Annotated in this window: 55 protein-coding genes and 2 pseudogenes; 21 read left to right on the top strand and 36 right to left on the bottom strand. The window is 62.2% G+C overall.

Annotated features, from left to right (window positions below):
• The first annotated feature begins 206 nt into the window (after positions 1 to 206).
• The gene (locus C492_RS16120) at positions 207 to 611 is read left to right on the top strand and encodes a DUF7344 domain-containing protein (protein WP_449289511.1); all 405 of its coding nucleotides are present in this window, start codon (positions 207 to 209) and stop codon (positions 609 to 611) included.
• Between the two features lie 518 nt (positions 612 to 1129).
• Here C492_RS16120 and C492_RS16115 read toward each other — a convergent pair.
• Positions 1130 to 1948 (bottom strand): manganese catalase family protein, encoded by an 819-nt coding sequence (locus C492_RS16115; protein WP_008425579.1) that lies wholly within the window; start codon positions 1946 to 1948, stop codon positions 1130 to 1132.
• 276 nt (positions 1949 to 2224) lie between these two features.
• Here C492_RS16115 and C492_RS16110 point away from each other — a divergent pair, with 276 nt between their 5' ends.
• The gene (locus C492_RS16110) at positions 2225 to 2548 is read left to right on the top strand and encodes a hypothetical protein (RefSeq protein ID WP_152424936.1); all 324 of its coding nucleotides are present in this window, start codon (positions 2225 to 2227) and stop codon (positions 2546 to 2548) included.
• On the opposite strand, the gene C492_RS16105 is transcribed toward C492_RS16110, so the two are convergent.
• A complete protein-coding gene (locus C492_RS16105; protein ID WP_008425575.1) occupies positions 2542 to 3927 on the bottom strand; it encodes an NAD(P)/FAD-dependent oxidoreductase in 1386 nt (461 codons plus the stop codon). The two genes, C492_RS16110 and C492_RS16105, sit on opposite strands and share 7 nt — an antisense overlap.
• Positions 3928 to 4041: 114 nt before the next feature.
• Here C492_RS16105 and C492_RS16100 point away from each other — a divergent pair, with 114 nt between their 5' ends.
• A complete protein-coding gene (locus C492_RS16100; protein ID WP_008425573.1) occupies positions 4042 to 4995 on the top strand; it encodes a D-2-hydroxyacid dehydrogenase in 954 nt (317 codons plus the stop codon).
• A gap of 88 nt (positions 4996 to 5083) precedes the next feature.
• Here C492_RS16100 and asd read toward each other — a convergent pair whose 3' ends face one another.
• Complete coding sequence (gene asd / locus C492_RS16095; protein ID WP_008425572.1) at positions 5084 to 6118, bottom strand: aspartate-semialdehyde dehydrogenase; 1035 nt, start codon at positions 6116 to 6118, stop codon at positions 5084 to 5086.
• A 238-nt stretch (positions 6119 to 6356) separates the two neighbouring features.
• On the opposite strand from asd, the gene C492_RS16090 reads away from it, so the two are divergent.
• Entirely contained in the window at positions 6357 to 6617 is a 261-nt protein-coding gene (locus C492_RS16090) for a hypothetical protein (protein ID WP_193364867.1), read from the top strand.
• An 84-nt stretch (positions 6618 to 6701) separates the two neighbouring features.
• Here C492_RS16090 and C492_RS16085 read toward each other — a convergent pair whose 3' ends face one another.
• The 5 genes from C492_RS16085 to C492_RS16065 all read right to left on the bottom strand — a co-directional run bounded on the left by C492_RS16085 (position 6702) and on the right by C492_RS16065 (position 10624).
• Complete coding sequence (locus C492_RS16085; protein ID WP_008425569.1) at positions 6702 to 6893, bottom strand: 30S ribosomal protein S17e; 192 nt, start codon at positions 6891 to 6893, stop codon at positions 6702 to 6704.
• 52 nt (positions 6894 to 6945) lie between these two features.
• The gene (locus tag C492_RS16080) at positions 6946 to 7563 is read right to left on the bottom strand and encodes a DUF447 domain-containing protein (RefSeq protein ID WP_008425567.1); all 618 of its coding nucleotides are present in this window, start codon (positions 7561 to 7563) and stop codon (positions 6946 to 6948) included.
• Complete coding sequence (locus C492_RS16075; protein WP_008425566.1) at positions 7560 to 8417, bottom strand: triphosphoribosyl-dephospho-CoA synthase; 858 nt, start codon at positions 8415 to 8417, stop codon at positions 7560 to 7562. Before C492_RS16075 ends, C492_RS16080 begins: the two co-directional genes overlap by 4 nt.
• A gap of 74 nt (positions 8418 to 8491) precedes the next feature.
• Entirely contained in the window at positions 8492 to 9715 is a 1224-nt protein-coding gene (locus C492_RS16070) for an outer membrane protein assembly factor BamB family protein (protein ID WP_049893137.1), read from the bottom strand.
• A gap of 144 nt (positions 9716 to 9859) precedes the next feature.
• Positions 9860 to 10624 carry an Ig-like domain-containing protein gene (locus tag C492_RS16065; protein ID WP_008425562.1) on the bottom strand — a complete coding sequence of 255 codons (765 nt, stop codon included), beginning with the start codon at positions 10622 to 10624 and terminating at the stop codon, positions 9860 to 9862.
• 97 nt (positions 10625 to 10721) lie between these two features.
• Between C492_RS16065 and radB the strand changes: the two genes are divergently transcribed.
• Entirely contained in the window at positions 10722 to 11432 is a 711-nt protein-coding gene (gene radB, locus C492_RS16060) for a DNA repair and recombination protein RadB (RefSeq protein WP_008425561.1), read from the top strand.
• A 71-nt stretch (positions 11433 to 11503) separates the two neighbouring features.
• On the opposite strand, the gene C492_RS16055 is transcribed toward radB, so the two are convergent.
• Positions 11504 to 12661 (bottom strand): CBS domain-containing protein, encoded by a 1158-nt coding sequence (locus C492_RS16055; RefSeq protein WP_008425559.1) that lies wholly within the window; start codon positions 12659 to 12661, stop codon positions 11504 to 11506.
• Positions 12662 to 12764: 103 nt separating this feature from the next.
• On the opposite strand from C492_RS16055, the gene C492_RS16050 reads away from it, so the two are divergent.
• The 3 genes from C492_RS16050 (at position 12765) to C492_RS16040 (ending at position 14762) form a co-directional block, all read left to right on the top strand.
• A complete protein-coding gene (locus tag C492_RS16050) occupies positions 12765 to 13067 on the top strand; it encodes a lycopene cyclase domain-containing protein (RefSeq protein ID WP_008425557.1) in 303 nt (100 codons plus the stop codon).
• Between the two features lie 63 nt (positions 13068 to 13130).
• Positions 13131 to 13898, top strand: a complete 768-nt coding sequence (locus C492_RS16045; protein ID WP_008425556.1) for a CAP domain-containing protein — start codon at positions 13131 to 13133, stop codon at positions 13896 to 13898.
• A 48-nt stretch (positions 13899 to 13946) separates the two neighbouring features.
• Positions 13947 to 14762 carry a YihY/virulence factor BrkB family protein gene (locus C492_RS16040; RefSeq protein WP_008425554.1) on the top strand — a complete coding sequence of 272 codons (816 nt, stop codon included), beginning with the start codon at positions 13947 to 13949 and terminating at the stop codon, positions 14760 to 14762.
• A 37-nt stretch (positions 14763 to 14799) separates the two neighbouring features.
• On the opposite strand, the gene C492_RS16035 is transcribed toward C492_RS16040, so the two are convergent.
• Together C492_RS16035 and C492_RS16030 are read right to left on the bottom strand one after the other, a co-directional pair.
• A complete protein-coding gene (locus C492_RS16035; RefSeq protein WP_008425553.1) occupies positions 14800 to 15708 on the bottom strand; it encodes an AEC family transporter in 909 nt (302 codons plus the stop codon).
• A gap of 59 nt (positions 15709 to 15767) precedes the next feature.
• Complete coding sequence (locus C492_RS16030) at positions 15768 to 16412, bottom strand: hypothetical protein (protein ID WP_008425551.1); 645 nt, start codon at positions 16410 to 16412, stop codon at positions 15768 to 15770.
• Positions 16413 to 16619: 207 nt separating this feature from the next.
• Here C492_RS16030 and C492_RS16025 point away from each other — a divergent pair, with 207 nt between their 5' ends.
• From C492_RS16025 to C492_RS16005, 5 genes are all read left to right on the top strand, one after another.
• Positions 16620 to 17192, top strand: coding sequence for a hypothetical protein (locus C492_RS16025; RefSeq protein WP_008425549.1), 573 nt, complete (start codon positions 16620 to 16622; stop codon positions 17190 to 17192).
• A gap of 70 nt (positions 17193 to 17262) precedes the next feature.
• Positions 17263 to 18321 carry a DNA-methyltransferase gene (locus C492_RS16020; RefSeq protein ID WP_008425547.1) on the top strand — a complete coding sequence of 353 codons (1059 nt, stop codon included), beginning with the start codon at positions 17263 to 17265 and terminating at the stop codon, positions 18319 to 18321.
• A gap of 73 nt (positions 18322 to 18394) precedes the next feature.
• Positions 18395 to 20062 carry a gamma-glutamyltransferase gene (gene ggt / locus C492_RS16015; RefSeq protein ID WP_008425545.1) on the top strand — a complete coding sequence of 556 codons (1668 nt, stop codon included), beginning with the start codon at positions 18395 to 18397 and terminating at the stop codon, positions 20060 to 20062.
• A 75-nt stretch (positions 20063 to 20137) separates the two neighbouring features.
• Complete coding sequence (locus C492_RS16010) at positions 20138 to 23257, top strand: PAS domain S-box protein (RefSeq protein ID WP_008425544.1); 3120 nt, start codon at positions 20138 to 20140, stop codon at positions 23255 to 23257.
• A gap of 97 nt (positions 23258 to 23354) precedes the next feature.
• Positions 23355 to 23654: a HalOD1 output domain-containing protein gene (locus C492_RS16005; RefSeq protein ID WP_008425542.1), complete on the top strand. Its 300-nt coding sequence runs from the start codon at positions 23355 to 23357 to the stop codon at positions 23652 to 23654.
• 335 nt (positions 23655 to 23989) lie between these two features.
• On the opposite strand, the gene C492_RS16000 is transcribed toward C492_RS16005, so the two are convergent.
• Entirely contained in the window at positions 23990 to 25030 is a 1041-nt protein-coding gene (locus tag C492_RS16000; RefSeq protein ID WP_049893136.1) for an AI-2E family transporter, read from the bottom strand.
• Positions 25031 to 25189: 159 nt separating this feature from the next.
• Between C492_RS16000 and C492_RS23875 the strand changes: the two genes are divergently transcribed.
• Positions 25190 to 25378 carry a hypothetical protein gene (locus C492_RS23875; protein WP_152424935.1) on the top strand — a complete coding sequence of 63 codons (189 nt, stop codon included), beginning with the start codon at positions 25190 to 25192 and terminating at the stop codon, positions 25376 to 25378.
• 26 nt (positions 25379 to 25404) lie between these two features.
• Here the strand turns inward: C492_RS23875 and C492_RS15995 are convergent, their stop codons facing one another.
• Both C492_RS15995 and C492_RS15990 read right to left on the bottom strand, forming a co-directional pair.
• A complete protein-coding gene (locus C492_RS15995; protein WP_008425538.1) occupies positions 25405 to 26226 on the bottom strand; it encodes an undecaprenyl-diphosphate phosphatase in 822 nt (273 codons plus the stop codon).
• A 427-nt stretch (positions 26227 to 26653) separates the two neighbouring features.
• Positions 26654 to 27484, bottom strand: coding sequence for an FxLYD domain-containing protein (locus C492_RS15990; protein ID WP_239643456.1), 831 nt, complete (start codon positions 27482 to 27484; stop codon positions 26654 to 26656).
• A 716-nt stretch (positions 27485 to 28200) separates the two neighbouring features.
• Here C492_RS15990 and C492_RS15985 point away from each other — a divergent pair.
• Entirely contained in the window at positions 28201 to 28341 is a 141-nt protein-coding gene (locus C492_RS15985; protein ID WP_008425535.1) for a TRASH domain-containing protein, read from the top strand.
• 414 nt (positions 28342 to 28755) lie between these two features.
• Entirely contained in the window at positions 28756 to 29979 is a 1224-nt protein-coding gene (locus tag C492_RS15980) for a tyrosine-type recombinase/integrase (RefSeq protein ID WP_008425533.1), read from the top strand.
• 9 nt (positions 29980 to 29988) lie between these two features.
• Here C492_RS15980 and C492_RS24280 read toward each other — a convergent pair whose 3' ends face one another.
• The 5 genes from C492_RS24280 to C492_RS15965 are packed head-to-tail and all read right to left on the bottom strand — an operon-like array spanning position 29989 to position 31966.
• Positions 29989 to 30138, bottom strand: a complete 150-nt coding sequence (locus C492_RS24280; protein ID WP_160167003.1) for a hypothetical protein — start codon at positions 30136 to 30138, stop codon at positions 29989 to 29991.
• Positions 30135 to 30422, bottom strand: coding sequence for a hypothetical protein (locus C492_RS15975; protein ID WP_008425532.1), 288 nt, complete (start codon positions 30420 to 30422; stop codon positions 30135 to 30137). The genes C492_RS24280 and C492_RS15975 overlap by 4 nt, the downstream gene beginning before the upstream one ends.
• On the bottom strand, positions 30419 to 31363 hold the full coding sequence (locus C492_RS15970; RefSeq protein ID WP_008425530.1) for a hypothetical protein: 945 nt from the start codon (positions 31361 to 31363) through the stop codon (positions 30419 to 30421). The genes C492_RS15975 and C492_RS15970 overlap by 4 nt, the downstream gene beginning before the upstream one ends.
• Positions 31364 to 31409: 46 nt before the next feature.
• Positions 31410 to 31559 (bottom strand): hypothetical protein, encoded by a 150-nt coding sequence (locus C492_RS24275; protein ID WP_160167002.1) that lies wholly within the window; start codon positions 31557 to 31559, stop codon positions 31410 to 31412.
• On the bottom strand, positions 31556 to 31966 hold the full coding sequence (locus C492_RS15965) for a hypothetical protein (protein WP_008425528.1): 411 nt from the start codon (positions 31964 to 31966) through the stop codon (positions 31556 to 31558). The genes C492_RS24275 and C492_RS15965 overlap by 4 nt, the downstream gene beginning before the upstream one ends.
• 200 nt (positions 31967 to 32166) lie before the next feature.
• Between C492_RS15965 and C492_RS15960 the strand changes: the two genes are divergently transcribed.
• Positions 32167 to 32514 (top strand): winged helix-turn-helix domain-containing protein, encoded by a 348-nt coding sequence (locus C492_RS15960; RefSeq protein WP_239643455.1) that lies wholly within the window; start codon positions 32167 to 32169, stop codon positions 32512 to 32514.
• Positions 32515 to 32591: 77 nt separating this feature from the next.
• Here the strand turns inward: C492_RS15960 and C492_RS15955 are convergent, their stop codons facing one another.
• The 5 genes from C492_RS15955 to C492_RS15935 form a co-directional block, all read right to left on the bottom strand.
• Positions 32592 to 33656: a Cdc6/Cdc18 family protein gene (locus C492_RS15955; protein ID WP_008425525.1), complete on the bottom strand. Its 1065-nt coding sequence runs from the start codon at positions 33654 to 33656 to the stop codon at positions 32592 to 32594.
• Between the two features lie 295 nt (positions 33657 to 33951).
• Positions 33952 to 34176, bottom strand: a complete 225-nt coding sequence (locus C492_RS15950; protein ID WP_152424933.1) for a hypothetical protein — start codon at positions 34174 to 34176, stop codon at positions 33952 to 33954.
• Positions 34173 to 34517, bottom strand: coding sequence for a hypothetical protein (locus C492_RS15945; protein WP_008425521.1), 345 nt, complete (start codon positions 34515 to 34517; stop codon positions 34173 to 34175). Before C492_RS15945 ends, C492_RS15950 begins: the two co-directional genes overlap by 4 nt.
• Positions 34518 to 34602: 85 nt before the next feature.
• Positions 34603 to 34863: a hypothetical protein gene (locus C492_RS15940; protein WP_008425519.1), complete on the bottom strand. Its 261-nt coding sequence runs from the start codon at positions 34861 to 34863 to the stop codon at positions 34603 to 34605.
• A gap of 1 nt (position 34864) precedes the next feature.
• A complete protein-coding gene (locus C492_RS15935) occupies positions 34865 to 35164 on the bottom strand; it encodes a hypothetical protein (protein WP_008425518.1) in 300 nt (99 codons plus the stop codon).
• A gap of 172 nt (positions 35165 to 35336) precedes the next feature.
• On the opposite strand from C492_RS15935, the gene C492_RS23160 reads away from it, so the two are divergent.
• A complete protein-coding gene (locus tag C492_RS23160) occupies positions 35337 to 35612 on the top strand; it encodes an ArsR family transcriptional regulator (protein WP_239643454.1) in 276 nt (91 codons plus the stop codon).
• On the top strand, positions 35527 to 36141 hold the full coding sequence (locus C492_RS15925; RefSeq protein ID WP_008425513.1) for a hypothetical protein: 615 nt from the start codon (positions 35527 to 35529) through the stop codon (positions 36139 to 36141). Before C492_RS23160 ends, C492_RS15925 begins: the two co-directional genes overlap by 86 nt.
• Before the next feature lie 447 nt (positions 36142 to 36588).
• Here the strand turns inward: C492_RS15925 and C492_RS23870 are convergent, their stop codons facing one another.
• Both C492_RS23870 and C492_RS15915 read right to left on the bottom strand, forming a co-directional pair.
• Positions 36589 to 37410 (bottom strand): hypothetical protein, encoded by an 822-nt coding sequence (locus tag C492_RS23870; protein WP_152424931.1) that lies wholly within the window; start codon positions 37408 to 37410, stop codon positions 36589 to 36591.
• Between the two features lie 5 nt (positions 37411 to 37415).
• Entirely contained in the window at positions 37416 to 38441 is a 1026-nt protein-coding gene (locus C492_RS15915; RefSeq protein ID WP_152424930.1) for a hypothetical protein, read from the bottom strand.
• 861 nt (positions 38442 to 39302) lie between these two features.
• Here C492_RS15915 and C492_RS15910 point away from each other — a divergent pair.
• Complete coding sequence (locus tag C492_RS15910) at positions 39303 to 39962, top strand: HD domain-containing protein (protein ID WP_049893134.1); 660 nt, start codon at positions 39303 to 39305, stop codon at positions 39960 to 39962.
• Positions 39963 to 40108: 146 nt separating this feature from the next.
• On the opposite strand, the gene C492_RS26090 is transcribed toward C492_RS15910, so the two are convergent.
• The 10 genes and pseudogenes from C492_RS26090 to C492_RS15880 form a co-directional block, all read right to left on the bottom strand.
• Positions 40109 to 40417 (bottom strand): DUF7344 domain-containing protein, encoded by a 309-nt coding sequence (locus C492_RS26090; RefSeq protein WP_449289510.1) that lies wholly within the window; start codon positions 40415 to 40417, stop codon positions 40109 to 40111.
• Between the two features lie 1449 nt (positions 40418 to 41866).
• Positions 41867 to 43186: a polysaccharide lyase gene (locus C492_RS25430; RefSeq protein WP_239643453.1), complete on the bottom strand. Its 1320-nt coding sequence runs from the start codon at positions 43184 to 43186 to the stop codon at positions 41867 to 41869.
• A gap of 107 nt (positions 43187 to 43293) precedes the next feature.
• Positions 43294 to 43425 (bottom strand): annotated as a pseudogene (locus C492_RS25425) (sulfite exporter TauE/SafE family protein); the annotation flags it as partial.
• A 332-nt stretch (positions 43426 to 43757) separates the two neighbouring features.
• On the bottom strand, positions 43758 to 44033 hold the full coding sequence (locus tag C492_RS15900; protein WP_008425502.1) for a PadR family transcriptional regulator: 276 nt from the start codon (positions 44031 to 44033) through the stop codon (positions 43758 to 43760).
• 916 nt (positions 44034 to 44949) lie between these two features.
• Positions 44950 to 45228, bottom strand: coding sequence for a HalOD1 output domain-containing protein (locus C492_RS23150; RefSeq protein ID WP_083898865.1), 279 nt, complete (start codon positions 45226 to 45228; stop codon positions 44950 to 44952).
• A 56-nt stretch (positions 45229 to 45284) separates the two neighbouring features.
• Entirely contained in the window at positions 45285 to 45968 is a 684-nt protein-coding gene (locus tag C492_RS23145) for a helix-turn-helix domain-containing protein (RefSeq protein ID WP_204365618.1), read from the bottom strand.
• A gap of 291 nt (positions 45969 to 46259) precedes the next feature.
• A pseudogene (locus tag C492_RS15895) lies at positions 46260 to 46670 on the bottom strand (recombinase family protein); the annotation flags it as partial.
• A gap of 18 nt (positions 46671 to 46688) precedes the next feature.
• On the bottom strand, positions 46689 to 46928 hold the full coding sequence (locus C492_RS15890; RefSeq protein ID WP_008425495.1) for a recombinase family protein: 240 nt from the start codon (positions 46926 to 46928) through the stop codon (positions 46689 to 46691).
• The gene (locus C492_RS15885; protein WP_008425492.1) at positions 46925 to 47113 is read right to left on the bottom strand and encodes a hypothetical protein; all 189 of its coding nucleotides are present in this window, start codon (positions 47111 to 47113) and stop codon (positions 46925 to 46927) included. The genes C492_RS15890 and C492_RS15885 overlap by 4 nt, the downstream gene beginning before the upstream one ends.
• Before the next feature lie 295 nt (positions 47114 to 47408).
• Positions 47409 to 47684 (bottom strand): PadR family transcriptional regulator, encoded by a 276-nt coding sequence (locus C492_RS15880; RefSeq protein WP_008425490.1) that lies wholly within the window; start codon positions 47682 to 47684, stop codon positions 47409 to 47411.
• 255 nt (positions 47685 to 47939) lie between these two features.
• On the opposite strand from C492_RS15880, the gene C492_RS15875 reads away from it, so the two are divergent.
• The gene (locus C492_RS15875; protein ID WP_008425488.1) at positions 47940 to 48899 is read left to right on the top strand and encodes a mechanosensitive ion channel family protein; all 960 of its coding nucleotides are present in this window, start codon (positions 47940 to 47942) and stop codon (positions 48897 to 48899) included.
• Positions 48900 to 49558 lie beyond the last annotated feature (659 nt).

Raw genomic sequence — 49558 nt, 5'->3', positions numbered from 1 at the left:
GGAGACCCTCTGGAAACACCGATTCGCCGCCACCACTCATACTCAGTTTCAGCCCGCACAGCGCCCGCTGTGTGGGCTTTCCGTATTTACTGCAAGTCCGTTCCGGAACCGTAGTGCACAATACTATCAAAATCTGAACCAAATTTCGATAACCGCTAATATATTTGGAGTGCATCTTATGCGAGCACGAGAGCGACGTGTCACATATGCCAGAGTCGACGCAATCCGACGCGGCCTCAATCTTTAATTTCCTATCCCGTCCCTGCTGTCGGGAGATTACGTACTACCTCTTGGAAAACCGCGAGATGTCCGTCGAAACGCTGAGTCGACGGCTGACCGCCGAGGAGCACGACGTTACACCCGAGCGAGAGCAGCGTCGAGTACGAACGTCGCTTATACACGATCTTCTTCCCCGACTCGAGGAGGACGGGCTTCTCGAGTTCGATCCCCGGAGCGGAAGCGTCACGCGGACGGAAGCGTTCGATGCGAGACGCGACGAGATCGAACGCGCTCGTGCGCTCGACGAGGGATTGAGACGGGACGAGGGCCCGCTCGAGTCGGTTCGATACGCCGAGCCGTCGGCGGCCCGGCTCGCGAGCTCGAACGACTGACGGAACGCCGAGAGGCGCTCGGACGCGCCGATACGGTATCGAGTTCGATCCTCGGGCTGACTGGTGGGGGCTGCTGTATCGAGGTACCGGTGTAATCGCGGGACGGTTGCGATCGTGCCGAAGCCGGCGCGCAGCGGTCCGTACGGGGAGTACCGCTCGGGTCGCGTCGCTCGAGAAGGCGGAAGTGTCGCCCGGAACACTAACGTCCAGCCTCATTCCGTGGCGGCGTGCCGCGTCGGCTGGCTAACCCTCGTGCCGGGCGGGGGACGTTCGTCCCCGGACGTGACGGCGTCCGTCACGATCGAATTCGGCTGTCGCGTGCCCGGGTTCGCCGTGCTGTCATCGCACCCGGAACGGGTTCGCTCGGACGGGGACTAAAGGCACGCATCGGTAGTAGGGCGGTGGGTCCTTTAAGTCTTGTTCGCGGGCGGTCCGAACGCTCGCTCGAGTCGCCGGAGCAGGGGTTATTCGCCCGGGCGCAACCGCATCTGCGATCGGTCGAGGGCGGAGCGCGGACGCTACTCGTCTTCGGGAACGCTGTACGTGCTCGGGTCCGGCGCCGGGGGGACGCCGTCGCCGTCGCCGGGCTGTTCGGCGAGGTAGGAGAACTCGCCCGTGCCGTCCGGAGCGGTTCCCTGGGTCCAGGGCGCTTCGGGGTCCGGTTGCTGCCCCCGTCTGGTCGACATGAACGCGTAGTTGACGTCCTGATTTTCCTCCTCCTGCGGGAAACTCGCCGGAACGGGAAGCGGGTCCTCGAGCGAGTCGAGGGCCGCGAGCCACTGGTTCTGGTGCATCGTATCGCGCGCGATAAGGTACGAGAGCATATCCTTCATGCCGGGGTCGTCGGTGTACTCCCAGAGGCGGGTCGCGAGGGTGCGTCCGGTGCCCTCGGCCATGACGTTCGCGTAGAGGTCGCCGGCGAGGTTCCCCGATGCGACGACGTACCCTCCCGTGAACGGGACGCCGTTGCTGTCGACGGGCATCGCCGACTGGCCGGCGGAGAGGAACTGTCGCGGGTTCTGTCCGGTCATCGCCGCGGCCGTCGACGCGACGTTCTCGGCGTCCTCGCTCATCTGCTTGGACGAGCCCCGGAGGTTCTTCGTAACGGCCGTCGCGAGCATCTCGATGTGGCCGAGCTCTTCGGTCGCGGTCTCCATCAACAGCTTCCGATACCCTTCGTACTCCTCGGGGAGGGCCCAGGCCTGGAACATGTACTGCATCGCGACGCGCATCTCGCCCTCCTGCCCGCCGATGGCTTGCTGAAGCAGTTTCGCGAAGTGGGGATCCGGCTCTTCGACGGTAACCTCGTACTGGAGTTCCGGTTCGTGGAAGAACATCGGCTTATCGGGCCACAGCGAACGGAATAAAACCGGCCCCTGAACGGATATCCGAACGGTTCGGGCCCGTATCGCCACGGCGAACGACTACGAACCCCTCGGTGATGCTACCGCGGACGTGAGTTCGATGCATCCAGCCAACGCTCGATCGATGTCGCGGCGGACCTTCGCAAGTACGCCGCGCTCTCGACGAGCCTGCTCGTCGGCGGCTCGGGGTCGACCGCGGGAACGCCTCGAGAGGACGGTTCCGAACGGGCGAAACTCGAGGAGGGGATGATGGCTCCCTATCAGGTGGTTCCGGGGTCTCGAGTGACGGTCGTCGAGCGAGACGTCGGGTGGCGGCCCCAGGGGATCGCGTCCCACGACCGGGCGAGCGTGGTCCGCTACGATCACGCCCCCTCGCTGCGAGCGATCCTGTTGACGGTGGCTCCGCTCCGGGAGGATCGTTCGCTCGCGCTGAGGGAGCCACGAGAAGCGGTGTCGGAGGCGAATCGCCCCCTCGTTACCGTCGTCTCGACGCTGGGAAGCCGGGCGGTTCCGGAACGCGGTGAGCCGTCGACGCGGCGGCGACGCCGACTCGACGGGGCCGTCGCTCAGTAGAAGTACTCGTCCTCGGTCAGCTGGACGTAGCGCCCGTCGCGGTAGGAGAACTTGCGTCTCTTGTAGGCTGCAAGCAGCTTCGTCGCGCCGATCCCCGCGGCGTAGGTCCGCTCGAGGATCGCGTTGCCCTTCTCGGCGCCCTGCATGTCCGCGACGGTCTCGAACGCGCGGTCCCAGTCGTCGGGCTCGTACTCCGCGACGATGTCGGCGAAGGCGACGTTCCGGACGACCTCGTCGCCGATCGCGCGCTTCCAGATTTCGTTGTAGTTCTCGAGGGAGTCCGTCGCGGCGAGGCGGCCGGCGATCTTGCCCGTGCGAACGGCGACGTGGTATCCCCCCTCGTGGAACGCCGAGGTCGTCCCCATCGCGCCGCCGGCGACGGCGATGTTCGCGCCGACCGGGGAGTCGATCGGTCGCGTCGAGGAGATCGGGTACGTCTCGGTTCCCTTCGACTTGCCGCGGTCCTCGACGATCGGGATGTCGGTCTCGACGTCGTACTCGTCGCCGTACTCCAGTTCGAGCAGTCGGCGGACGTACTCGGCGCCGGAGGGGAGTTGGTCGTCGGTCGGCTCCAAGAGCGCGTAGGCGCCGGGGTTGGAGACGTCCTCGAGGTCCATCCCGATCGGCATCGTCAGGCCGACGCGGGCGACGGTGCCGTCGTTGGGGAACACCCACGGGTAGGCGGTCTCGCCGGGCATATATCCCCACCAGAACTTGAGGCGGTTCTCTTCGAACAGCTCGGGCGGAAACTCCCGGTACTCCTGGTAAGCGATGTGGTTCGCTTCGGGCGGCGAGAGGTGATCCGAAACGCTCCGTCCGGGCGGGGTGAACTGATCCAGCGCCTCGAGGGTGATCCGGCGCTGCGGTCCGTCCGCGAGGACGACGTACTGGGCCTCGAGTCGGTCGCCGTCCGAGAGCGTCAGCGTGTGGGTCGGCCCCTTCGGACTCGAGGCCCGCAGGTTGGTCTCGAGGGATTTGACCCCGGTTCCGACCCGCAGGTCGGCGCCGGCGTCGCTCGCGCGCTCGTGGAGCCAGTCGTCCATCCGGGCGCGGTTGAAGGTGTAGCCGAACCGCGGGTAGTCGGTGTCGATCCCGGTGGTCGCGAGTTCGAGGCGGCTCGACGGGCTGACGAACTCGGTGGCGTCGAGCTCCCGGAGGATGACGTCGTCGGGAATCTCCCGGTAGTCGAAGTCCATGATATCGATCCAGTAATCGAGCATGCCGGCCGCGTCGGTCGAGTCCGGACCGAGCCCGTCGCGGTCCTCCCGCGGGACCCCCTGCTCGAACAGGACCGTCTCGGCGCCGTGTGCGGCGGCCCGTTCCGCCGCACAGGCGCCGGCGGGCCCGCCGCCGACGATCGCGACATCAACGCGTTCCATACTTCCTTGGCACTGGACGGCCCGTATTAAACTGCCTGAAGTTCGGATCGACCGCCGGCGGCGGTACTCCCCGCGAACTGAACGTTTTTGCCGCCACCGCTCGAGGCACCTGATATGACGGACCTTCTCGTGTTGCGCAAGGGAACCCACGGAACGCCGATCGAACGGTACGCCCAGACGCTCCGGGAGCGGCTCCCCGACCGAACCGTCGAGCTCGCTCGCACCCCGACCGCCGAGCGCGAGCTGATCGAGGACGCCCGCTTCGTCACCGGGATGACCCTCGAGGAGGAGCTGCTCGAGGACGCCGACGCCCTCGAGGCGTTCGCCTGCGCGTACGCGGGTACCGGTCACCTCCCGCTCGATCGACTCCGAGAACGCGGCGTCGCGGTGACCAACGCCTCGGGCGTTCACGGGCCGAACATGGGCGAGCACGTCCTCGGAGCGATCTTACACTTCACCCGCCGGTTCCACGTCGCCGAGCGCAGGCAGCGCCGCCGGGAGTGGCGCCACTACAGGGCCCACGAGCTTCAGGGGTCGACGGTGACGATCGTCGGCCTGGGCGCGATCGGGCGGGCGACCGCCGAGCGCCTCGAGCCGTTCGACGTCGAGACGATCGGGGTGCGCTACACGCCGGAGAAGGGTGGTCCGACCGACGAGGTCGTCGGCTTCGAGGCCGAGCCGTTCGAGGACGCCCTCGCCCGGACCGACTACCTCGTGCTCGCCTGTCCGCTCACCGATCTCACCCGGGGGCTGATCGACCGGGAGGCGATGATCACGCTCGATCCCGAGGCCGTGATCGTCAACGTCGCGCGGGGACCGGTCGTCGACACCGACGCGCTCGTGGATGCGCTGCGATCGAACTGGATCCGCGGGGCTTCGCTGGACGTCACCGACCCCGAGCCGTTGCCGGAGGACCACCCGCTGTGGAACTTCGGGAACGTCCAGATCACGCCACACAACGCCGGGCAGACGCCCCGGTACTACGAGCGGCTGGCCGACATCGTCGCCGAGAACGTTCGCCGGTTCGACGAGGGAGCCGACGAGCTCCGCAACCAGGTCGTCCCCTGATACCCGGCCGTCCGGGACACCCGGAGCCGAGAGTGAGAGGCGGCGCTCGCGGTCCGATCTCGGCGAGGGAAAATACGCGATCGCGTCCCTAGAGGTAGCCGTTCTCGAGCAGCAGTTCGCCGTTCAGAACGCTCGCGCCCGCGGCGCCGCGGATCGTGTTGTGTGCCAGGCAGTTGTACTGCAGTCCGAACGACGACTCGCGCAGTCCGCCGGCGGCGACGGCCATCCCGTCGCCGAGCGACCGATCGAGGCGGGGCTGGGGACGGTCGGGTTCCTCGAAGACGTGGATGAGCTGGTCGGGCGAGGACCGCAGTTCGAGGGAGGGATACGAAGCCATTGCGTCGGCCGCGTCCTCGGGGGAGAGTTCCTCTTCGGTTTCGACCCAGACGTTCTCGAGGTGGCCGTCGATCGTCGGGATCCGGTTACAGGAGGCGGCGACCTCGACGCCGTTGTGGCTGAGTTCGGCGCCGTCGAACTCGCCGAGTAGCTTGCGCGATTCGGTCTCGAGTTTGTCCTCCTCGCTGCCGATGTAGGGGATGGCGTTGTCGATGATCTCCATCGAGGAGACGCCGTCGTAGCCCGCTCCGGAGACTGCCTGGAGGGTGGCGACGTGGACCGACTCGAGGCCGTACTCCGCGAGCGCGGCCAGCGTGGGAACGAAGGTGATCGTCGAGCAGTTGGGGTTTTTGACCATCGCACCGTCCCAGCCGCGTTCGTCGCGCTGGACCTCCAACAGGTCGATGTGGTCGGCGTTGACCTCCGGGATCACGAGGGGGACGTCGTCGTCCATCCGCGCGTTCGAGGAGTTCGAGGACATGACGTACCCCGCCTCGCAGAACGCGGGTTCGACCTCGGCGCCGACGCTCGAGGGGAGCGACGAAAAGAGCAGATCGACGTCGTCGGGGACCTCGTCGGGGTCGGTCGCCGTGACGGTCGTCTCCGCGACGTCCTCGGGGATCGGACCTTCAACGCGCCACTTCGCGGCCTGTCTGTACGTCTTGCCCGCGCTCGAGTCGCTCGCGGTTAGCGCGGCGATCTCGAAGTCGGGGTGGGGATCGAGAAGCTGGATCAGTCGCTGTCCGACGGCTCCGGTTGCGCCGAGTACGCCTACTCGTACTGCCATTTTCCCGTCCTCGGAGTCGTGTGCGCAAAACGGTTTGGATTCCCGCGACTGCTGCAGGGTCGGGGCCGATCGCCGGAGCGGTCCTCGGGGCGATCGCATAGAAGGGATTAAGAAACCGGAGTGGATGGTATCGATCGATGCGCTTCCACCAGAACCGACGCGGTTCAGGTATCGATCCGGCTCGCGGCCCGGCCGCCGGGGGCAGCCAGCTCCGTTCGCCTCGCACGGGGTGGTCTCGGTGACGAACTCGACCGCGGGTACGGACGGTCTCGACCTGTTCGGAACCCGGTTCAGCATCGGCGCGACGGCGGTCTCGGCGCTGCTGTTCCTGCTCGGGATCGCCCTCGGTGTGATGGGCTTCCAGCAGATGAGTATCCCCCTGGCCGGCGAGCTCTCGATCGTCACCGGGGCGGTCGGGCTGCTGTTCGGGCTCTTCTTCGGTCTCGTCGCGCTCGTCGCCGCGGCCTACATGGAGCCCGGTTTCGACGACGGCCACTGAACGGACTCTCGAGACCGCTGACACGGACCCGTCGCGTCGCTATCTGATCTTTTTGACCGAGTCGTCTGCCGGCGAGAACTCGAGCTATGCCGCCGCTTCGCCGCTTTTCTTGCGCGTGACGTAGCCGGCGATGCGGTTGCGAACGCCCTTGGACTCGACGTTCGTCAGCTTCGTGACGCTGTCTTTGTTCTGCTCGAAGTCGGTCGTGAACGCCTCCGGGTACCGCTCCAGCAGGAGGTTCCCGGTCTTCTTGACGTAGGCCGGTTTGATTGCCATACCGATGGGTTTTCCGAGCGCGCCCTAAAGCCATTCGTTCTTCGCCGGGGACCTACCAGTCGGCGTGCTCCCGGACGCGCTCGAGGGCCGCCCGCTCTCGCGGGCTCCCCGCGCGGTCGACGACGGAGGCGTAGTACTCGAGGCGGTCCCGGAGCTCCCCCTGATCGTACGCCGGGACTCCGAGCCGCGAGGCGGCGACGGTCGCCTCGATCACCGCGCCGAAGCCACGGTCGATCGTCGGCACCCGCTCGGCGACGATCCGCGACTCGACGGGACGAAGCGCCCACTCCTCCCGGCGGGTGTCGCCCTCGGTGTCCGCGCCGACGCGCTCGACCCGGACCCGCGCCCAGGCGTCGGCCGACTCGAGGACGGGATCGTCGACCTCGACGATCGAGAGCGCGGCGTCGGCGAAGGTGACCGGATCGACGGTAAACTGGATATACCCCTCGCCCCGCCGGCGGAAGTTCCGTCGGGTTCTGGTGTTGCCCCACGTCGTGGCGGTGACCGAGCCGTCGTCCTCGTCGGCGAACAGCCCGAGCGCGGCGGCGTTCCACCGGTCGTTCGGTCCGAGCGTCGTCACGACCGACTCCGTGACCCCCTCGAGCGAGACGGGCCACTCGGCGCTTTCGTCCGCCGTTCGATCGCCGTCTCGGTTCGCGTCCTCGCTCATAGCTCGACCGCTTCGCGCTCGAGGGCGATGAACAGTCCGGCCGCGGTCAGATCGGCCGTCGTTCCGGGGTTGATCCCGCGGTCGACGAGTTCGTCGGCGAACGACTCGACGGCATCGCGGTCGGTCTCGAGGGCGTCGCGTTCGACCAGCGCGGCGGCGCGGTCGGTCACCTCCGCGGCGACCGCCTCGCCGCGGCGGTCGGCGACGAGGGTGTCGGGCCGTTCCGCGAGCAGGGAGAGGAAGGCGGCGGCGGTTCGATCGAGGATCGGGCCGTCGGCCGCGGCGAGGCGCTCGGCGGCGTCGAACGAGCGCTCGAACCCGGTGACCCACTCGCGGGCGACGTCGTCGCCCGGAACGCTGCGATCCATCACGTCGAGCAGGGTGAGCCCGCGCTCCTCGAGGGCGGGGATCGCGTCGGCGCCGCGGCGGACGTCCAGCGGGGCCATTCCCTCGGGCGGGTCGGCGACGAAGACGTCGACGTGCTCGAAGGCCCGGTAGAAGGCGGCCGCGTCGGCGACGGTCGTCCCCTCGAGGACGCCCTCGACGACGGGCTGGGAGAGCTCGTGGCGGGCGGCCCGAACCAGGGGGACGAGCAACAACAGCGCGCCGAACTGGGTGTTGCCGCCCTCCTGGGTCGCCATCCCCTCGACGGCGCGCTCGAAGGCGGGGCCGACGGCCGCGCCGTTGGCGGCCAGTTCGAGCCCGTCGCGGGCGCCGACGGCGCCGGCGATGAAGTGTTCGAAACGCAGGTCCTCGAGGTCCCGGTGGCGGTCGACGTTTCCGGGTTTGGGCGTGCCCGCGACCTCGAGCAGGAGCGCGAGCTCGGCGGTGCGGTCGGGCGCAGTTCCGTCCATACCGTCGTCTACGTCGGGGGAGGGTAGAAGTACGTGTTCTTCCGCTCTGCGGGTCCGCCCTCGGCCCGGACGGACTACGACGACCGAACCGCGGTAAGTTCGCCGCCCCTGTCGACGTAGACCGTCTCCCCGTCGACGATCGCGTCGATCGGGAACCCGTCGGACCAGTGGCGGTCGTCGAAGGCGAACCGCCAGCGCTCGGCGCCGTCCTCGAGGTCGAACCCGACGAGCTCGTCGGCCGATGTGCGGTCGCCTCTACTGTGGGCGACGACGACGACGTCGCCGACGATCGTCGGCTTCCCGTAGGCGTGGGCCTCCCGGTCGTTCCACGGCGCGTCGGCGCCGGTGCTCGAGAGCGTGTGGCGCCCGTGGGTGACGGCGATATCGCCGACGGCGGCGCTGTGGAGGGCGTCGCTGACGGTGTCGACGACCGCCCCCGAGGCGGGATCGAGCACGACGATTCCCTCCTCGCCCGGCGTCTCGACGAACAGCGCGTCCTCGGTGGCCGCCAGCCCGTTCGCGGCCCGTCCCGACGGCAGGCGGGTCGTCCGCAGGGTCCGGCCCGTCGCCGGATCGAGCGCGACGACCGCGTCCACGTCGATCCCGCTCTCGCTCCGTGCGCCGTCCAACACCGCCCAGACCGTCCCGTCGGCGACGGCGACCGTCCCGTCGCTCGAGTGGAAGCCGTACGCGACCTCGCCGGGCCGGCCGTCGGCGTCGAGGCGCACGTCGACCGTCTCGCGCTCCCAGCGCAGGTCGCCCGTGTGGGCGTCGAACGCGCGAAGGACGCCGTCGGCGCTCACATAGACCGCGCCGAGGGCGACGACCGGCGACGATACCGACTCCGCTCCGCCGAGCGACTCGCTCCAGCGCACGTCGCCGGTGTCGGCCTCGAGCGCCGCGACCGCTTCGCCCGCGACGTAGACGCGGTCCCCGGAGACCGCGGGCGTTCCGGACGCGTCGATCCCGTCGGCGATACACCGACGACTCCCGTCGCTCGCGGCGAGGGAGTGTACCTCGCCGTCGGTCTGGAGGTAGACGGCGTCCTCGACGACCGCCGCGGGTCCGCTACGGTCGTACCGCCAGGCGACCCCGTTCGGTCGGCGGAACCCGTCGCTCGAGGGGACGCTCCGACAGTTGCCGATCGTTCCACCGTGGGACGACCAGCCGCTCGGTTCGGTCGCGTCGGGGGTCGCTGGGGATTCCTTCGCGCTGCTCGTTCCGGCTGCGGCGAGGGCGGTACCGGTCGCGAGGGCCGCACTCGAGACGATCACCGATCGCCGATTCCATTCACCCATACAGATAGTCATATTTTCTAACTAAATTACTGTTATGGATTTTGAAATTACAGGGTACTTGAGGGTGAGCGAACGAACGAGCGCAGCGGGCTCGAGAACGGCCGCGGGCGGGGTCGGTTCGAGGCGGGCCACGACGGCGCTCCGTCAGGAACCGGACTCGCCGCTCGAGGAGTCGTCGGCGTCGCGGTCGCGGTGTTCGGCCAGCGCTTCCTCGACGGTCAGCTCGCCGGCGGCGACCCGCCGGGCTAATCCCTCGTCGATCGCCCGGTTGGTCTCGCTTCGCTCGCGCGCCCGGTCCTTGATCATCTGGAGTTCGCCCGCGGTCGGCTCGATCTCTCGAGTTTCGACGGGTTCACCCTCGAGGCGAGCGATGTTGACGGCGGCCAGTACGTCGCCCATCCCGCGCGAACCCGTACCGAGGTACGGCGTCGTTCCCGTCTCGTCGACGAGCTCGACGCGGACGTCCTCGAGGTCGTTGACTAGCGTCGAGCTCTGCAGTCGGGCGCCGTCGCCGATCCGAACCACCGGCGAGGTCGCGTCGGCGACCTCCCGCTGGACTACGTCGACGGCGTCGGCGAGCGGAACCTGAAACGCGGCGACCACCATCTCGCCGGCCAGCACGGCGATGCCGGGCTTTCGCCCGGGATCGACGCCGACGATCGTTCGTCCGCCCTCGCCGCGGGCGGTCGTCAGCGCCTGATCGACCGCCCGTCGGGCCCCGTCGGGGTCGGCGACGACCGTCGTCACGCTCGAGAACGCGTCGGCGTGGGCCTCGTCGGTTACGAGGACGGTCGCCTCCTCGGGAATCGGCTCCTCGGGCTCGACGGTCGTGAACGCGGCGCCGCGCTCGCGCAGCTCGTTGACGACGCCGTGGTACACCTCGAAATCTGACGTGGCGACGACGATCACGGTCGCAGTTCGCTTTCGATCCGAATAAACGTACGCGAACCCCTCTGCGCGCGGCGGATTTCCGGGGGTTTTTGCGGGGTGGCGAGCAATATCGCCCGTGAACGACGAGGCGATTCCGACCGGGTGCGGGCCGATCGACGAGCTGCTCGGCGGCGGGTTCGAGCGCGGAACTGTCACGCAGCTGTACGGACCGCCGGCCGCGGGCAAGACCAACCTCGCGCTGTCGGCCGCGGTCGAAACCGCCGTCGCCGACGGGACCGCCGTCTACATCGACACCGAAGGGCTCTCGGTCGACCGCTTCGAGCAACTGCTCTCCGCGCGGGTCGACGAGGCCGCGGACGTCGAGCGGGTCGCCTCCCGGATCGTCGTCGAGGACGCGCTGGACTTCGAGCAACAGGAGGAGGCGGTCCGGGACGCCGAGGAGTTCGCCGACCGGGCCTCGCTGATCGTCCTCGACAGCGCGACCGGGTTCTACCGCCTCGAGCGAACCGGCGAGAGCGACGACGGCGAGGCGCTCCGGGGCGTCGCCCGCCAGATCACCCACCTGCTGTCGCTCGCGCGCAAGCACGATCTGGCGGTCGTGCTCACCAACCAGGTCTTCGCCGATCCCGACGCCGACCGAACGCGCCCGCTCGGAGGCAACACCTTGGAGCACTGGACCGGTACCGTCCTCCGGATCGAGCGCTTCCGAGGCGGGAACCGACGGGCGACCCTCGAGAAGCACCGCTCGAAACCCACCGGGGAGTCGGCCCAGTTCCGGATCACGGAGACGGGCCTCGAGGGCGGGGACGGCGACGCGCTTCGCTGATCATCCGGAAGCGACGGAAACGAGCGTTCTGTTCCGTCGACTCGGTCCGAAAAACAGCTACGACTGCCGGTCTACAGCTCGTTCAGTTTCCGCAGCAGCTGGCCGCGGTACTCCTCGTCGCTGGTGACGCCTTTCAGCTCTAAGACGTTGCGCTCGAGTTTGTCCAGCGCGACGCGGAAGGCGTTCTCGGCGCCGTAGCCCTCGCCGGTGCCGGCGACCTGGCCCTTGTTGGTCCGCAGGCGGATCTGACACTGCACTAGCGGCGTTCCGCGGAGCTTCTCTTTGTGCTCGGAGAAGCGGACGTGGGCGTGCATCACCTGCATGTCGGCGTACTTGTCGGAGACGTCCTGGATGCTCTCGGTGATCCCCTCGCGGGTGATCGTATCGAGCATCGAGATGTTGGTGATCTGGACGTCCATGTGCTCCTCCTCGGTGAAGGTCAGTGCCCGCAGGATGTCGGTCTTGGTAATGACGCCGATGACGACGCGGTCGTCGTCCTCGGGGGTGACCATCAGGCCGGCGTAGTCGTCCCCGAGCATCGTCTCGACGGCGGCCTCGACGGAGGTGTCGAGCGAGGTCGTCCTGACGGGGCTGTTCATGATGTCGTAGATCGGGACGTCGAGCAGCCGCTGGGTGTCGCCGACCCGGTCGCCGGTCGTCGTCTTGTGGTTCTCCCGGATGACGAAGTCGGCGATGTCGTGGGTCGTGACGACGCCCGTGAGGTAGCCGTTCTCGTTCAGGATGGGGAGCCGCGAGATGCCGTGCTCGCGCAGGTGGTTGATCGCCTTGCCGACGCCGTCTTTCTCCTGGAGCGTGACGGGGTCGGAGGTGTAGACGTCCTCGACGGTCAGCGCGTCGAGGTTCTCGAGGACGGCCTCGAGGATCGCGTCGTCGGTGATGACCCCCCAGAGCTCGTCGTTCTCGAAGACGGGCGCGACCTTCGAGTTGCTCTCGATGAGCATCCGCGCGGTCTCGCGGACGTCTTCCTGGCGGTCGATCTGGGGCGCCGGCGAGTTGCGGCTGGGTTTGATCAGCGCCGCGACCTTCGCGTCGTCCTCGACGTGGGACTGGAGCACCTCACGCTCGCTGAGAACGCCCTCGTACTCGCCGTCGTCGGTGACGATGATCCCCTTCGGGTTGCCGTCTTCGAACGTCGAACGGACCTTACCCATCCGCGTCCCGACGTCGACCTCGATAAACTCCTTCGTCGCGATATCAGCGATATTCATCGTTCGGGTCGGTCTACTCACGCCGGCGTATTTAACGTACTGCACGGTGCTGCCGGCTGGGATCAGGGACACCATTTTTCGACGCCGACTCCGTAGCCGGCGTATGGTACCCGATATCAGCGTCTTCGGCCGGTACACCTACCTCGCGACCGAGCTGTTCTGGGGCGCGATCGCGTTTCTCCTGCTTCGCCGGGCGAACGCGCTCCGGCGAGCGGGGGCGACGATCCTCGCGCTGTATCCCGTGGCGTACGCCTGGGACCGCTACACCCTCGAGGTCGGCGTCTTCGACATCAAGCTTCGGACCGGAATCGACGTCGCCGGCATCCCGCTCGAGGAACACCTGTTCATGGCCGTCGTGCCGGGACTGGTGGTCGCCTTCCACGAGACGCTGTTCGGCTCGGAGTAGGCTCGCCCTACGGGATGTGTGCAACCGCGACACTCTTGGTTCCCGACCGCTTGCCTAGGAACCATGAGCAATCGCCCTCCTCCGGGTCCGAGCGCGGACCCGACCGGCGCCGACCGGGGACTGCTGCGCGGCGTCGTCAGGCTGGTCGTCCTGGTGGCACTGGTCGGCGCGATCGCGCTGGCCGGCGCGACCTACGGTCCGGCGCTGGTCGACGATCTCGACGGGTTCGACGACGTCGACGAGATCGACGTCGGAACCCAGCCCTCGCCCAGCTCCGAGCCGCCGCCGACCGGCGAGCGCGACCCGGAGGTGACCGACCCCGACGATCCGAACGAGTCGAGCTACGAGACCGACGTCGAGACGATCCCCTCGAACGACGTCGAGGACTTCGTCCACGCCGAAGTCAACGAGCGCCGCGCCGCCCACGACCTCGAGCCGATCGAGTGGGACGGGACGGTCGCGTCGGTCTCGCGGGCCCACAGCGAGGACATGGCGGATCGGGAGTACTTCTCGCACTCGAACCCCGACGGCGAGCGACCCTACGACCGGTTTCGCGACGTCGACGACTACTGTCGGGGCTACGGCGAGAACATCGCGATGACCTGGGTCGACAGACCGGTCGAGGCGGCCGACGGCAACGGGACCGTCGAACACCGGACCGCGGAGGGGCTCGCGGAGGGGCTGGTCGACCAGTGGATGAACTCCACGGACCACCGCGAGGCGATCTTAGAGGAGAACGTCCCCTACGGCTGGGACCGCGGCGGCGTCGGTATCTACGTCGCCGAGAACGGGCAGGTCTTCGCGACGCACAACTTCTGTCACGAGTGGTGACCCCGAGGCAAGTCCCATACTCTTGGCGTCGACGCCCGTAGCAGGCGTATGGACACGACGCGGCTCTCGACGGTGCTTCGTTCGATCTATCGGACGACGAGGGACCGGGAGATCACCTTTCTCGCGGCCGGTTTCGCCTACTACGCGTTCGTCTCGCTGATCCCGCTGGTCGTGCTCGCACTCGTCGTCGGCTCGCTGCTGGGCGGCGAAGACGCCGCCGAACGGCTGGTTCTGGTCACGGGCGATTTCCTTCCGCCGGCGGGCCAGGAGCTGGTCGCGGAGGCGCTGACGACCGAATCGGGGCGGGGCGAGGCGACGGCCGTCGCCCTCGCCGTCGCCTCGTGGGGCGCGCTCAAGGTATTTCGTGGCCTCAGCCGGGCGTTCGACATGGTCTACGACGAGGTCGCCGAGGACACGCTCGCCGACGAGATCCGGGACGGGTTTACCGTGCTCCTGGCCGGAACCGGAGCGATCGTCCTGATGCTCGTCGTCGGCGCCGTCCTCGGGATCGCCGCCGACGTCGTCCCGCTGGCCGGACTGGCGAGCTGGGTGACCCTGTTGATCGGTCTCTTCCTCGTCTTCCTCCCGATCTACTACGTGTTGCCGCCGATCCCCGTCACCGTCCGGGAGATCGTTCCGGGGACGGCCTTCGCGGCCGTCGGCTGGACGGTGCTGCAGGCGGGCTTTCAGATCTACGCCGCGAACGCCGCCCGGTACGCGGCCTACGGCGCCCTCGGCGCGGTCCTCCTCTTCGTCACCTGGCTGTACTTCGCCGGCATCCTGATCCTGCTCGGGGCGGTGATCAACGTCGTCCTCGTTCGCCCGGCGCTGGCCGAAGAACCGGCGGGACCCCCGACGCCGTAGCGAGCCCCTCGAGGGCGCGGCCTCGCTGCTGGCGGGGTCAACCCAGCAGCGTGATGAGCACGAACAGGCTGCCCACGGAGGCGACGGTGGTCGCGAAGACGTTCAGCGAGGCGAACTCGGCGTCGCCGCCCAGCTCGCTGGCGTAGACGTACGTCGACACCGCCGTCGGCATCCCGAACATCACGACGCCCGCGGTGAAGGTGGCGCCGTCGACCGAGAGCGCCGAGAACACCGCCCAGGCCAGCAGCGGCATACAACACAGCTTCAGCGCGACGATCGAACCCACCGCCTCGAGCTCGACCGCGTCGGCGTCGATCTGCAGGGCGGCGCCGACACACAAAAGCGCCAGCGGGAGCGCGAGCGATCCCAGCGCGTCGAGTCCGGCCGCGACGCCGTCCGGGAACGTCGCGCCGACCGAGCCGACCGCGAGGCCGGCGAGCAGCGCGAGCAACACGGGATTCGTCGCGAGGGCGGCGAGCTCGCGGCCGATATCGGTGTCGGCCCGTCCAAAGCTGCTGAGGACGACGATCGTCAGCGGGAGCTGGACGAGCGTCACGAACCCTAAGAGCACGCTCGCGATCGCGGTCACCCGCGCGTCGAAGGTCGCGGCGACCAGCGGCAGCCCGAGGTAGCCGAGGTTCGAGTGGTACGACTGGATGATGGCGACGCTCCGGCGGTCGGTCGAGAGTCGGTCGCGGGAGGCGATCCAGGCGATGGTACCCGTCGCGAAGAGGACGATCAACGAGCCGACGAACAGCTCTGCGGAGAGCAGATCGGCGATCGACTGGTCGTAGGTCCCGACGAACACGAGCGCCGGGAGGGCGACGTAGTAGGCCGCCGCGTTGAGACGGGCGGTTCTGGTGGCGTTCAGCGCGCCCGTAGATCGCAACCCCGCGCCGACCAGCAACACCGCGAGCATTCCCAACAGCCGACCGAGAACCTCCATACGCGCTCGAGACGATCGGGATCCTTCTACCGTTCGATCTCGCACGCGGACGACCGCCGTCAGGACGCGGTGAGCCGCCGCAGCCGTCGCCGGTGGGCCGTGACCGCGAGCGCGGCGAACCCGAGCAGGCCGAGTTGGAGGGGTCCGATCCGGACGACGACCGCCGTCGCGCCGAGGGGCAGCGGCGGGGAGACGATCGTCCAGCCGGACGCCCAGCTCGCCCGGAGCAGCCCGCCCGCGCCGAGCGCCAGCAGGAATCCCGGAACGATCGACGCCAGCCGATCCGCGTCGGCCGATCGCGGTCGACAGCCCGCGTCCTCGAGCGCGAACAGGACCGAGAGTCCGGCGCCGAGCAGCGCCGTCGAGACGATCGCTCCGGCGGGCGAACCGACGTTCTCCGCCGCCAACAGCCAGCAGATCCAGCCCGCCGCGACCGCGAGCGCGAGCCCGATTCGGCGGGGGCCGCGACCGACTCGCCAGCCGTCGACGGCCGCGGCGACGATCCGCGTCCGGACGAGCGTCCCGCAGACGAGGACGGCGACGCCGCCGAGCGCCGTCGCCGTCGTCCGCGAGCCGGCGACCAGGGCGAACCAGAGGCCGACCGAAACGGCCTCGACTGCGCCCGCCGAGACCGCGGTGGCGGCGTCGAAGACGCGCCGCCGCGTCGTCCGCCCGAAGACGCCCGACCGACGAAACACGCTCATACCCGTTCGTTCGGTCCATCCCCTTTCGTTATGTGATCGCTAGTTCCGTCTCGCACCGACGTTCTCTCCGCCCCCACTCGAGCGCCGAAGATGTTCGAGCAGCGCGGGGACAGTCGGCGAGTACTACCCCTTGTGGTCTGTTACTATTCGTCACGATGGACCGTCCCGTTGGATAGACCTATGTATCGGGATGCCAATGGCCGGTGTATGGAAGAGACCGAATCCGATCAGACGCTGTCGGAACTCGTCGTCAAGGAACTCGTCGGACAGGGACTCGACTCCTCGATGCGGGAGTCGATCATCGAGGCCGTCGAGGAGGCCGAGGGGAGCGACGGCGGCTCGCAGAACCTCCCGATCGCGGGCGCGCTGGTCGGCGTCGGCGCCGCGATCGGCTACCTCGCGGGTCGGGGATCGACCGACCTCGAGGACGTCTCCCTCGAGGACGTCGAGGAGCCCGAGATCATCGAGGACGTGACCGGCGGCGCCGAGGACGCCGAGACCGAGGCCGAAACCGAGGAGGCGGCCGAATCGGCCGAGGCCGAACCCGACGCCGAACTCGAGGACGGCGGCTCCTCGGGCTGGCTCGGTCGGCTGCTGCTCGCGGCCGGGCTGCTCGTCGGAATCGCCGCGTTGCGCCGTCGCTTCGGCGGCGACGCCGACGAGGACTGGGAGCCGATCGAGGAGTTCGAGCCGGCGACCGAGATCGACGCCGACGCCGACGAGGACGAAGACGAGGACGAGGAGCTCGAGGCCGAGGCCGGCGACGCCGACGAGGAGTAACTCGCGGACTCGTTCTTTCGGACGCCCTCGACGAAGGAGCTAAGGGGGCGACGCCGACACACTCCACTCGATGGAGACGACCCACCGCGTCGTCGTCGGCGACGCCCGCGAGCTCTCGGCGGTCGACGACGACTCCGTCGAGCTCGTCGTTACGTCCCCGCCGTATCCGATGATCGAGATGTGGGACGACCTCTTCACTACGCTCGATCCCGCGATCGGGACGGCCCTCGAGGACGGCGACGGACGGGCCGCCTTCGAGGCGATGCACGCCCAGCTCGAGGCCGTCTGGGACGAGCTCGAGCGCGTCCTCGTCGACGGCGGTATCGCCTGTATCAACGTCGGCGACGCGACCCGCACGCTCGACGACAGCTTCCGGGTCTACCCCAACCACGCCCGGGTGCTCGAGGCCTTCGAGGCCCGCGGGTTCGACCCGCTGCCGGACGTCCTCTGGCGCAAACCCGCAAACAGCGCGGCGAAGTTCATGGGCAGCGGGATGATCCCGCCCAACGCCTACGTCACGCTCGAGCACGAGTACGTCCTGCTCTTTCGCAACGGCGGGGAGAGTCGCTCGTTCGAACCGGGTGCCGATCGACGCTACGAGGCCGCGTACTTCTGGGAGGAGCGCAACCGCTGGTTCACCGACGTCTGGACCGACGTCCGGGGTGAGCTGCAGGCCCTCGAGGACGACCACGAGGAGCTCCGGGAGCGCTCGGCGGCTTACCCCCTCGAGATCCCCTACCGGCTGTGCTGTATGTACTCGACCTACGGCGACACCGTCCTCGACCCGTTCTGGGGGACGGGCACGACCTCGCTGGCGGCGCTGTGTGCCGGGCGGAACTCGATCGGGTACGAACTCGAGGACGCCTTCCGCGAGGTCTTCGCCGACCGCATCGAGGACGCGCCGGAGCTGTCGCGGACGATCGGGCGACGCCGCCTCGAGCGCCACCGCGAGTTCGTCGCCCAGCGCCGCCGCGAGGGCGAGGAGCTCTCCTACGAGGCCGTTCACTACGACACGCCCGTGATGACGAAGATGGAACGCGAGATACGGTTCCGCGAGGTCGGCGGGCTCGAGCCCCTCGAGGGCGGCGAGGGCTACCGGGCGGTCCACGAACCGCTCGTCCTCGAGTGAGGTCTCGAGGGCGGGCCCGACGAACCTTCCGGGACCGCTAGCGTTTTGCATGGTGACAACGCCCGTACGATCGATGGATACCGCAGTCGATCCGGACCGATTCGACTCGAGGCGCTCGACGGCCTACGCCAACCGCGGGATGGTCGCGACGAGCCAGCCCCTCGCCGCGGAGGCGGGCCTGTCGATCCTGCGGGAGGGCGGGAACGCCTTCGACGCCGCGGTCGCGACCGCGGCCGCGCTCAACGTCGTCGAACCCACCTCGACGGGACTTGGCGGGGACGTCTTCGCGCTGTACCGCACCGCCGACGGCGAGGTCGGCGCGATGCGCTCGTGTGGTCCCGCGCCGGCCGACGCGACGATCGAGAACGTCCGCGGCGCCCTCGCGGACGCCGACGACGTCTCGGCGTACTACCCCGAGTCCCGCGGATACGCCGTCGACGGCGGCGCCGGCGGCGACGAACTCGAGATGCCGTTCTTGGGTCCCCACGCCGTGACCGTGCCCGGGACGGCCCGCGGGTGGGAGGCGACGATCGAGGAGCTGGGGACGCTCTCGCTCGCGGAGGCCCTCGAGCCAGCGATTCACTACGCGACGGAGGGATATCCCGTCTCGCCGATCGTCGCGGGCCACTGGGCGGGCGCCGAGGAGCTCTTCACCGACGAGCACGCCCGCGAGGCCTACCTCTTCGGCGGCGAGGCGCCCGACGTCGGCCAGACGGTCACGCTGCCGCGGCTGGGCGACTCCCTCCGGCGGATCGCCGAGGAGGGTGCAGACGCCTTCTACGAGGGCGAGATCGCCGACGAGATCGTCGAGGAGATCCAGTCCGCAGGTGGCTTTCTGACCCGCGAGGACCTCGCCGAGTTCTCGCCGGAGTTCGTCGAGCCCGTCAGCACGACCTACAACGGCTGCGAGGTGTACGAACTCCCGCCGAACAACCAGGGGCTGGTCGCGCTCGAGGCGCTGAACATCGCCGAGGAGATCGGCGCGGGCGAGCACGACTACGACTCGCCCGAGCGGGTCCACGCCTTCGCGGAGGCGATGAAGCTGGCGTTCGTCGACGGCCACCACTACGTCGCCGACCCCGAGTTCGAGGAGGTCCCGCCGCTGGCCTCGAAGGCGTACGCCCGCGAGCGCGCCGACGCGATCGGCGACGCGCCGATCCGAGATCCCGAGATCGGGGTGCCGACGAGCGCGGCCGAGGACGCCGACACCGTCCTGCTCACGGTCGGGGACGAGGCGGGCAACCTCGTCTCCTACATCAACTCGCGGTTCGCCGGCTTCGGCAGCGGCCTGGTCGCCGGCGACACCGGGATCGCGCTCCAGAACCGCGGGGCGTCGTTCTCGCTCGACCCCGACCACCCCAACAGTCTCGAGCCGGGCAAGCGGCCGTTTCACACGCTGGTCCCCGCGATCGCGAAGCTCGAGGCGGACGACTGGCTCGCCTTCGGCGTCATGGGCGGGTACATGCAGCCCCAGGGCCACGTCCAGGTGCTCTCGAATCTCGTCGACTACGACATGGACCTCCAGGAGGCGCTCGACCGCCCGCGCTGGCGCTACCGCGAGGACGGCCAGCTCGCGATCGAGGAACGGCTGCCCGGTGCCGCCAAGCTCGCCCGCAAGGGCCACGACGTCCCCGTCCTCCCGCCGGTGATGTTCGGCGGGGCCCAGGCCGTCCGTCGAAACGGGGGGACGCTGTCCGGCGCGACCGAACCCCGTAAGGACGGCTCGCCGATCGGCTTCTGAGCCGTCGGCGACCCCGACGCCGGCGCACGATTGAACCGTCGCGACGTTTTTACCCGCGCCCACCCCAGCGGAGGTATGGATTCCGGACTCGAGCCCGCGGGGGCGACGCCCGTTCGCGCGCTCGTCGTCGGCTCGCACCCCTGGACCGAGCGCGCGGCGACCGCCCTCGCGGACCGCGACGCAGTCCGCGTCGACGCCGCTCCGTCCCGCGACCTCGCGTCCGAGCGACTCGCCGCCGTCGACTGCGTGCTGACCGACGATCGGGACGTCCTCCGCGAGGCGGGGGAGCGGCTCCCGGTGGTCTTCGTCGTCGACGACGTCCTCGAGGCCGACGTCGACGCGTTGCTCTCCGCGGGCGCGGCCGACGTCGTCGGCGCGCGGGAGAGCGAACGCCCGTCGGTCCTTACACAGCGGCTTCGGCTGTCGGTCGCGTCGGGCGACCGCCCGGAGTCGCGGTACCGGTCGCTGCTCGAGCACTCCTCGGACCTGATGCTCGTCTTCGACGACGCGGGACGACTCGCCGACGCGGGACCGGGCCTCGAGCGCGTCACCGGGCTCGAGGCGACCCCGTTCGACGTCGATCGGATCTTCGACGCCGTCCACCCCGAGGACAGGGCGGTCGTCGCGGACGCGTTCGACGCCGTCCGCGCCGACCCGCCGGGAGAGACGCGGACCGTCAGCTACCGCTATCGCCGGGACGGCTCCTGGCGCGTTCACGAGGCGACCCTCGCGAACCACCTCGACGATCCCGACGTCGGCGGGGTGGTCGCCTCCGTTCGGGACGTCACCCGCTACTACCGGCTCGAGCGCGGACTGGCCGAGTCCCTCGAGCGTGTCAGCGACGCGTTCTACGCCCTCGACTCGGACTGGCGGTTCACGTACGTCAACAACCGGGCCGTGGAGCTGCTGGGCTCTCCCCGGTCGGCACTGCTCGGCGAGGACGTCCGAGAGCTGTTCCCCCACGGGTTCCGCTCGGAGCTGTTCGAGCGGTTCGAGGAGGCGATGGACCGACAGGAGTCGGTCTCCTGGGACCGCTACTCGGAGTCGCTGGGTATCTGGATGGAGATCCACGCCTACCCGTCCGAGACCGGACTCTCGGTCTACTTCCGGGACATCACCGATCGGATCGAGCGCGAGCGGAAGTTGGCCGAACGAACCGAGCGTCTACGGATGGTCGTCGAGAACGCGCCCGTCATCCACTACGTCCTCGACGACGAGGGGACGGTTACGCTCTCGGAGGGGCGAGGCCTGGAGAACATCGGCTTCGAGTCGACCGAGGCCCTCGGCGAGTCCTTCTTCGAGCTCTTCGAGGCGTACCCCGAGATCCGCGCCGACGCGAGGGCGGCCCTCGAGGGCGAGTCCGTCCACGAGGAGCGCCGGATCCGCGATCGGACGTTCGAGTCGTGGTACCGCCCCGTCGTCGAGGACGGCGCGGTTACCCGCGTCATCGGCGTCGCGATCGACGTCACCGAGCGCGCCCAGTACCGAGACGCGCTGAACGCGCTCCACGAGGCCACCAGTCACCTGCTGACCGTCGACTCCAAGGCGGAAGCCTGCGAGTACATCGTCGACGTCGCCGACGAGATCCTCGACCTCGACAGCATCGTCTACCGGTTCGACGAGTGCCGCAACGAACTCGTGCCGGCGGCGTACTCGAGCGAGCTCGAGCGGGCGGTCGGCACGCCGCCGCACCTCGAACCCGACGAGGGGATCACCTGGGAGACGTTCGCTACCGGCGAGCCGTCGGTGTTCCGTGACGTCCGCGAATCCGAACACGTCTACGACGCCTCGACGAGCGTCCGGAGCGGCCTCTACATCCCGCTGGGCGAACACGGCGTCTTCGCGGCGGTGTCGACCGCCGCCGACCGGTACGACGAGGACACCGTCGAGCTGGTCCAGCTGTTCGCGACCACCGCCGAGGCGGCGCTCGACCGGATCGGGCAGACCCGCCGCCTCCACGACAGCGAGCGCGAGCTGAAACGACAGAACCGTCACCTCGAGCGGCTGAACGCCGCCAGTCGGGTGCGCCAGCGAATCGAGGAACACCTGCTGCGGGCCGACTCGCGGGAGGCGATCGAACGGGGGGTCTGCAACACGCTCGTCGAGACCGACGGCTGCTCGTTCGCCTGGATCGGCGACCCCGACCCGAGCGGGAGTCGGATCCGACCCCGGGCCCGCGCCGGCCTCGAGCGGGGCTACCTCGAGGCGATCACGGCGACGGCCGTCGACGACTCCGCCGCGGAGCCGTCGGGCCGAGCCGCCCGAACCCGTCGTCAGGTCGTCGTCGGAAACGTCGCCGACAACGTCCAGGACGGGGCCTGGCGAACCGACGCGCTCTCGCGGAGCTTCCAGTCGGTGCTCTCGGTACCGCTGGTGTACGACGGCCACCTCTACGGCGTGCTCTCGGCGTACGGCGACGAACCGAACGCCTTCGACGAGTCGTTCGAGTCGGTCCTCGCCGAGCTCGGAGAGACGATCGCGTACGCGATCGACGCCGTGCAGCGAAAGAACGCGCTGCTCGAGGACGAGGTCACGGAGGTCGAACTCGCGCTGACGACCGCGTCGCCGCTGTGTCGGTTCGCCGACCGCCTCGACCGCCGGCTCGCGTTCGAGGGAGCGACCCTGCAGGACGACGGCGCCGCGCTCGCGTTCGTCTCCCTCGAGCCCGCGATCGACGCCGACGAGCTCGAGGCGTCGGTCGAGGGAGTCGAGAACCCGACGGTGTTGACCGCCTCGGCGGACCGCACGCTCGTCCAGCTCCGGGTGACGGGACCGTTCGTCGGAACGGTCGTCGGGAACCACGGCGCCACGCTGCGCGAGCTGGTCTGCGACGGGACGGACCGCCGAGCGACAGTCGATCTCCCCGCGGGACTCGAACTCCGGACCGTTCTCTCGGCGCTCGAGCGCCGCGGTCTCTCGGCCTCGATGATCGCGCGGCGGGACCGCCCCTCGAACGACGGCCCCTCGCTCGGCGGGCCGGCGCGCAAGGCGCTCCTCGAACAGCTCACGCCCCGCCAACGGGAGGTCGTCCGGACGGCGTACCACAGCGGCTTTTTCGAGTGGCCCCGCCGGACGACGGGCGAGGCGGTCGCCGACTCGCTGTCGATCTCGCCGCCGGCCTTTCACAAGCACGTGCGGTACGTCGAGGGGAAGCTCTTCGGGACGCTGTTCGAGGGCGTGACGACCGACGGTTAATATCTTAACCGCCGATCCGACCACCCGTTACACGGTTAACGATCAGACTCTTTGCCCGGAGTCGAGAAGGATCGTCGTCGACTCACAGTGGGGCACTATGACTGAAACGACGCCACAATCGATCTCCGTATCGACGACCGACTGCTACGTCACCCAGTACGACCGACTCGACGACGCGCCGCTCAGCGTCGCGGTCGCCGAGGCGGTCGCGACCTACCGCGACGCCGATCCGATCGATCTCGAGCCGCTGTACTACGCGGTCAACCCGGAGGCGCTCGAGCGCCTGTTCGAGCCCCGGGCCGACGGCCTCCGGAGCGACGGCTCGGTAACCTTCGAGTACAACGACTGTTCGGTCACCGTTACCGCCGACGGCGAGATCCGCGTTACGGCCGCCTAGTTCCGGCGCCGCGTTCGCTCGACGAGATCCCGTCGCGTTCTCGACCCGAACCGAGGACCGCTCGTAGCCACCTCGTACCACGGTGTATAAACACATTATATTGTAATTATTCCACCACCGAAACGGCTATGCGTTCTCGATGGGAACGGCGGGCCATGTCGAAACACACCACCCAAACGATGAAAGACGTCAGCCACACGCCCCCGAACGGCGACTCCGTGACGAACGTCTGGTCTCGAGGTCGGGACGAGGGGGCGTAGCCGGCCACCGGAGTCGGCTCGTACAGGAGTGGCGAATCGTTCGACGCGAGAGGCCGGCGACACACGGCCGAGATCCTACACCGACGTGTCGCGTCGTTCCCGACCGTAGAGGTCGAACGCGACCTTGGCTGCGCCGAGGACGACGGGACCGACGAACAGCCCGACGGCGCCCAGCACCGCGACGCCGCCGAAGATGCCCACGACGATGACCGCCGAGCTGAGCGCGCCGCTTTTGCCGATGATCGCCGGTCGGAGGTACATGTCGGAGGCGCTGACGAGCGCGCCGTAACCGGCCAACCCCAGCGCTGCCAGCGGGCGGCCGACGGCGAGGAGGTAGCCCGACGCCGGCACCCAGACGCCGAACGCACCGACGAGCGGGAGCAGCGCGAGCACGAACGCCGCGACCGTCAGGAAGACGACGCCCGACACCTCGAGCACCCACAGGCCGGCACCGAGCAGCGCCGCCTGAACGGCCGAGACGATCACGTTGCCGACCACCGACGCCCACATGAGCCGATCCAGTTCGGCGAACAGTTCGTCCCTGGCGTCGTCGCCGATCGGCACGACCGTCTGGAGCCAGTCGACGAAGCGATCCCCGTCCCGGAGCAACCCGAAGAGGACGAACGCCGTCACCGTGAGCCCGAACGCGATCGACGGGAGCCCGCCGAGGAACTCGAGGGCGCCCGTCACCGCCCCGTGAAGCCCGTGGAGGCCGTCGTCGATCTGGCTCTGATTGGCCTCGTACGCCGCAAGCGCGGCCTCGGGGTCGAACCGGTAGCCGAACGCCTCGAGTCGCCGTTGAACCGCCGCCGCGTCCAGTCCCCGCCGCTGAACGGTGTCCGCGAGCGCGGCGGCCTGGCGGACGGCGACGACGAGGACGTACAACACCGGCAGGACCAGCGCGAGTAGCGAGCCTGCCAGTAGCGACACCGCCGACGCAGTCGGACTCAGCACCCGCTCGAGGGCGGCCTGGGCGGGCGCGAGGACGTACGCGAGCACGACGGCGAGCAACACGTACTGGAGGTACGGCAGGACGAGCGCCAGCGCGAGAACGCCGCTGACCGCCGCGACGATCCCGAGTGCGGTCTGTTCGGCGAGCCCCTGGGAGTCGGCCATAGTCCGCCAGTAGAACGCCCCGTCCAAAAGAGAGTCGAGTTCCGGTCGCGGCCTCGGGGACGGCGCGCCGACCGATCGGCCGCAAGACCGCTCGAGGGACCGCTGTTACTACGGCTACACTCACACGTCGCTTATCCGGTTCGCGCGCCCCGGTACGGTATGGTGGACGAATCACGCGGACTCGCCGTCTGTGCGACGTGTGGACGGACATACGCGGCCAGGGAGCTCGCCGACGGCAGCATGATGCCGATCGGCAGTCCCGGCGGCTGCAAGTCCTGCGGTTGCACGACGTTCGAAGCCTTTTCGACTCCCGGAAGTGACTCGGAAGGGACCGACGTTCGGGGGTGAGACGGACGGCTCGAGCGCGGGTCGACCTACGCGATCACGGAGACCAGCCCGCCCCCGACGACGGCCAACCCACCGAGACCGAAACAGACCGCCGCGAAGGGGATCCGCTCGACGACCCGCATCAACGCGTCGATCGTCAGGTATCCCACGGCGGCGCTCACCGCGAGCGCGGTGACCGCAGGCCCGACGCCGATTCCGGGCACCCCGCCGGCGTCCGCCATCGTGAGCGCGGCCGCCCCGAGACTGGCGGGAATCGAGAGCAAAAACGAGAGTCGGAACGCGGCGGGCGGTTCGTAGCTTCTGAACAGGAGCGCGCTCGTCGTGACGCCGGAGCGAGAGATCCCGGGGAGGATCGCGAGCCCCTGTACGCTCCCGACGACGAGCGAATCCACCAGGGTGGGGTCGTCGCGCCCGCCCATCGAAACCGACTCCGAGGTGAGCTGGACGACGCCCGTCAGTATCAACAGGATGCCGATCCCGGTAACGAAGAGCCCGCCCGACACCTGGCCGGCGAGATCGACCGCGAAGACGTACAGTGGAATGCCGATGACACCGGTCATCAGGCTGGCGACGATCACGTAGGTCGCGATCGCACTGTCGCCGTCGTAGGCCGACGTCGGACGCCAGTCCGGGACGCTTGCGAGCGCGGTCGCGATGTCGTCCCGGTAGTACGTCGCCGCGGAGAGGGTCGTTCCAACCTGAAAGAACAGCGCAAGTTGCACCGCCGCCTCCGGGTCCACCCGCATGATCGCGAGCACCATCGAGAGGTTCCCCTGGCTCGAGACCGGCAACCACTCCACGATCCCCTGGACGACTCCCGCGACGATCGCGATCAGATACTCCCGCATCGGTGGGTTCCGGTTCGACGCAGTTCCCAGGTGCACATAGTCGTTGGCATCGCGTCCGCCCCGGGGACGGCCGACGGTAGACTCCTCTCCACCCGAACGCCTTGTCGCTCGTCTACGACCCGTGACGAATCGGAAAAGCGTCCGGGGAGCCACTGCGGAACGTTCCGTCGACGATCGTATTGGCCCCGCGAGCGAGGGGAGACGGCTCGGTGACGTTCGCGAGCGTCTCGAGCAGTCCGTCGTGCGGCTGGGTCCGCTGTCCGACGTCGGAGGGGCCGTGGATCGTGAGGTGCGTCGTTTCGGCGGCGGAGCTCCGTGTTCACTCGTCGTCGAACACCCACCCACCAGTAATCGCATCGGATCGCTTCAACTTCTATAAGAGAAGTAGCGTTTTGGGAAGATCCGAAACGATTCCAGGCCCGGCAGTTCAGTTATCCGTGAGAGTCACCTCGTGATCTGCGGCACGATCGGTCCGATCGCGACCACGCCAGGAGATCTCGAACGACCACGTCTCGCCGGCCCGGAGGTCGGTTACGTTGGTCCAGTTGTCTCCGAGAACGACGCCGTTTTCGTCGTAAACGGTTGCGGTCGCAGCAACGTAATCAACGTCCTCATCGGTCGTACTGTCGACTTCGCCGCGAACGACGGCCTCGTCTTCGCCGACTTCCATCTCGCTGCTGGCGAGCTCGATCCCGTCCGGTTTGGAGCCGTCGCGCTCGTTGAACTCGCCCTCGAGTTCGTAGTCTTCGATACTCTCCGCGCTGCTGCCGAGATAGTACACGCGAGCTTCCCAGGTCTCGCCTGCCGGCAGTGTGATGAGGTACTGTGTATCGTTATCGAGATAGTTACCGTCGCTGTCGTACCAGTCCGACTGAATCTCAATATTTCCAGATAGCGCATCTCCGGTGTTTTCGACCGTGGCTTCGACGTAGACGTCGGTCGAAAACTCGCCTTCGTCGACTACTAACTCGTGGTCGACGATCTCGACTGCGGCCTCCCCACCGTTGTCCCCTTCGGTGTCGCCGTTGGCGGAGGCATTTCCGTTCTCGTCGTCCCGTGTACCCCCCTCGACATCTTGGGGCTCATCGCCAGTACAGCCAGCGAGTGCGACAGTCGTCAGCCCACCGACCCCTATAATCGCCTTTCGTCGTGTTAGATCCGTCATTGTTGCTACATCCCCCACATGGGGAAGACGCCTCGCCCGCTGTGACACGGGATACACCGCCGAAACGTAATGTGGTGGGAACGTGAAAGCCACCGGGAATTACCGTAGCTACCTATTTATATCTTAAAAAGTAACTCGTACTGATTAGTACAACTGCCTGATGGTTACCTTTGGCTGACTTCGAGTAATATGAAACGGGTGGGTGAGTTATTCAACTCATCAGTACCGCTCTCGAAGAGCAGCCGATGAGAGGAGTACCGGGGCGATAGTCTACGGCTCGCGATAGAACGGTTGAACCGAACGAGTCCGGTATCGCGTTGTGGAGACTGCTGACAGTGCGAACTGCGCCATCGCTTGCGATCGCTGCACCAAGGTTCGCGACAGCACTCGAGCCGACGGGATAGTGCACGAACTCCCGTCGAAAAACGGAGGGCCGATCGAATCGCGCCGTACCACGCACCCTGCAAGTAGCACACCGAAGGCCGCTGCCATAAGCTTTCTCGCACCCACATCGACGACCGCCGATCGGGCGGGTGACTACGAGCGCAGTTTCACTCGCTGTCTCGCCGCTCGTCTTCCCGGGCCGCGAGCGCCCCGCAACGTTCGCTCCGGGTACGTCACTCGAGTTCGGGTATCGACTTTCTTCGCAGCGGTACCCTCTCCGACCGTGACGGATCTGAAGTCGGCACGCGTGGAGGGATCCGAATCGATCGCCGCACGCCTCTACTGACCGACTCGCCCGCTCCCCTGTGTTTGCAGGGCGAGCATTCCTTGCCTGGTACCCTCACAATACTGTGAGGTGAATTCCCATGGACGAGTGTCCCGTTTGTGGCGAAGAGCTATACGAGGACGACGAACAGATCGTGACCCGACATAACTCGGAGGAGTTCCGCTTTTGCTCCACCGACCATCGGGACGAATTCGAAGAGCAGCCTGGAGAGTACGTCTAACCGGGCGACAACCGACTCCCCTTTTCGAGAGTGCGACGCGCTCGCGTGCTACTCGAGCCGCGCTCGACGAGCACCCGCCGTCGGCTACGAACCCGCTCGCACGTTCGAAGGTAGCATCGGCGGGAACCGCTTCTCGGCGTGACCTCCCGAGCTCGCTGCGCCTCCGAACGGACCAGGTCGTCGAATCGCGGTCGTCGATTCCGACGTCACGCTGTCACTCCGTTGGTGCGGCTCGAGGACGCTACAAACCGCTATCTGCTACGGGATAGACACTGCGGGAGTTCGAGGACCGTTCCGTAGTTGTCACTCGTCTACGACTCGTCACTCACTACGTTCGTGATATCGCGTAGAATGGAAGTGCCCGGGGAGGGATCCAAATCCTACCTTTACATGCCCGTACAAATAGTATAAGTCATGACCTCGAATCCGGAGCAGTCGATCAAACGGCTCCGCGAGCGGATTGACGAAGCCGAGAACATGAGCGAGGCTGACGCCAAGATCCTTCGGCGCATGTCCGATCGCATCCGTATCCTCGGGCCCTCGAAGTACTCCGACTTCGCTCACGAGAAGTACCTCATGCGAGCCGTGAAGATGGCCCAGGAGGTCGGTGGTCTCGCCGACGCCCTCGAGGACCGAGACGCTGCCGAGCGCCTCGTCGCCTGGATCAATACCGAGAAGGCCGATTCCGCCGAGACGAACAAAGACTATCGCGTCACGCTCCGGCAGTTCGGTAAACTCGCCAGCGACGACGTCGACGAGATCCCGGAGAGCCTCGAGTGGATCCCCGGTGGCTATCCGAGCAACTACGATCCCGCCCCGGATCCCGGCGACATGCTTCGCTGGGAGGAGGACATCCTCCCGATGATCGACGCCTGTGCGAACCTCCGCGATCGCGCACTGATCGCCCTCGCTTGGGACCTCGGTCCTCGACCCTTCGAACTGTTTGAGCTGACGACGAAGCAGATCTCCGACCACAAATACGGGCTCCAAGTCACCGTCAACGGGAAGCAGGGCCGGCGATCGCCCGTCCTGATCCCGTCGGTCCCCTACGTCAACCGCTGGCTCGAGGTTCATCCAGGAAGCGGGAGCGATCCGCTGTGGTGCAACCTCAACACCGGCGACTCGATCTCGAACAATCGCGTCCGAGACATCCTGAAAGAGAAGGCACGAAAGGCCGACGTCGACCGACCGGTGACGCCCTCGAACTTCCGAAAGTCTTCGGCGTCCCATCTCGCCAGCCAGGGTGTCTCCCAGGCTCACCTCGAGGATCATCACGGGTGGACGCGTGGCTCGGACATCGCTGCTCGGTATGTCTCGGTCTTCGCTGACGCAAACGACCGCGAGATTGCAAAGGCGCATGGACTCGACGTCCAGGAGGACGAGCATGACGACCTCGCGCCCGCTGTCTGTCACCGATGTGACCGAGAGACTCCACGAGAGAACGACGTCTGCGTCTGGTGTGGTGCAGCGCTCAGCCAGCGTGCCATCGACGAGGACGACGAACTCGAACGTCGCTGGATGGAGTCCGCCGGCTCTGTCAGCGAGGCCGAAAGCCTCTCGCTCGATGACGTTATGGAGGCGCGGGACGCCGTCGACGACAACGCTGCGCTCCGGCGACTGCTCCTTGGTGACGGCTGAGGTCGACATCTAATCGTCACCCCCATCGGCGATCTCGAGGATCCGCTCGATGTCATCCGCGATCGGAAGGTCGGACTCGGCGATTCGCTCGAATAGCTCTCGGTTCTCCTCGACGGTCTCTTTCGCTTCGGCTTCGGGATCTGGAATTTTCGTGTTCATCGTGGGTCCTCGAGCTGATCGCGGACGTACGCTTGCTCGCTCTCTGGGCGGTCACTGAGGGCAAGACAGGTTCGAACATGGCCGTCATACTCGATGAAAACAACGTCCCCTTCGGGGTAGCAGTAGGCTGTGCTTCCCTCCTCGGCACTCGGATAGTGGACTGGCTCCGCCTCGTCGAATGCGCCACGAGGATCGGTCCAGGGCGCTTGCGAGCGGTCGAACCACATCTCACTGACGTGGTTGTCCCAGCGTTCGGCCAGTTCAGTATCGGGAGTCGTGTTCACTGTGAGTCACCCCCGTCGCGTTTGAACTCTACTGAATCAGACCCATGGGCTCCCACCCCGGTGCTTCCGGAGCTCGTATTCATTCGAACATCGGTGTTCTCGTCGACGCGCTGAAGGATCGACGCACGCCAGGTGTGGCTGACTGCTGATTGGAGGGCCTCGTCGACCTCCGGGTTCTCGATCTCTTCTTGGAGTGCCTCGAGTATCGAGCAGACGTCATCGATCTCCTCGACTATCTCGCGGTCACCGATCTGGAGCCTGCCGTTTGGCCCTTTGGTGATCGTCTCGCGTCGGAAGACCTCCTCAAGACCGCCGCCGTCTGTCCGAAGTTCGCGATCGTCGTTGTCCTGGTTGAACCCATTCTCGGCAAGGACATCGGCCGGCGATCGGCCGTACTTCGATTGATCCTCCTCGATACCGAGCACCTGCTTTGCGCAGGTTTTGCAGAGTCGGGCGTGAAGTTCTGGATTAGGGATGTTATCGGGATCGAATGTCCAGGGCGTCGCCGATCGTTCGTACTGACACGCTGAGTCGGGATCGTCGCGAGTGCAGTCTTCGGCGGGGATGTGGATCGCCGACGCTCGTCGGCCCTGAAACTGAATCCAGAACGGTACTTCGGCGCGGACGGCGTCAACGTCGATCCCGCCGTCGGTCACCAGCTTGCTCGCGCGCTCGAACGCCGCGTCCGCGGGAACCGTCTCTCGACGTGCCCCCTCGAGTTCGGCGACACAATCTTCGCAGACTGGGGCGTTGTACTCCTCGGGGACATAGCGGAGATCTTCTGCGCTGCGCTCGAGTGGCGTTTCCATGTCAACACCGCAGGCGCACTCGTGGGTCTCGCCGTCGAACGCGACCGAGGCGTGCCAGAGATCGGTCTCGAGGATCCAGTGGTTGACGTCTCGGTCGACAGCAGTGCCGAGTCGGTCCTCGAGCTCCTCCATTCGGCAGCACTCGCACAGATACTCGCGGTTCCCGCAGGTCGAGCAACTACGCATCGTTCTCTCCCTCCATCGTGGGTTGGGTGACTAGGTTCTCGTCGTTACCGTCGTCGACAAAGATCGCATTGTCACCGATGTCGTCCATCGCGTCCGCGACACCGCGATCGAGCGCTCCAACGACCTCGTAGCGGACCGTCATCGGCCGGTACCTCCGACAGCGATGACGTAGCCGGTCTCGACCCACTTCTCGTCAGTCTCACCTTCGACCCGGTAGCGCTGGCCGCCGAATGCCGGCTTCCCTTCGGAGATCTCGAGATCAGGCTGGCTGTCTTCAACCTCGTCGAACTCGCGGGCGACTTGGCCGTTCTCGAGGCGCTCGAGGACACCGGCGATCGCGCCGGAAAGATTATTCTCCTCGCGTGCGGACGATTCGACTGGATGAGGATCCGTTCCTGCACAACCTCTCGTCTGTGCTGTCGCGTCCTCGCGCGGGAGCGTTTTTCGCGAACAGTTCGTCTCGGGAGTGTCATCCCAACCATTCGGACGGCCGGATATTCCGTTTTCCGTGGGGCAATTCCTATTTGCCCTGCTGTCTTCGTTTGACATGGCTTGCGAAATCCCGTGTGAGGGGAGTCGGAAGCCACCCCGGCGTGCTGATGACACGCCGGACACGTTTTCGCGTCCGGAGGGGCGGCTTCCATTAAGCAGTTTTTACTGTGATGACTTAATATTACCGACGCTTAGGTACCTCCGCTAAGTCAACGGTGGTACTATATGATACCATACCGTTGGTAACATATATCCTTATGACCAAGTACGAGCCAATGCGGCTCTCCCTCCCGACCGATCGGCTCATTCTCGAAACGCTACTTGAAGGTCGGAACCTAGCTGCGAACATCGCCGAAAGTGTTGACCGGAGCCGAAACTACCTCAATCAGCGGATGGCACTGCTTCACGATTACGGGCTCGTGGCGAAGGTTGGTCCGGTTGAGGGAACCGGGCTCTACGAGATCACGCCGAAGGGAGTCGCTGCCTTGCGCTTGATCGACGAATACGAGGAGGGGCCTGAATTCGAGAACCTTGTCGAAGAACGCGCAGAGCTGATCGAGGTTCGCCCGCCTGCGATTATCGACGAGAGAGCCGATGAATCCTAACACCAGAGGACTCGTCGTCAACATGCATTCTCCACTTCGATGAGAAGTCTGTTAAAGATCCCTTGGAATTCCGAATACTACTTTGAGTTGAGTGTCTCTGTTCCGATTCTCGCAACCGGTTCAATCTTCTCATCGACGACCCAGTATAGCCGATCGCGAGTCGGCCCATCGTAATCGATAAGATCGTAGGCCTGGAGCTTCGGCAGCTTTCCGCGGCGCGCCCGCTTCCCGAGTGGCTGTACCGGCGACCCGGAGTACACGACTTCGGCGGCCACCTCGTAGCGATCATGCAACTTCTCACCTGTGATCTCCCCAGCGTCATGGATGATCGAGTACAGAACCTGGTGATGGTACGGGAGCGACTGCAGGTTCAACTGACGAATCCGGCGCTTCGCTCGTTCATAGGAGTCGTCGACATCGCGATCGCGAATCCGCCGGTGCCCGCGCTCGTGTGCGAGCTCGGCAGCAGCCCGCAGCGACTGAATTCCCTCGCGAGCAACGCCGGCGACCTCGTCGGCGATCGCCTCGAGCTGCGCTCGCATCACAGGGTCGCCGTGCAACCCTTGTCGTGCTCGACGCTCGAGGATATCCGCAAGCTCGTCGACACCGTACCGGTCGAGCTTGAGGTGACCCTGATCAAGACGGTGCCCGTCTGTGACGTCGAGCCGTGAGAGCCAGTCAGTTCCATCATGAACGATAGCGACGACGGTCACGTTCTCGATTGCGAGTAGCTCACTGATCGCATTCGTCTGCGGGAGGTCCTCACCTTCGTCCAGGACGATGATCGTCTCATCGGTGATCGCATCGCGAAGCTGTCGACAAGCATCGGTCGTTGGGAGTGTCTGCGGGACGTCATTCGAGCCTCGCGGGAGCTCCTCGAGAACGCACCGGAGCACGTCGCCGGTCGTTTTCCCGAGTGAGTCGACAAACACTCGCGTGATATCGGTCTGTGTCTCGAGGTGGTTGACTGCGTTCCGTGCGAGCAGTGTCTTCCCCACACCACTGGGTCCGGAAATCAGAACATCCGATGCTCGGGGGTGTGTCGTGGTAAAGCGTCGGAGTAACTGCTCGGTTTCGGCCTCCCGATGCAACGGATCTGGCGGCAAAAAAGAATCGTCAAAGACCCGTGTATCAGCGATCATACCAATCTGGTCTGTTTGATAGGTTATAAAGGCTGCTTGTAATTCCGAAAGTGAAGCGAGAAACAATGGAGTTGCAACCACTCGAGCAGGAACTGGTCTCGCCAGTAGCCAGTTTTTGAAAGCGGTGGCTGCCATCAGGTTCATGCGGGTTCCCGCCAATGTTCTCGGTCGACTAGCGATACTCTCCGCACCGAATCTCGCCAGTCGGTTCTTCTTCCCGAAGCCCGTCGTTCAAATCGACGTTTCGCTTTTGATTCCTTGGGACTCGGTGTCTGGGTCGAGTGCGTCCCGTATGTTAGGGCCCCCTGTAGAACGACACCGGGTTTCCGGTGACGATCGCCGCCGGCGCCTCGAGTTTGACGCCGTCGACCAGCTCGTGACCAACGACACACCAGTGCCCGTCGCGACGTTCCTCAACGATCCGATCGTACTCGCCGAAGCCGGCGGGTTCGAGGCGAATACGTCGCGGATTGCCCTCGCGAGGAGTGTACCGTAGCGTGATCGAGCTGTCGGCGTTCATCGCGACCACCGCGGTTCGCCCTCAACCCACATTCCGAGGACATCGTCGACGTCGTCGGGGTCGACCCACGCCGGGATCGGCTCGCGCCCTGTCTCGAACTTGGCTCGTTTGATGTGTTTGCATTCTCTCCCGCGGTACTTGTGGTCGGGACAGAGGCACCGCGCTCCGCTAGGCGCCTCGAGATCGACGATGTACTCCGACTCGCTCGTCACTTCGTACATACCCTTGGTGCCGCGGACGATCCCGACCGAGCTCATGACGGTCATGGGTTCTGTGAGAGCGCGCGCCGCGACCTCGTCGATAATCTCGATTTCGTCGGTCGTGGTTTGTGTGACTGCCATCAGCGACCCACCTCACGGGCCATCGTGGGGACTGCCGAGGCTGCCATCAACGCGAGCCCGCTACCGATCAGCGCCATCGAAACTGTCATTCGCGATCACCCTCGCCATTCTGGCCGGCGTCCTCGGGCCCAGCAACAACACGGGCCTCCTCGAGGAGCTCGATGTCACGTTGAGCCTCGATCTCGAGCTTGCGCTCGCGAGCTGGAGAGATGCCGGGGCCGCTCGGGAGCCCGTGCGGTGTCGGTTCGGAGCCGTCTGTCAGGTCGGCCGCGAACTCTTGGAGCGACTGCACCTCCTCGTCCTCGAGGTTCTCGGTACGCTCGATGAGGTCGACCATACCCTGCATATCAGAACCCCTCCGGCGCGCGGTGGGTCGTGAACGTCCAGCCTCGCTTGTGTTCGACGTACTCGCACCACGCTGCCAACGGCCGACCGTCGAGTTCTTCGACGTGCTCAGGCTCGCCGCTGACGTCGTCGGTCTCGAGGTCGAACCCCTCGCTGACGGGGAACACCTTGATCGTGTCCGTCGCGGGGTAGTGCAGGTGAGCGCTGTTCTCCTCGTCGACACCGATGACGAAGCCGATCTTCGTCACGAGCGAGTCGACCGTGTCCGCAACGTTTTCGTTCTGCTGTGTAGTAGCTGTCATTGCCTTATCCAGGCACGGGGTCGGTGCTCTAACACCGGCCTCAGATTTTCCGAGGCGTCCCGTACTCTACTACAGTGTACGAGCTACGACATTATAAAACTATGCACACTGCACACTCATAGTCGAATTGCATTGTGCGAATGTTTATTGCAGTTGCGAGCCTATTTGTCGTATGGCACTGTCACAACAGCCAGACATGGATGCCGACCGACTCACTCGGACGGATCGTGCGATTCTGGATACGCTGAAGGCTGGCCGCGGCGGCGACGATCCCTGGGGGATCGCGACGAAAGGCTATCTCGTCGACGAGACAGAGTTCTCGAGAAACAGCGTCTACCAGCGCCTCGAAGTCCTCGAGGGCCATGGTCATGTTCGACTCATCCACGAGCCGACGCGTCTGTTCGCGTTCGTCGACGATCCTCGAGAGGGCGGTGATTCTAATGACTGACTTGCCTGCCGATCACGACGAGCTCGATAACGTTAGCCCGCAGGCGGTCCTCGAGGATCCAAAGGGTTGTACCGTCGGGCAGCTCGAAGCGGCGCTGGACACGCTCGATGACGACGAACGGAGGGGATGGTTCGATGACCACCCAAATGTCTACGAGGACCTGGTAGGGCCCTGGAGCAACATACTAGACGGAATCGTCAAAGTACTCAGACAGGAACAGGGGAACCGCCAGCGCCTCGAGTTCGAGATCGACGAGGGGATCTACCAGAACACGACGATCCACACATCCAACGGCGAGACACACCCCGCCGGCGAAGTGTATCTCTGGGCGAAGCACCTCGATGGGACCTACAACGTCGACATCAAGCAGCGTAGCGTCCCATCGGAGGTCGACTTGGAGGAGTGCGAGCTCGAGATCCGATCTGACAACGGTGTCCCGCTGCTCCGGGGGGTGATCGTCGACGAGCCGAACGAAACGCTGGGAAACTCGCTGTGTCTGAAGCTCGATCCGAGTGGTTGCGACCGGTGACTGACTGCCGTCGATGTGGAACCAAGACGTCGAGACGGACGCTCGAAGACGATCCGCTGTGCAAGGGCTGTGCCGAGTGGCGCGAAGAGCAACAGCAGCCCCGCGACGTCGATCAGCACTCGCTCGGGGTGTGGGATTCCTAGCCCCTACACCCCGTATGCAAAGTGAAAACATACCTTCAATTTCTATCTGGAAGGCCGACGTGGTCGGCGGCCAACCACTGCGCTATATTGGATACTGCGGCAAGTTCACTTACGACCGTCACGTCTTACGAGCGGCATGAGGGATAACCTGACCGCCAGCAGCCGCTCCTTGAGAATCCAGGTGGTTTGTATTGTACGGTTACCTAACTCAAGACAACACTGGACACGTTCGATGACGATGGACAGATAGTGTCTCTAAGGACAGAAAACCAAAATACTACCCGCTTACCGCTTAGATAGATCCCTATTGTGGAACGAGGAGGGTTTCTACATCTTTCTCAACAGAACCGGCACTGTGCTCTATCTGGACCTCAATCAATCCGGACCGGATCTCGTTTCCTGAATACTTGAGCCGTATATTGTAACGTGCGGCGGAATCAGGTCTCCCCTCTGGCTTGACCTCACCCTCATTCACTATTTCATCAGCAAACTCTTGACCATCATATTTTGCTATCACCTCTTCAGGAAGATCTACCCTTAGTGTGTATTTGTGAATGTCTCTGCCTTGATTCTCTACTTTGACAAAAAGGGGTTCACTCTCTTGGAAAACTGAGAAGATCTTGAGCTCAGTCGGCGCGATTTTGATATTGAGGTCTCTAAGGGTTTGGAGTGGTGATTGAATCTTGCGCCGATATGGGATCCCCATTGCTCCAACAGTTACCATTGGGAGGCCGTACAGTATAAGAATTTTCCCCATTTCACAAGAGGCAGAAAACGGCACAGGAAAAACAAAGACTGGAGATTCTGTCCCACAATATGAGAAATAAACAAAAAAGAGTGCGGAGACTGTGTGTAGCACAAAAAATAGGAATCCTGCAGTGATTGCCCCCCAAATCCATCTTGTCTCTCTGCGGAGCCAAGCAATCCAGTTAATATCTACATCGATAGCTTCACCAAATGTATAATATACATTAAATAATACAAAGTGTATGGATATTAGTAGTAAAAAACCAAATCCTATCCATTGGTTGATAAATGGTTTAATCTGATCTGCAGATATTATTCCTAAAACTGCAACTGTGAGTGATATTAAATATTGAATTTCGAATTGGTGGTCCCGTCCCATTATATTTAGTCGACTATAAAGTAGTGTTTGTATTTCTCGTATAAGTAGTTGTAAAATTCAAATACAAGTCCAATATCGCCCGTTGCACCACCTTTTTTCCTGACTTTCACTCTTCCAAGATTCTCATTATATCCTGCTTGGAAAGCAAAGTATGTCCCCTCATATAGAATTTCACCTTCAATTTGGACTATCTTACCATCCCGGCTATTAATGAAATGTTCCACATCCTTGTGGGTGAAGATATCAGATCTACCGCCGATTCGGACATCTTTGACTTCTGCCCCATCAACTAGAATTTTAACAGTGTCGATAGTGATAACGTCAAGGTCTATATTTGAGTCGACCAGAGAACTCTGTTCTTGATCCCTCTGCTCTTCCAGATCCTCCTCTAGTTCCTTTACAAACTCTTCGACTTGATCGTTTGCATACGAATTGTCGACTGACTGATGGCCAACTTCTTCTAACTGTAAACCCTTATCTTCTAGTGCGGATACAAGGCCGCGAGCCTTGCCGTAAATATCTGTCTGGATGAATACCCGGTTTGTTTTAAGATCGATTCTAAATCCGGTATCATATAGAGTCTTTCTGGGCCGAAGTTCATTAAGAGGATCAAGAGTATAATTTATTGTTTGAGTCCAATATGTAGCTGCAATCTCGTTGGAGCTGTGGTTGTTGATTTCGAACCCTTCATCAATTAGGTTGTTATCATCATCGAACGAAACCTCTTCAGTCAGAAACCTTTCTGCTAATTCTTCATCCAAATCCCGACTGGTGAGTTGCTCTATGGATTCTATGTCAGCAATATAATACCCAAGTGGCTCTGTTTCTCTCTCTATGTCGGCGATTCGATCTAAGAGGTCATCAAACTCATCTACCGTCCAACGATCAGTGAGAATCGCATCTATTAACTCGCTTGACGAGCGACTCCTGACGCCCAGACCTCGCTCTTCAATAATTTTCCGCAGTTCTTGGATAGGAAGCATTTGAAGAGCAGTCTCAAGCCTTTCTTTCTCAATGGATGTATCTGTCACAAGCCATAGTGGATCACCATTAATAATAAAAGCAACTAATATAATCTATCATATGGAGAAGAACTCAGTTAATTAAAATATTCAGATATTTACTAAATTATTCATGGTCTAATAGATTGCTCAATTGAGTTGGAAGTTCTTTCTACTCATTTTCAAGGAATATTAATAGCCGTTTGTACAGAAGAAATAGATGCAATCAGTTCACTGAGCATCCGGGCGAGTACCAATGCGAGGACTGGCACGATACGGAAGCCGGTCGGCAGGCTCGTCGCAATCGCGACAGCGAGGACGACGAGAAGTAGCGTCGCCACTACTTATTAACGAGTTGTAGACGCACCACTCCAAAACCGCCGGAGCGACACTATCATCGCGAGAGAAACAGCTACTCGAGCACGGGGCAGTTGTCGCCCGTCCAGACACTGAATCGACGGACGTACTTGCTCTGCTCCTTTGGGCTACCCCACCGACCGCCGAAGTAGAAGTGCCAGCGCCACTCGTGGACGCCCTTGTGTCCGTGATCCTCGTCGGCGAACTGGTAGTCGTCACGATCGTGACGAGGGCGACGAGAAGTGACCGCAGCTTTATATACGAAGCCGCGGCCAGCATCAGCGATGCCTCTACACGATCGCGAGGACGACCTGCTGATCGCCGTCGCACTGACCCGCTTCTCGGTTGACGTCGAGTAGGCCGATCCCGAGCTCGCCGAACAGGCCTGGCAACTCGCCGCCGATAGACTACTCGAGTACGACCCCGAACCCGACGAAATAGGCCGTAAGGTGTAGATCTCGGTAATCATCGTACCACTGTATTAGTAGAATTCCATAACAATCATGTGCCGACAGTAGCATTCTGATAGCTTCCATGACACAGGAGTTAGGCAAACTCGCACGAGAACTGTCCACCCCGTATTATGAAGAGGCACTTCCAGCACACGACCGGTATCACGCGAATCGAGTTCGGGATCTTGCGATACGGCTAGCAAACGAATGCGAGGAGCCCGTTGACAAAGCCGTTCTCTCTGCTGCAGCGTGGCTTCACGATGTCGGCCGCCCTCGAGAGCGCATCGGAGAGATCGACCACCACGACAGATGGGGCGCAGCAGAAGCGAGAGAACTCCTCGAAAGCGAAGCGGTACCACCGAACCAAATCGAATCAATCACACACTGTATTCAAGCACACAGTATTCGATCGAGTTCTCCAGAACCAGAGATGCTCGAGGCGAAATTGCTCTTTGATGCAGATAAGCTGGAAGCTGCTGGTGCCCGTGGAATCGTTCGATTAGCCTGTATTGTAGGTGAACGCTCCGGCAAAGCAGGCGAAAAATACGCTGTGATCGATAGTTCGTCGACGTCTGGAATAGAGACCTCGGGAGTCCCAGATATAGCGCTCCTTCAGGAGTGGGCGAGGGAACGTCTGGATAGACTGTATACCTCGCCTGGCCGCCGACTTGGGGAATCGCGATGGGAGTTTATGGAAGAGTTCTTCACCCAGTTCACTGCGGAATTAGGGGTAGAGCAGTAATCACGCAACTTCGGACTCCGACGCGCTTGCGAGGACGATCTCCTCACCACTTTGCACTGACTCGCTTGTCCACCGACTAAACCCAGAACTCGCTGCCAACCGGCTTCTAAAGTATAGCCTCGAGACACACGACCGAATCTAGTTTCCTACGGGCATCCGCCAGAATGCCCTCCGGGATCATCCCAGCTAACGTTGTCGAGATAGGGTTGAATCTCATCAAACTGTGACCCCTTCTTGATGATCCCTTGCTTACGGTCCCACTCCACGAAATCTAGGTCATGGAGTTTCGGGAGGTGATTGTGAACCAGTGCTATTTTTTGCACCCGGAGCTGTTCTTCGGCGTTATCCGGCTCGGTGAGAGCGGCAACCTGAACCGGCCGATTCCGATCGTTGAGGGTCTCCAATACCTGGCACCGAGTAGTATTGGATAAGGTCTCTGAGACCTTATCTTCCATAATCTATCATCCACTATTGGCGCCGACTGATTTACTGCCCATAGACAGATAACATCAAAGCTTGATTGTGCGTCCACTATGCTTACTTTCGGCAATTACTCCCCAATTCATTGGACAACCATAGTAGGTAGTGTACACTTATGTTCAAGTCAGCCACCAGTACCAGCGATATCTCTACATGATTGTGTAGACGGAACGGCGAAAGTAGCGTCGCTACTAGTTGCCCGTAAAGGTAATCTAAAGCGATAGTTACAAAAGGCGACCTATGAGGTCTGAGAGGGGCCCTAAAGCAAGGTGCATCGGAAGGATATAATATGATGAGTCACGATATCTGAACAAACATTTTGGGTGACTATATGACTAACGACGAACAGCAGGTCTGGACTGCCTCATGTCGGTCAGGAGGGCAGACGCAACTCCATACTTCACCCAACTGCGCGGCGCTACAGAAGGCAAACGAGATTTATGGTCCAAAGCCGCGGTCAGTGTATTCTAGCGATAGCGAACTTTGCTCCATTTGCACTGGAGAAGGCAAAAATCAGGGTGGTTGGACCGCTATTCACAGGAAATTGGCTAATCCTGAGTTCGGTCCAGAAGACATTGGATTAGACTAATGTTCTCAAAACTTTAGTCGTGGGCTTTACGCTGTATCTGTAATTCTGCACCGTTAGATCGAACAGGAGAGTTCAGGGGACTGACTCTCCTGAATGTCCACGATTCGGATATCGGCGCGGTTCGTGAGTGGAGATGTTCCGCTACACGATTGAGTTCGGACAGCCGCACCGACAGCCCGCTAGTTCTGGACGAGACTATAATGATCTTCCGGAATAGATTGGGCCACTACCAAGCTGTTCCACCTCTCAGTAATCGTCGTTCTCGAGTAAGAATTATCCGTGAAAAATGGCGAAAGAATCGCACCACGATCCTAATTCCCTGTTGTGGTGAAATGATCGGAGGCACCAAGGCTGTTAATAATTGACACTATCGGATGTCTCAGGTGCCAACCGATCATCTACAATGAGTAATTCTATACACTAATAGTTTTCTGTTATAATATATGTTGTAAAGTAAGTCAGTAAATTACTGTTATAGCTATCTTCGTACGCTTAACATATATACAGTTCGAAATCATAGACCAGACTGATTACTTATATCTAGGCAACACGTGTACAATTTTCTCCGGGAGGAAACCAGTCTACCATATCCACAGAAGATAGTGGGCGGTGGTACAGGCTAACCCACCATCCGATGGGTGACAGGTGCGGACCAGCGGTGGCCGGCGGCGCTTTGCTCGTCGATCAGTCCTACAGAGGAACTCATTCCTGCCGACCGGCCACCTAGTATTCTATCCCCTTCTACTAATAATTTTATACTCCACCACTTCCAAAATACAGTTGTCTCAATCGTATTGATTTTGTGAAATATATTCGAATCGAAGATCAAGTTGACTTACTCGAGGTCCTCAAGCTCGGGGCAGTTGTCCCCCGTCCAGACTCCGAATCGACGAACGTACTTGCTCTGCTCCTTCGGGCTGCCCCACCGACCGCCGAAGTAGAAGTGCCAGCGCCACTCGTGGACGCCCTTGTAGCCGTGATCCTCGTCGACGAACTGGTAGTCGTCGCGATCGAACGCCTTGCGGGCGTTGATCCATGCCGCGATCCGCGAGTCGAACTCACCGGGCTCGCCCATCTCGTAGCGTTCGTCGATCGTCACCCACTCGCCCTTGTTTGCGCCACGCTTCCACGAGTGCATGTGACCGTAGTCCTTCGAGGCACCGGTTACATCGTAGACCTGCTTCCCGAGCGGGATGTCTGACCCGTCCTCGGTCGCATCGTTCGGTCCGTGGGTTGTCGCATACCCACGGGCTGACCACGCCTCACCGGGGTTGTGACTTCCGCCAGCCGCGCCACCGCCTCGGTGATCAGCAGGGCCGGGAAGCTTCGTCCCACCGTGGTTCATGCTCTGGTGGAACTCGAAGTGCGTTGGGAAGTAGATCTGATACCGGAAGTGGACGACATCCGGCTCGTGCCCGACCAGATCCTCGAGCTCCCAGCGGGTTTCGACGGAATAGTGCTCTGGCTTCCCCTCCTGGCAGTCGATGCTCGCGACCGGACGCATTCCTCCAGCCGGATCATCCGCAATGCTGGCGTTCTCATCAGACGCGACCTCGGATAGCTCGATGTTACGGTAGTCGGGTTCGGACTCGTCGATCCCCTCAGCGAGGCTCCCGCGAATCCGATCGATGTTGTAGACGTAGTTCTCAGTCTGCGAGTCGTCGCTGGGCGAGTAGCTCCCGTTGATGACCGTCAGGCCATCACCCTCGTAAGGACAGCTCGCCTCGGCGCGGTAACGAACGTACTGCTCACCCTCGCCGTCGAGCAGGATCCGATACTCCTGGCCCGCGGAGAAGTCGTACTCGATCGCAACCCAGTCGCCGTGGTCGAGACCAGCTGTCTGCTTGGTGGCAAGCGGGGTCTCCTCGTCGTCGTAGACGTGGATCGCAGTGATGACCTTCGCCCCGTCGTGGCGATCGCCACCCAGCCGGACCTCGAGCGCCTTGAGATCTCGATCGGGAACAATCGCCACGCCGCAGAGATTACTATGTCCCGTCTGACCCTGGCCGTCCTCGGGGAGATCGATCACCTCGAACTGAGGCTCGGGCTCTGACTCTGGAGTTCCTTCGTCGCCGAGCTCGACGCGGGGCTCGAGATCATGGTACTCGCGGTAGACGACCGTGATGCCGACGACGGCCAGCAGCACTGCCAGCACGAGCCCATGCGTCCGCGAGAGGTAGGCGTTGGCTTGGACGCCGACCCAGTGCCCGCTGCGGCGGCGACGCTAACGACACTCGCGATCCACCAGTTGATCTCGCCCGAGCGCGCGTAGATGAGACTGCCAAGCACTGCACCGATTGTAAAGATGGCACTTGAGGTGCCTGCGACCTCGGCGCTTGAGAGCGACGTCATGAGGTAGAGCCCGGTGACGATGAGGATACCGCCGGGTCCAATCGTAGCAACGATAATCCCGCCAAGAAGGCTAGGGCGACCAGCGCGACCAACACTTCGGTAGCGACGACCACGTGTCTCGGACGAGCGTACTCGCTACGTACGGGTAGGGGTTAGCCTTGCCTGACAACGATCTAGCGTTCCCCGTCCCGCCAAGTGGTGTCCTTAAGTCGAGATAACATGTAGCAGTCATGCGTGAGTGGCGATCGAACCAATGTGGACGATCTGATGAATCGTGGTCAAAGAGAACCTCCTGTTGGTGCTGGAAGCTGCACTTGATCCCTCGGCATGGCGGCCTTGATGTCGCGCTTCTCTAACGCGAGCAGTAGTCTGAGTTAGAGGTCGATATACTGTGATTCCCACTCACGGCGCTTCTGAATGGCTTCGTCTCCTGCATCGGTGAGAGCGTAGTAGTTCGTTCGTCGATCGAGTTCGCCTTTCTCGACGAGTTCCTTATTGACAAGGGAATCGAGATTCGGGTACAGCCGTCCGTGATTAATTTCGGCGCTGTAGTAGATATCAATCTCATTTTTTATGTCCTGCCCGGATGGTTGATCAGCATCTGCGATGACGTATAGGAGGTCTCGCTGGAAACCTGTGAGGTCGTCCATAGTGACCTATTCTTGATTCTTAATATTGTTATTACTCACGTATACAGTTACCAGTCTTGAGCTATAACCTCGTAAGGGACGGTATTCTTCCGTTTAGCTCCGGTTCGAAAGCGGTTGATCAATGTTACAATTGCACGAGTCTTGTTAACACCTATGTACTTCCTCAAGATAATGACTGAAGCACAACTGTTGGGAAAGGCTGTGCGAGTGAGGAGGATGGGAGTGGCAGAAGGGCCATCAGGTGGGGCTAGTACCGGTGGCCCGATTAAATGGACACGGTTGTTTTCTTGTCGCGTTGGATGGTACGCGACACCCAAGATTTGGGGTGGACCATTATCAATCTCATGGTAGATCCCTAACTCCGTGAATTACATTATGCGTAGGAAGAAGTGGGTAGAGGTCCTCTCAAGCGGAAGTGAGTAGCTGGTATCTCTTTATCACACTTCTTCACTAGATCCGTTCATACTGCTACTACTTCTTGACAGCTTGAGTGACAGACGACCATTTCAGACTGACTCACTCGGCGATCTCGTGAGAGGTGTGGCCGACGTATCGAAGTTTGTGGGTCCAAACGGCAACGTCGTACTGCACTCGAAGAATGAGCGTCTCGCCGTCGTCATCGAATGTGAGACCGAACGGCAGTCGATGGTGTGAAACTTGGTCTAAAGACACTGGTTGATATCACACTTCGCCTGCTTGACCTGTGTGGATTTTATCGATCATTCGATCTGCCAAATTTGGATTTCCCAGTTCGGATGATCAGTCGTTGCTTGAATCCTTAGGCTTCCTTCTACCTCGACATTGTTGGCATCTGCTTCTTCTAAGATCGTTCGGAGAGCAGAACGAAGCGATTCAGTGTTATCGATTGACTTATTATTTTCCATGAATTATCTCACAGGTCAACTGGACTGCTGCTCTACGTTCCTTCTACATGAGAGATATGAACGGAGTTGGCAGTCACTGTTACGCGGTATGTTGTATAGGTGAATTCGAGAGACACTTCGTCTTGATTCGCCTCATCACTGGAGTGGAGATGAAAGAGAGTATTCAGGGCATCAGGATCAATATATTCGTAGAGGGGATCCAACTCACATGGATCACAATTTGACGCCTCTGCAACAGCAGTTATGACTGTCTGGCTGACGGGGTCATCCTCACGACAAGTATACTGAACAGGGGAATCTATACTCGACATCCATTTCCTATTGAGTGCTCCATACGTGTGAGTCTCCGTAGTCAGTAGCTACGTGTTTAAGTGGTATCCCGTTCAGACGAGAAGTGATCATTGAGTTCTTCAGCGTCTGAACGAACCGTCTGTTCAATGAGTGTGTCTAGTGCTCGTCGTAGACGCCGCCCAAGTGCAGATGAGGTAACCTCGGCCTCTTCAGCTAACTCTTCAAGCGTAATACAGCGTGGTTGATCAAAGTAGCCGTGTTCATGTGCTCGAACGAGTATCTCATACTGAGCAGGAGTTAATCCGAACCGTTCAGCCGGCTCATCAGGCTCTTCTTGATAGAGACGGTGAAGGCGAAATGGAATTCCTTCCTCTTCACACGCTTGACGGTACGCTTTGAGCGCCTCCAGAGTTGGGATGCGAGCACGAAAGCGGGTCTCTTCAGATGTAGTTGTAACGTCGAGATAGACCATATCATGTTCAGCCGCTTTTGGATACAATAACTCCTGTACAGCGTCTTCGGGATACGTCACACGGTATAAACGACGATCGTCAAGCTCAGTAAGACAGGTATACTCTTTGGTAGTTGGGTCAGCTTGGAGAGCTGATTCGAAAGTCTCGAAATCGTCGCCAGAAGCCCAGAAAACGTGCTTTCCCTCTCCCGACTGTGTTAGATGAATGTCTTCAGTGTAAAACACCATCTCTGGGGCTGCTTCGGCTTCTCTCATGAGTGGAGAGACAATGCTGAACTCAGCGATCAAACTCATTTTTCACCCCTTGCAGCTGAACTATATAATCTAGTACATTAATTACTCTATCTAGAGCTGGTAACAACACCCGGCTACGTTTTCCTTGTTCAGTACCGATTGACTCCATCAGGCCCTCACTCAGCAGATGTTCTTTTGTCATAAGGACTCCTAACAGGGTGCATCACACCAGAGGTATTGAATCCTCAGTCGATCACATCGGCTTAGAGAGAACGTTTGCTTGGTTAGGTTATACACCCTCGAGGGTGTCATAGGCGCTTCCCATGGTGTTGATTTCATCCTTTCCTATAGTGAATACGTAGCGGGATCAAGCCCATTGGCGGTCTCCCGATAGGAGCGGCCGGCGTCCCTCAGCTCGAGAACCCGAACGGCGACATCGAACTTCGCTCTAGGAACGAGGCGTTCGCCGGCGTCGTCGAATGTGTGCCCGTAGGATGGCCGTCCCTGATAGTCGCCTTTCTCGAGGCGCCGCTCAGTCTCTCGTTTCGCCCGTTCGATCTCTTTGCGCTTCCCGACGTCGTCACTCGCGGCCATGGCGGCCTCGATAGCGAGTTTGTAGTCGGACGTATCCACAAGGCCACGTTCGACCGAATGGAGGTCGACGCCGCTCTCATCTACCGAGAGCAGTAGTCTGATCCGGTCGTTCTGATCCCTCGAGAGGCGAGACAAGTCCCGATCGACGACAGCCGAGACGTCGTCCTCCCGAACGAGGCACTAGAGCTCGTCGTACTTCTCGCAGGTCTCGTTGAAGCCACTGGTTCCGGTCTCTTCGTTCAGGATCCCGAGGAGTTCGAGGTCTCGGTCAGCACAGTACTCCCGACTGTCTCGCTTCTGAACCGTGATCGAGTGGTCAGATTCTTGTGAGAGCCGCACATATCCAAGTGCGAGGACGTCGTCTGATTCCAGTGGTGGGGACTTCTGGACGTAGACGACGCCCTCGCTGTTTCCGATCATGGGTTATCCTCACTGTTGTCGTGAACGGTGATCTCCAGTTTGTTACTCGCGCCGCCGACCTTCCACTCGAGGGAGGTCTCTCGATCCGTGTCGAAGAACTCGGCGAGATCTTTCGGAATCGTAGTCTGGTACTGTTTCCAGTGGTAGTCGTCGCCGTTGGGGTTAGTCGTCGTCGACTCAGTCACGGAGAGGGTCGTTTCTGGTATTTCTGATTTAACCTTATACGAGTGTATAAAATAATGGTTACAGACGAGAAAAATCAGGTGTCCCAGAAAGGGGGTTTCTGGGACAGTCGTCTATTAGATCAGAGCGTGTCATACAATAGCCCTCAACCGACATCATCTATCTCCCTGCGACAACCGAGGCCGATATCTACGTCAACGTCACAATCACGTTTCAACTACTGTCGTGGTACTGATTGTGGTTGTTCAGGATGTGGGTGACGTCGACTGGCTCGGATCGACGCAATATCTCTCTGAGTCAGGGATCAACGTACTGTGATTCCCACTCACGGCGCTCCTGAATGGCTGTATTCCCTTCATCAGTGATCGCATAGTAGTTCGTTCGTCGGTCGAGTTCTCCCTTCTCGACGAATCCCTTGTTGACGAGGGTGTCGAGATTGGGATACAGTCGTCCGTGATTGATGTCGCTACTATAGTACGACTCAACCTCGTCTTTGATGTCCTGACCCGATGGCTGATCAGCGCCTGCAATGACATATAGCAAGTCTCGCTGGAATCCCGTAAGATCCTCCATGATGACTCATATTTCTAATCATCTCTTGTTATCTCTACGGATGTAACACTCACTACTAAATCATAATTCAAGAATGAGAGTACCTGTTGCTTAGCTATGATATTCACAACGCTGATAACGATTGGATTGCTACTCGGAATTGGAATGGATTATACAATACTCCAAACAGAACTTCCAACGAGTGCTAATGAGGTCGTCTCTCAATACGGCCCAGCAGTCATTAGTGTTATAACGACTGTTCTACTGTTTCTCGTGATGTTTACTCTGACATACATCATTGGCAAGAAGGTGGTTGTCAGGGCTACTCGCCAGTCATTGNTAACGACTGTTCTACTGTTTCTCGTGATGTTTACTCTGACATACATCATTGGCAAGAAGGTGGTTGTCAGGGCTACTCGCCAGTCATTGCAATCACGCGGGCTCAAGGCGGGACTTGTGAGCTTAGCAGTGAGTGTTGTCAGTATTCTCGTGCTGATCGCAGCAGTCTCAGTAGCTGCCACGGTTGCAGGCTTTGGTGCGGTACTGACCGCGTTTGCGACTCTGTCTGGTGCATTAGCACTTGGCCTGAGCTTTGCAGCACAAGACTTGCTCAGCAATTTTGCGTCTGGGATATTCATTATTAAAGACGAACCGTTCAAGGTCGGTGATTGGATTGAGTGGGATGGCAATGAAGGAATCGTGAAAGCAGTCAACCTTCGTGTTACGCAGTTAGAGACTTTCGATAACGAATTAGTGACTGTTCCAAATAATCAGTTAGCGAACGCTGTTTTGGTCAACCACGTCGCAAACGAGTCACTGCGCGTCTCNTTCGATAACGAATTAGTGACTGTTCCAAATAATCAGTTAGCGAACGCTGTTTTGGTCAACCACGTCGCAAACGAGTCACTGCGCGTCTCTTGTGATTTTGGTATTGGGTACGACGATGATATTACGATCGCACGAGAAGCGATAATCGATGTGGCTTCGAACTTGGAGGGAGTTCTTGCAGATCCTGAACCAACTGCGCCAGTCACGTCGCTTGGGAACTCAGCAGTTGTACTGACAGGGCGTGTGTGGATTTCTCCTCGAGAACACAGTGCTGTTGCAATCAAAGCAGCGTTCCGGGAAGCTGTCAAACGCCGGTTTGACGAGGAGGGCATCGACATGCCGTATCCTCATACGGAATTGACTGGCGGNATTCTCACTACCGAGGGTATCAGAGAAGTCTACCCATAGGCACCGTATATTTGAGGAACACCCGTAGGAATGAAAGTGAGACTACTTCTGGATTCGTCACTCAGGGGATTTGATTCGGTGTAGTAGGTTTCCTCACTGTTTGAATCTCATCTGGCGGCTCGAGAGCGGTATATCAGACTGTGGGGCTACCTACTAGCACGTGTTACGAAAGGGTGAGTTCATGTCTCTATCTTAAATTCGTGATGACGAGTTTTGATCCGTCCGCGTAGATTAGTTGTCCGAAAACGCGGAGACCTGGGAAGGCCTCCAACGAAGGTAGACGGTGGGGGAGTGAGGTCTGCTCTGGACCTATGGGTCTTGGTGACCTGCCTTGGATAGTGGGGGTCTCCAATGGCGAGGATCGTTTCCTCGCATCTTGGNTTGGGTTGCAAATAGCGTTAAGGGATGACAATCACTGCAGCCTCTCACTCGCATGCCCAACCTGGTGTTTGAAGAATTGGACGATCGCTCCCCAGGACCCACCACTGTAGCTCCACGCACACTTTGAGCAACCCACGATTGCTGCATCGTCCGTACTCGTCCTCTTTGCTGGCTCGTATTCGTTGGTCCGCGTCATTACCCATATCTCAGTGACACTTTCTATACTAATAATGGTTATTTGTCGGCAGAAATCACCAGACGAACTCAAAGAGAGAGAG

The sequence above is a fragment of the Natronococcus jeotgali DSM 18795 genome, from assembly GCF_000337695.1.
Lineage (GTDB): Archaea > Halobacteriota > Halobacteria > Halobacteriales > Natrialbaceae > Natronococcus > Natronococcus jeotgali.
Note: the sequence above shows the minus strand (reverse complement) of the source record. Positions and strands in the feature narration are given on the sequence as shown.

Coding starts and splice junctions, on each gene's coding strand:
- C492_RS16120 (WP_449289511.1), top strand. CDS start 207: ATGCCAGAGTCGACGCAATCCGACGCGGCCTCAATCTTTAATTTCCTA.
- C492_RS15925 (WP_008425513.1), top strand. CDS start 35,527: ATGGTCATGTTCGACTCATCCACGAGCCGACGCGTCTGTTCGCGTTCG.
- C492_RS15985 (WP_008425535.1), top strand. CDS start 28,201: ATGGACGAGTGTCCCGTTTGTGGCGAAGAGCTATACGAGGACGACGAA.
- C492_RS15965 (WP_008425528.1), bottom strand. CDS start 31,966: ATGTCAAACGAAGACAGCAGGGCAAATAGGAATTGCCCCACGGAAAAC.
- C492_RS16010 (WP_008425544.1), top strand. CDS start 20,138: ATGGATTCCGGACTCGAGCCCGCGGGGGCGACGCCCGTTCGCGCGCTC.
- C492_RS16020 (WP_008425547.1), top strand. CDS start 17,263: ATGGAGACGACCCACCGCGTCGTCGTCGGCGACGCCCGCGAGCTCTCG.
- C492_RS23150 (WP_083898865.1), bottom strand. CDS start 45,228: ATGTCGAGTATAGATTCCCCTGTTCAGTATACTTGTCGTGAGGATGAC.
- C492_RS15890 (WP_008425495.1), bottom strand. CDS start 46,928: ATGATCGGAAACAGCGAGGGCGTCGTCTACGTCCAGAAGTCCCCACCA.
- C492_RS16005 (WP_008425542.1), top strand. CDS start 23,355: ATGACTGAAACGACGCCACAATCGATCTCCGTATCGACGACCGACTGC.
- C492_RS16055 (WP_008425559.1), bottom strand. CDS start 12,661: ATGAATATCGCTGATATCGCGACGAAGGAGTTTATCGAGGTCGACGTC.
- C492_RS16100 (WP_008425573.1), top strand. CDS start 4,042: ATGACGGACCTTCTCGTGTTGCGCAAGGGAACCCACGGAACGCCGATC.
- C492_RS15995 (WP_008425538.1), bottom strand. CDS start 26,226: ATGCGGGAGTATCTGATCGCGATCGTCGCGGGAGTCGTCCAGGGGATC.
- C492_RS16115 (WP_008425579.1), bottom strand. CDS start 1,948: ATGTTCTTCCACGAACCGGAACTCCAGTACGAGGTTACCGTCGAAGAG.
- C492_RS15955 (WP_008425525.1), bottom strand. CDS start 33,656: ATGATCGCTGATACACGGGTCTTTGACGATTCTTTTTTGCCGCCAGAT.
- C492_RS24275 (WP_160167002.1), bottom strand. CDS start 31,559: ATGACGGTCCGCTACGAGGTCGTTGGAGCGCTCGATCGCGGTGTCGCG.
- C492_RS16070 (WP_049893137.1), bottom strand. CDS start 9,715: ATGGGTGAATGGAATCGGCGATCGGTGATCGTCTCGAGTGCGGCCCTC.
- C492_RS16110 (WP_152424936.1), top strand. CDS start 2,225: ATGGCTCCCTATCAGGTGGTTCCGGGGTCTCGAGTGACGGTCGTCGAG.
- C492_RS24280 (WP_160167003.1), bottom strand. CDS start 30,138: ATGAACACGAAAATTCCAGATCCCGAAGCCGAAGCGAAAGAGACCGTC.
- C492_RS23875 (WP_152424935.1), top strand. CDS start 25,190: ATGGTGGACGAATCACGCGGACTCGCCGTCTGTGCGACGTGTGGACGG.
- C492_RS16040 (WP_008425554.1), top strand. CDS start 13,947: ATGGACACGACGCGGCTCTCGACGGTGCTTCGTTCGATCTATCGGACG.
- C492_RS15910 (WP_049893134.1), top strand. CDS start 39,303: ATGACACAGGAGTTAGGCAAACTCGCACGAGAACTGTCCACCCCGTAT.
- C492_RS26090 (WP_449289510.1), bottom strand. CDS start 40,417: ATGGAAGATAAGGTCTCAGAGACCTTATCCAATACTACTCGGTGCCAG.
- C492_RS23870 (WP_152424931.1), bottom strand. CDS start 37,410: ATGGGACGGGACCACCAATTCGAAATTCAATATTTAATATCACTCACA.
- C492_RS16050 (WP_008425557.1), top strand. CDS start 12,765: ATGGTACCCGATATCAGCGTCTTCGGCCGGTACACCTACCTCGCGACC.
- C492_RS16035 (WP_008425553.1), bottom strand. CDS start 15,708: ATGGAGGTTCTCGGTCGGCTGTTGGGAATGCTCGCGGTGTTGCTGGTC.
- C492_RS16045 (WP_008425556.1), top strand. CDS start 13,131: ATGAGCAATCGCCCTCCTCCGGGTCCGAGCGCGGACCCGACCGGCGCC.
- asd (WP_008425572.1), bottom strand. CDS start 6,118: ATGGCAGTACGAGTAGGCGTACTCGGCGCAACCGGAGCCGTCGGACAG.
- C492_RS16105 (WP_008425575.1), bottom strand. CDS start 3,927: ATGGAACGCGTTGATGTCGCGATCGTCGGCGGCGGGCCCGCCGGCGCC.
- C492_RS16080 (WP_008425567.1), bottom strand. CDS start 7,563: ATGAGCGAGGACGCGAACCGAGACGGCGATCGAACGGCGGACGAAAGC.
- C492_RS15950 (WP_152424933.1), bottom strand. CDS start 34,176: ATGAACGCCGACAGCTCGATCACGCTACGGTACACTCCTCGCGAGGGC.
- ggt (WP_008425545.1), top strand. CDS start 18,395: ATGGATACCGCAGTCGATCCGGACCGATTCGACTCGAGGCGCTCGACG.
- C492_RS16030 (WP_008425551.1), bottom strand. CDS start 16,412: ATGAGCGTGTTTCGTCGGTCGGGCGTCTTCGGGCGGACGACGCGGCGG.
- C492_RS23160 (WP_239643454.1), top strand. CDS start 35,337: ATGGCACTGTCACAACAGCCAGACATGGATGCCGACCGACTCACTCGG.
- C492_RS15970 (WP_008425530.1), bottom strand. CDS start 31,363: ATGGAGGAGCTCGAGGACCGACTCGGCACTGCTGTCGACCGAGACGTC.
- C492_RS16025 (WP_008425549.1), top strand. CDS start 16,620: ATGGAAGAGACCGAATCCGATCAGACGCTGTCGGAACTCGTCGTCAAG.
- C492_RS16075 (WP_008425566.1), bottom strand. CDS start 8,417: ATGGACGGAACTGCGCCCGACCGCACCGCCGAGCTCGCGCTCCTGCTC.
- C492_RS16085 (WP_008425569.1), bottom strand. CDS start 6,893: ATGGCAATCAAACCGGCCTACGTCAAGAAGACCGGGAACCTCCTGCTG.
- C492_RS15960 (WP_239643455.1), top strand. CDS start 32,167: ATGACCAAGTACGAGCCAATGCGGCTCTCCCTCCCGACCGATCGGCTC.
- C492_RS15980 (WP_008425533.1), top strand. CDS start 28,756: ATGACCTCGAATCCGGAGCAGTCGATCAAACGGCTCCGCGAGCGGATT.
- C492_RS16000 (WP_049893136.1), bottom strand. CDS start 25,030: ATGGCCGACTCCCAGGGGCTCGCCGAACAGACCGCACTCGGGATCGTC.
- C492_RS15935 (WP_008425518.1), bottom strand. CDS start 35,164: ATGACAGCTACTACACAGCAGAACGAAAACGTTGCGGACACGGTCGAC.
- C492_RS15900 (WP_008425502.1), bottom strand. CDS start 44,033: ATGGACGACCTCACAGGTTTCCAGCGAGACCTCCTATACGTCATCGCA.
- C492_RS15880 (WP_008425490.1), bottom strand. CDS start 47,684: ATGGAGGATCTTACGGGATTCCAGCGAGACTTGCTATATGTCATTGCA.
- C492_RS15940 (WP_008425519.1), bottom strand. CDS start 34,863: ATGCAGGGTATGGTCGACCTCATCGAGCGTACCGAGAACCTCGAGGAC.
- C492_RS15945 (WP_008425521.1), bottom strand. CDS start 34,517: ATGGCAGTCACACAAACCACGACCGACGAAATCGAGATTATCGACGAG.